Source organism: Cysteiniphilum marinum (assembly GCF_014857925.1).
GTDB lineage: Bacteria > Pseudomonadota > Gammaproteobacteria > Francisellales > Francisellaceae > Caedibacter > Caedibacter marinus.
This window is the reverse complement of sequence record NZ_JACYVZ010000012.1, coordinates 1-57,671: the sequence shown is the minus strand read 5'-3', so window position 1 is coordinate 57,671 and position 57,671 is coordinate 1. Positions and strand designations below refer to the sequence as shown.

The following is a 57,671-nucleotide window of genomic DNA, read 5'->3' as shown; positions in this document are numbered from 1 at the left end:
AATCTGGCGCGCAACATGTCGTTTTTTTAATCAGAAAACCTTTTTATCATAAGCAACATCTCTAAGCGTGATTAACTTTAAGGAAACTTACGATGCAATATAAAACATTAATCAGACTTCTTCCTTCACTCATTAGCACCTCTTTAATCAGTGCCTGTGGTGGCGGTGGAGCCGGTGCACCCTCTCCAGAGCCAATCATTGGCAGCACTAAACTTAACAATGAAACTTTATTAGCACCTGCCTCAAGCATTAAAGCCGAAGGGATTGGCATCAATAAGCAACGTTTAAGCACCGAAACCACTTATAACCTGATGACAGGTTTAAATGACCCGCAACAGGACAACATTAAAGTAATAGGTGCACATATTGATCCACAAATTGATGGTCTTACATTGAAATATGTGGCTGATAAATCAGAGAAAAGCTGTCTTATCACCAATGATGATGGTTCGCTCACACAAACGACATTAACTGCTAATGACAGCTGTGTGCTTAATATTGAAACCATCTACACCGGCTCGCAAACACTTCTTGATCAAGAGCTTAACTTAATTATCGAGGTTGAAAATATTGAAAACAAAGTGCTGCATTACCAAGGCAATTTTATTAAACAGGAAGATATCGCAACAGCACAATCATTAGCTAAAGCAAGTGTTACACCGATTACCATTCATAGTGACGGTCAAATTGATGTTGTTTTTAAAAATATTTCAGATAACGCGATAAATCGTGTGGTATTAAATATCGCTGAAGATGATGATAGCAAATGGTTTATTGATCTGTTAGATGAGGCTACAAAAAAACAACTGAATGCAAATAATCAAATCGTCGATGATGAGAAAAATATTTTGCCTGGTGAAACTGGCATTATCACTTTGCAACTTGACCCAATAAAATTAAAAACTGCCCTTGAAGATGAAACTCATCAAGCACAACTTGTAGATAATATTAACAATGGCCATCTTCTTAACATTGATGCCAGTAATATTGCTAAAACTAATATTGTACTAGCCTATGATAAGCGTGTACTTGTCAGTGATCGCTCTAATATCCATTTCACACAACCAAATAGTAATACAGTCACGCTAAAAAATACCTCTAATAACCCAATTAAAATTAATCACATAAACATCACTGATGATATTTCAGATGTTAATCTTATGGCAAACGTCAAAGATATTGCCCCACTATCTGATGCCATGATTATGCTTAATGCACAAGCATCGGCAAAAGGTCAAGGTGAATTAATCATTGAGTATGAACACGATCATGGCATAACTGAGACAATGACTATTCCAGTAAGCGTTGCCAATACCAACATTAAATTATCTGAAATTAACGATAACAATCCTTTTGAGATAAAAGATCAAAGCCTTGAGGTATCAACACAGATCACCAATAACGGTAACTTTAATTGGTATCCAGCAACAGCATCAACACAAGGAGCCTATCAAGTGCAACGAGTTGGTGACGAGAATATTGATCGCTCTTTATCTAATGCAACCAATTGTCTTACCTTAAGCGAAACCGGATTAGCACCTCAGCAAAGCTGTGAGATGCCAATAATGACTATTAATCCAGATACACAAGCAGGCACCTATGAATTTACTCTATATGCTAAGGCTGAAGGTGGTACTGTTTACACCAATCTTGATAATAATCAACGTGCTGTATTTTCAGTCATTGAAAGAGAAAAAGGACAAGTACAGTTTCAAGCAGTTGATGGCAAAGTATTAACCGAGCTTCAGTTAAATAACATTGACAATAAAGCAACGATTGTTGTTAAAAACATCGGCAAAGGCGATCTTAACAACTTAAGCTTTAGCAGTGATCAAGCTGATGTGCTGCATATTGATAATCAAGCTTGTCAAGAAACATTAACGGCAGATCAATCATGTCAAATCATTGTTAACACTGATTATGATGCTAATGATCCTCTTTATGCCAAAATTAAAATATCTGCTCATAATATGAGTGAAGAAAGCACTGAATTTCCTGTCACAATAACAAAAGCAAAAGCTTACTTTATCTTTACAACCACACAAAACTATAGTGGTAATTTAGGTGGCATTGAAGGTGCTAATAACAAGTGTCAACTTGAAGCAAACGCCCTTGGACTTGATGGGGAATACAAGGCTATGCTGCCAGATACTTCGCGCAGTGTTAAAGATAATATTAATTATGATCAAACAGCATACTATCTAAATTTAAATAATGAAGTCGTAGCTCCTCCTAACACACTCTTCTTGGGTGGTTTAAAGAATCCTATTGCAAAAAACACTGAAAGTTATGTTTGGAGTGGATTTGTGGTATATGACGATGTTTATGGCTTAAGTAGCAATTGTAATAACTGGACAAATGATGGCACTTCAAATAGCCCACAATATTTTGCCAATGTTGCCAACCCTCTAGCAACTGACAACTCATGGGCTGCTAAGTTTGATAGCGAGAAACACAGCTTACAACTAGCTAGTTGTAACACGCCATACAAACTCTATTGTGTACAAAAATCTTAATTATCAATAATCCAAAATCACAAGGAACATCCATTATGAGTATTAAAAATTTAACTAAAAAGATTGGCTACTTTGCTTTACTTAACCTAAGTTTGATTGGCAGCAGCTTTGCCAACTCTAGCGTGTCTATTTATGTTGACCCTGCAGTAACAGATCTTGATGCAACGCAAACACAATTTATCATTGCTAGCGCCTACCCTGAAGTAACACCACCCACACTAATTGTTGGTACTGATAGGGTTACGATTGATACTGGATCTAATATTGCATTAGAAAATAGTGATATTGCTAATTGGCTTAAGAACATCCGCGGCGCATGCGATACTGATGATACTAATTGCAAAGCAATTGGTAGCAGAATAAGCGATAATACAGCAGGTCTTGGCTTATACGGTGATCTTATTTTCACTTCCAAAGATCACCAACATCACTATATTTGCAAAAACGTTGTATTAGGTGCTGTTAAACTTAGCTATTTTACAGCGACTTGGTCACTTGGCGCTAAGTCAAGCCTACCAAGAAAATATAATGAAACAAGCAAGGACTGGGAAATCACGCTAAACTGTGAGAGTGCAAAACAAGAAAATACATATATTACTCTTCAAGCAAATGGAGGTAGTTCATTTACAGTATTTAAAATGGATAAATAGATACCTACGGGCTGAACCCATAATACTTGAGCGGCAAAGCCGCTGCACAACTTGGTTATGCGGTTAACGCTTCACATTGTGAAGCGGCCAAAATTAAATAATGTCCCCTTATTGTAATGTGGCTTTTTTGATCTAGACTAAAAATATAGTCATATTAAGGAAAAGTTACTGAGGTATATGATATGCTAAAAATGAATCGATATATTTATCTTCTTACAATTACCCTAAGCCTAGGTTTGTATCAATCAACCTTTTCATCTATACGATCTTTTGAAAATGTTAGAATACTTGTTTTTTCGGGAAGTGGTGTCAAAAATATTGCGTATGCTGGTGCACTAAAGGCATTTGAAGAAAATGGTGGTAACTTGGAGTCAATAAAAATTATTTCAGGATCCTCTACAGGATCTATTGTCGGGATGCTTATTGCCTTAGGATACAGTACAGCTCAAATAACTGCTATATTAGGCGCTCTTAACTACTCAACCTTATTGGATAAATCTGATTTTGTTTCAACAACATTAAGTACCAATATTCAAGAAACAACTCATACATCTAAATATACCCAATCATCTATCGATGAAAGTATTGCAAATCATCTGAGCAATATACAAAGTTATAACTCTAATACACAACAATCAGCTGCATTGAATGGGTTATATAGTGGTAAAACACTATATGAACTCTTTAAAACTCTGGTAAGTAATGCACCGATTTTCAAGGATGCTGATATTGAGGATAAAAGTATGCTTACACTCCAAGATATTTATAACTATAGTAGTGGTGTTCATGTATATTTTGCCGCAACAAATTTAGGTACTGGACAAGTCATTATGCTAAGTTCAGCCGATACAAACACGCAGAACATTGCTGTTGCTGATGCAATCAGAACCTCAAGTAGCCTACTATTCTTTTTCTTCCCTGTAAATTATCAGTTATCATCATCTGGAGAGTGGTCAACACAATACAGTACTGCAATGTCCTATATTAACTCTGAAGACACACAAAATAGCTACTTAACCTATCTAGATAGTATCAGGTCAAAATCTTATGCTTTTGTGGATGGAGGAATACTTCAAAACTATCCAATAGCAGAAATCATCAAATCATATCCACAGTCTCCAAACTCAGGTGAACTTCTGGGGTTTACATTTAGCTCAACAAATATCGCAGATAACACAAACAGCACAAATCCAACACAACAAAGCCTTTCCAGATCGCCTAATAGTACTCTAACATTTTTAAATCAAGTGTTCACCACTCTATCAAATGGGCAATATAGCCAAATGATGGATGATCCTAGTATTACTGCTAACACGATTTTCATAGATTCTAATAATATCTCAAGTATGGATTTCTCTCTAACCGAAAGTGAAATGCAAACGTTATACCAAAGTGGGTACCTTGCAGCAGGTGGAAACAATGCGAATACCCTTACGCCTAATTTTAATTGGACAGCAACATCAAATCCACTATATGGCACACCACTTTATAATCAATTTTCTCCTTACTCAAATGCTAAACAAACTTTATCTCCATCTATAAGGCTAGGAAACTCAATTGATAAATTTAAAGATTTTATTAAAAAGCACCTACCTTCAATTACCACACCGACACAAAAAATGGCAACCCCTAACATGGGCAATATGGACAGTTGGGTGGCAGCAAAATCACAAGAAATCTCAAATAAAAATAATACAAGCTCAGTAGCGTCTAGTGCTCCAGGAAGCGCTGAATCATCACTTTGTCAAACCAGTTTTGCCAACCAGCTTAAACAGAAGTTTAGTTCATACATATCAGACAGTATGGCCAGCTGTTTTTCACAAAAGCAGTGTAATGTATATATATATGCTAACTGTCTAGCCCAAAATGGGGGAATTCCTGATGGAGTGACAAAATGCAATATCACGGGTAATAATGCTTGTTTGAACGCTGTAAACTCATGCTCTGGAACAAGTAATTTCATATTAGCAATTACAGGAATAAAACAGGCCAACGCAATGCAACAAAAAGCCTCAAGTAGTTGTGCTTGCGAATATCCTAGCCAACAGCTTTATTGTGATGATAATTTTAATAATTGCGGATGCAGCATTCAAGCAGATACAAATACTATACCTTGGTTTGATGGTCGTCCAACTCTATCATGGAGTAATATCCATAATATTCAGTGTACAAATGGAGAGTGTGCTGGAAATTATGCAATAAATAACAGTGGAGAAGTTGCCATTTTTTCAAACAGGAATAATAGTAGTTTTATTGGGGAAGATTTTCCGTATGCTACAGTAAATAATCAGGCTATCTCTATTTCTAGTATGGGAGGTTTCAAAACTCCATCTGAAGGGCACTTCTATTTTTGTGGCACATTAACTATTGATAATTTTAGTTTTAATGTCTGTATGTTACAAAAAGGGGCTAATATTGGGAATCCTTGGTATATGTCAGCAGATCCTAACTCTTCAACTTATAATGCACTTGCTGTTGCAGCATGTTTTAGTGGGCACTACATGCAATCAACAACAAATTTCTCAGGAGGGCAATTCGTCTATAACGGCACTTTTGCAACCGGCCTCGCAAGTTGTGGTTGTATTACACAAGGTACAGGATGTAATCTATCTAGTGATAAGTCTTTTTGCCAAGGATCAGATGAAGCCACTTGTCAACAAGCATTAAATGACACAAAGAAATTATTAATGTCTAGCGGTCAGTCTGCGATTGCCAGTATGTATGCAAAAGATATTGTTAATTCTGTAATTAACCAAGTAAATAATGAAATGTCTCAAGATGAGCTTGAAGATGATTTTGAGGATGATGGAGGAGATGAATAATAAATTACTTAAACTCCCTCCTTATTTTATCAGTCGATGCACCAAGTTTCTCTGGCGTATTGAGTGTATCTAAATCATGACTTCCATTAATCTTCATAGGATTCCCGGGCACAATATAATCGCCAGCATTAATAAGCATATTACGTGCTTTAATCTGTGGCAGCTCACAGGCTTGTTTGATGTTATTAACAATACCATTTGGAATACCGGCATCGGTTAAGATCTTTTGCCATTCTGCCGTTGTCTTTTGCCTAAAAAGTGGTTGTACAACAGCTTGTAAATCAGTGCGATTTTTAATGCGATCAGGTCCTGTTTTAAACTTAGGATCATCGTGCCAGTTCATTTTATCTAGTGCTTGACAAAAATTGAGCCACAGCTTTTCGCCCAAAACAGCCACAATAACCGCGCCATCTTTTGTGCGTAATGCACCAAAAGGTGCAGCAGCTGGATCAATATTGCCACTACAATGCTCAATTTCATTGAGTTTAGTATAAGCAACCACTTCAGCTGGCATCATTGCAAACAAACCATCTAGCATCGAAACATCAACATAGGCGCCCTTGCCACTTCGCAATCGCCCACAATAGGCAGTCATTGTTGCCATATAGCCCCACATACCAGCACTGACATCGCCTACAGGAAAACCAATGCGCCCAGTATCTTTATCTAAATCACCATTGATTGACATCATGCCTGAATAGCCTTGTCCCACCAAATCAAAGCCTGGTGCATGCGCCATTGGTCCTGTTGTACCAAAACCTGAGATTGAGGTGTAGACAATCGCGGGATTAATTTTTTTAACCTCTTCATAACCAAGGCCCAGTTTTTCCATAACGCCAGGTCTGAAGTTCTCCACAAGAATATCTGCCTTTTGAATGATTTTTTTAATCAATGCGATATGTTCTGAATTTTTCAAATCTAGCGCACAACTTTCTTTATTGGCATTGGCTGATGCCCAAAATACTGAAGTTCCTTCTTTGGTAAAGGGAGCCGCTGAGCGCAACATATCACCATCTCCTGGTCGTTCAATTTTAATAACTCGTGCGCCATTGTAAGCCAAGAGCATTGTGCAATAAGGTCCAGCTAACGCTTGAGTAAAATCCAATACTAATACATCATCTAAAACACGTGACATTTTTCTCTCCTTGAATCTTTCGATTTTTCATTTTTACTTCTTATGATGAATCTTAGCAATAAGTGCTTCGACACGTTTAGTAAATTGTGGACTATTTAAAATCTTATGTCTCGACTCCTCAATAGCGACGCCTTCATCATAATTAATCGTAACATCATTAGCCAAAACATTAAGCTGAAATTTACTGTTAGCAACACCTTCAGCACAACAACTAATAATTGCCTGACAGACCTCATCAACACGTGCTGAAAGTGATGCACTATCACTAAAAATGGTGTTAAAAATTCCTGTATGATAGGCATCCATAGCATCGATACTACTAGCGGTAAAAAATAGCTCTTTGGCTTTATGAATACTCATGACTGACAACCAATTTTGGTAATTACGCAATGAGAAAGGCACTCCCATTTTATTAGCGGTAATAATCACCTTGCTGTCATTGGTGGCATAAACCATGTCACAAACCATCAGCATATGTAAAGCACCAGCATAAACAGCGCCTTCGACTTGGGCAATAATAGGTAAAGGTGATGCCGTCATTGCGTCAAACATTTCAAACATCGGATCATTGGTAATCTCATCGACTGATGTCAGTTCATTTAAATCATGCCCTGCTGAAAATATGCCATGCGAAATATTGGCTTTAAGCACAATCACACGCTGTTTCTTGCGTTTTGCCTCATGAATAAATTGTGTGACGGCTTTTGACATCTCACTATCAAAAGCATTGCGTTTATCACCATTATTGATCGTAATTATTGTGATTTTGTCATCGTGTTGACAGAGTATCTTATCCATTGAAATATCTCCTTATAGTTTTACAATTCAAACGCATCGCGCCAGTGTCCCTAAGTATAGCGCAAGATTTTTAGAATAGACATTTGTTCAGTTGGTTTTTCAAATTTCACCCTCTTTTATCCAATATGCATAAATTACGCACACCGCTGTTTTTAATCTGTAGTTACAGCTATGTGATTGTTTTGCGATCATTTTCTCTGTCTGTGCAATTATTAAGGAGAACAGCATGAAATTATCTAAACTTTATTTTCTCACATTGACGGCTTTGATCATAAGTGCTTGCGGTGGTGGCTTTGATGGTGCAAGCAATGAAACATTACCAACACCAACGTCTGAGTCAGACCACCAAACCTTACCATCCTCTGAAAACACAACGATAGAAAACACGGAAACTACTGGACCTGAAGCACCTGAAGAGCTTGAAACCGAGGTTGAACCAACACCAATACCATCAATTAATATCGTGCAATTTATAGCAAATGGTATTCCTGAAACAGCTGATGGTACGGTTAACTTCATTAAACCAAATCAAGAAGTTATCAGCTATAGTTTATCGGAAATGCGTAGCCAATCAGGTGTTATGTTAGCAAGCAATGACTATTCTGTTGAGTCCACTATTTTGTATGAAGGGATCAATTATGTACTAACAACGGTGAGCATTTCAATACACAGTGGCATGACTAGCCCAGTTTCGCTTAATTACAGTGCGCTTGCCGCAGAAGCTGGCGTTATTCATATCACATTAAACAATCTTCCTAGCGGCAGCACTGAACGTTTGGTGAGTGTCTATGATAATGAATCAAATCCTGTCAACTCACAAATGTCCAATAACTTCAATGTTACCTTGAGTCTTAACCCTGGCACTTATACGATTAGCTATCAAGGCTATCTTGATAATGCAAATAATCGCTACTATAGCGCAAATAACACCAACAATATAACCGTTACTGCTGCAAGCACACAAGATCTTGCGATTAGCTATTCAGTGGATAATGTTTTTTACGAGGTTGGCGCCTATTATCCTGCTTGGGGCACCTATGGACGCGATCACCAAATACACCACTTAGATGCAAAAGATCTTGATGTACTTTATTATGCTTTTTTGAACTTTGACGCTAATGGTATTGTCACACTTGGTGATGGTTATGCCGATACGGAGAAACGCTTCACAACAGACGTTACCACTGCGCATGGCGTCTATCAAGCAGGCACATGGTATGGCGAGGGTTCTAACAAACCTTTTTATGGTAACCTAGAGCGTATTCAACAGTTAAAGATACTGGCAAAGAACGAGTATAACAATGATTTGATTGCTGTTTTCTCTATTGGGGGCTGGACATGGTCTGGCAATTTCCCAAGTGTTGCTGCTGATCCACAAAAACGTCTAGCCTTTGCTAATAGTGCCACGGCATTGGTTGAGGAATATAATATGGATGGGCTTGATCTTGATTGGGAGTTTCCTGTATGGGGTGTGCAAAATGAGCATATCAATGCCGCTAATACGGCTATTGCTGCCCAAGGAGCCGAGATTACTAATGAACAAAAGCAAGCGATTCTTGATCAATACTTACAATATAGCGATGCTGCTAACTATGTTGAGCTTATTAAAGTTGTTCGTCAAAAGCTTGATAACTTAAGTAATACCACTGGCAAAACCTATCATTTAAGTATCGCCATTAATCAAGCACCTGAAAATATCACTCTTAATCACTATAGTGAGATGCTACCGTATCTTGATTCGATCAACATCATGTCCTATGATGCCGCAGGAACATGGGATGGTAACACAGGGCATCAATCACCCTTATCTGCCACAGAAGGTACTGATGCACCAAACTATATGACAACCAAAGGACAATGGAATCTCATCAGCAGTGTTGCCGCACTTAATGCCGAAGGTGTCACCAATCAAAAAATCATTGCCGGAATTCCGCTATATGGTCGCCAATGGGTAGAAGTAGATGTTGGATTAGCGAATATTCCAGGGGTTTATCAATCAGGTGTTACAGGACCTGGAGAGTGGGAGGATGGCAGTCTAGGGTATAACTGCCTCATGGGGGGTAGCTTCTCAAATGTTAAAGATAATGAAGTATGCGCAAGCTTTGCTAACACTGCATCTGATTACACCTATATTCTTGTACGCGATAACAACAATGTATTAAGAAGTGTTGGCAACTTTGGTGAGGTGAGCATTAATGGTTATACCATCTCAGGTGTTACCTACCCATTTGATCGAATTGTTGAAAGCTATTATTACAACCCGTTGTCACGGATGTTTATTACTTATGATTCAGCAACAATGGTGAAAATCAAAGCACATTGGCTAAAACAGCAAGGGTTAAAAGGGGCAATGTTTTGGGATACTTCAGGTGATGCACCCAACCCTGAAACCAACCCTAATCCATCACTCATTGATGCGCTAGCTAATACATTTAACTAATACGATGCAGTGTTACATACCATCCGAGCCTGTCATTGATATGCTCGGAGTATCTTGAACTGGCTGAACAAGTGACTGTTTGTAAGTTTTATTTGAGTTTGATACATAATCAGTCCCTGCATAAGCCGCTGCTAAGTTGCCTGCTAAGAAAATACCGATAAACATGACTGCAATCGCTTTAAAAAATTTGTTCTTTTTCATCTTAAGTGCTCCTTTAATTATTTAATTACTGTTCATTTTTCTAGGGTGAGTGTTATAACACTTATCCATCATCGATAATCAAAATTAATAAAAGCTTAAGGTGTCACAGCAAATAAAAATAGTTTTAAAAAATCAAATTTAATAGCTAAATTTCAATAATAACTTCTGTTGAAGCAGCGCGAAACTTTTTTGGTAAATCCATGGCACTATAACCAAATGCACACATTACACCTGAGAAATCAAAATCATCAAAATTGATTTGTTTATATTCATCGAGGACTTTCTTGACATTTTCAGCTTCAAAACCTTCAATCGGGCAACTACTAATGCCTAAAGATTGTGCGGCATTGAGTAGGTTCGTTAATGCAATATAACACTGCCTTTTTGCCCAAGCGTCCGTATCTTCAACACTGAGATAATTTTGTACTAAACCTAGATAAGTATCCTGCATTTCTTGTGGTAAATTTCGTCGTGAAACCTTTTGACGAACATAATCACTCTTACCTCGGAAATTATGCGCTTTGCGACTTAAGATGATAACAACAAAGCTTGAATCTGTAATTTGACTTTGACTCCAGCATGCCGGTTTTAATTTCTCACGCAATTTATCATCTTGTATCACCACAAACTGCCACGGCTCCAAGCCAAACGATGACGGTGATAGGCGTCCTGCTTCTAAAATAAATGCTTTATCTTTGGCAGAAATTTTGCGTGTTGAGTCAAATTTCTTGCAAGCAAAACGCTGTTCTAATAGTTCAATATAATTCATTATGATCCTCTTTATAATGCTTTGCTATGTACTTTTTCTTGTTTAACATAATCGACTAAGCGTCCCATGGCATCTTTTAAAACACTAACTTCATCGGCACAGCTAAGGCGTAGATAACCTGGTGCGCCAAAGGCTGACCCTGGCATAACAGCCAAATGCTTAGTTTCTAATAAATGCAAACAAAAACTTACATCATCTTTAAAGCCTAATGCTTCAATAATTGGCTGCACATAAGGAAATAAATAAAAGGTTGTTTCAGGTAATAGACAATCAATCTCTGGCACACTTTGTAATGCCTCATAACAAAAATTGACACGTTCTTGATAGGTGTTTAGCTGTTCAAACAGCGCTGATCTTGGTAAGTTGAGCGCTTCTATCGCGGCATATTGTGAGATAGAACACGCGCATGACATCGATTGTGACTGATAACGCCTGAGCATATTGATCATATCCTCGGGTGCGATGATATAGCCAATGCGCCATCCTGCCATCGCATAACTTTTGGATACGCCATTAACAATGGCATAACGCGATTTTAACTCAGGCGCCACTTCAATCAATGTCAGTGGACGATCTCCCCAGTAGAGCATATCGTAAATATCATCACTAATAATCCAAACATCAGGATAATCTTTTAATACACGAGCGATCATATTCAATGTTTCTTTATGATATATCGCACCGGTTGGGTTATGTGGAATATTAAGCACTAATGCCTTTGTTTTGGTACTAAGCTTTGCTCTTAAGTCATGCTCCGTTGGCTGGAAATCATTGTGATGCGTTGTCTCAACGACTACCGGTTTACCATGCGCAAGCTTAATCATATCAGGGTAAGATGTCCAAAAAGGCGAGAAGAACAGTACTTCATCACCAGAGTTCAAAATACAATTAAAAATATTATATAAACTATGCTTAGCACCAGTGGTAACGCAGACTTCATTATGTTGAAAATTAAGCTGATAATCGCGGCTGTAACGTTTAATAATTGCCTCTTTTAATTCGACAACACCATCTACTGGTGTATATTGTGTGCGATTTTCATCAATCGCTTTTTTAGCCGCCTCTTTAACCTCATTCGGTGAATGAAAACCCGGTTCGCCAACAGCCAAAGAAATCACATCTTGATGCCCTGCTTTAATAAGACTTGCTGCACGCGCTGCCATTTCAGCGGCTTTTGAACCTTCGACATTCAGTACGCGCTGACTAAAGCGTTTTGCTTGATCTAACATTTAGCTTTCACTCCTTAAAATTCTTGACTCAACTTATTGATTATATTGATGATAAGCATCTATTGTTTTATCACAAACTATTATAAATTGCTCATATTTCTCTAGCACAATGGCATCAATCGTATAATTATTATGTTGCAATGCCTTTTCAAGATTTGCCAATTTATTTTTAAGCACGGGCACGCCACAGTAACTAGCCCCGCCGTGAAGCTTATGCACTAAATCTCTTAAGCGTTTACCTTCGCTATTTTCATAAGCAGTTACAATTTCTTCAACGGCATCACTTAAAGAGTTCATAAATGCCGCCAACATCTCTTTAGCAAAAGCAATATTGCCGCCTGCTAATCCTGAAGCAAGCTCAATATCAATATATTTTTTGCTCTCCTTTGTATCACTACGTTGAATTACCTCATTCGTTATTTGTTGATCTTGATTCATTTGATCATGTTGGTCATTTACAGCATTTCCAACGTGCATTGTGGTATCACGGTTACCTAAGTAATGCATCAATAGTTCAGATAATGCATTATCATCAATCGGCTTAATTTGTATGGCATCAAAGCCCTCTTTTAACAGGCTCTCACCTTGTCCTTCAACGACATCTGCTGTCACTGCAATGATAGGTACATCACGATAGCGCGCATCTTGACGCAAGGCATGGCATAGCTCAACACCATCCATCTCAGGCATATGTACATCAGTTAAGACCATCCTGAAATTTTGCTTTTCTATTAATGACAAGGCCTCTTTTGCACTAAAGGCATTAACTGGAGCGTAACCTTTTGTTTTCAATAAAATATGCAAAAGCTTTAAATTAATAGGATTATCATCAACGATAAGTATCGATTTTTCTGCTTGCATATTAGGTATGTCATCTACCGTGTCAGTCTCTTTTGTTTCACTCAATTCAAGAGAGCTCTCTAAAAAAGAGACCAGTTTATTCGGCTTATATGGGTAATTTAAACAATTCTTAAGACCTAGCTTATGTGTATAATCAAACAGTTCATTTAATGGCATATTAGCAATAAGAAAGATATCTGCTTGAGTAAATGATTGTAGATCCATAATTAATGACTGTTTTAATTTCTGCATTTCAGGCAGTGTGTTATAAATCAACACAATATCAACTGTATCTTGCTCAACCACAGCATCAATCAATGTGGCTTCACTATCACAATAAATATATTCAATACCAAATAGTGCAATATGTGCAAGAAACATCTCTCCAGCATATTGACTCTGGCTATAAACAATAAGCTTCTTAACACTTATCGACTTTATTTCTTCAACGGTTGAAGCAGAGACTCTATCAAAGAACACATTGAAATTAAAACATGCCCCTTGATCTAACTTACTTTCAACATGGATCTCTCCACCCATTTTTTCAATAAGTGTTTTACTAATAGTCAGTCCCAATCCAGTGCCTCCATATTTGCGACTGGTTGATAAATCCGCTTGGGTAAATGCATGAAAAAGTTTATTAATTTGCGCTTGAGATAAGCCAATACCTGTGTCTTTAACTTTAATACATATTTCAACTTGGTGTTGATGTGTTGCTTTTAAATCAACATTGACACAGACACTCCCTTGCTCGGTAAACTTCAATGCATTGCTCACAAGATTCGTTAAAATTTGGCAAAATCTTAGCGCATCACCCATAACCATTTGTGGCAAATGTGGGTCTAGTAATACACCAAAGTCAATCTGCTGCTCAATGACTTTGGGCTTGAATAACATCATGCAATTGGTGATTTCTTCACGCAAATTAAACGGCTGATGTTCAAGAATTAAGTTGCCCGATTCGATTTTTGAGAAATCCAAAATATCATTGATAATGCTCAATAGATTATTAGAAGATAATATAATTGTTTCTAAATACTCACGTTGCAAAGAACTCAGATTGCTTTTTGCTAATAAATCTAAAAAGCCTAACACCCCATTCATGGGTGTGCGGATCTCATGACTCATATTTGCCAAGAATTTACTTTTTATCTCGCTGGCTTCAATTGCTTCTTTGCGCGCTTGATCTAATTGAACATTTTGGCGTTCAATCGTTTTCAACGTATGTCTTAACTCTCTTGTTGCTTGTTTGATATTGCGCTGCATTTCCTGATGGGCATTATTAAGCGATAGCGCCATACTATTGACACCTTCTTCAAGGTTCTTAAGCTCGCCAGGTGGATTGCCATCAAGCTTAGTATCTAACGCACCTTCTTTAATACGCTTCACTGCATTAATAATATCAAAAAGCGGATTGATCAAATCTCCACTTAAACGTAGTCCAAATAAGATACTTACCGTTAACCCAATCAACACAATAAGCAATGTTGTAATAATTGCCTGATATTGATTCATAATCGTGTTTTCGCGACTAAGCGTAATCACGACCCAACCAATACGTTGGTCTTTCTCCGTATAAAGCTTACCAACACTTTTTTCTTTTGGGTTAACTGTGCGTGAAATAACTGGTGCTAAAAACTGAATATTTTTATGCCCTTCTTGCATAAAGATTTTTTTACTCATCAAGTCTGAATTTTCTTTGAAAAAATGAGGGTTTACTTGTGGAATTCTACCCGTGAATGTTAATAAATCACCATCACTGTCATAAATCGCAGCCATGCGCACATCTGGATAGCTTAAAATATTATCCGTGACATTTTGTAAGATAATCTTGCTGTCAAAGTACAGACCATATTCAGAGGCGGCAACAAGTTCAGTAGTAACTGCCTCACCACGAATATATAGATTACGATCCAAATCAGAAAAGCGCATACTGATAAAATAAAAACCAAGCAAGGCTGACACCGTCAGTGTTGGTAATAAGGTTAATAAAATCATCCGACCGCGGATGCCAACATTTTTAAGCATAAGATGTGCTTTTGATTTAGCGCGTTTAATGATGAATTATATCACCCATAAATCATTTTGCAGTGGGAAACTGCCATCTATCCTTAAAGAGTTTACGAAACCAAGAAAATCGTTGCCCATAAGGCGGATAAAGCCAAAGGGCACTATTGAGTCTACTGCGCTGACAAATTGATTTGGCATTAGAGAATGTTTTAAACCCTTCAAAACCGTGATAGCGCCCCATACCTGAACTACCAACGCCACCAAAAGGTAGATCATGCTGCGCGATATGGTTTAACACATCATTGATACACATCCCGCCACTAATAATATTCCTATTAATATACTCTTGTTCAGCACGGTCATAACTCAAAAGGTAAGCAGCCAATGGACGAGGTTTTTGGTTAATATAACTTATCACCTCTTCAATCGATTGATAGCTTAACACAGGTAACAATGGACCAAAGATCTCATCTTGCATCACTTGTAAATCCTTCTTTGGATTTAATAGCAGTGTAATTGGCATTTTTCGACTTTGGTCATTCGTTACTTTAAATACATCTAATGTAACAAACTTAACACCTTGACCTTTTGCCTCCTCAATATATTCTTGCAAGCGATTAAACTGTGCCTCATTAATCACGCTACTATAATCATCATTAGTCATGTATTGCGGATACATTTCTTTAAACGCTACGTCCATTTCAGCTACAAATGCCTCAAGTTTTTGCGCATGAACAAATACATAATCCGGTGCAATACAGGTTTGTCCGGCATTTAAGCCTTTGGCAAAAGTAATCATTTTAGCCGCTTTTTTTAAAGGAAAGTTTTGACTGATAACTAACGGCGATTTGCCGCCTAATTCAAGCGTCACAGGTGTTAAATTTTTAGCGGCAGCCTCCATTACCTTTCTGCCAATAGCCGTTGATCCAGTAAAAAACAAATGATCAAAAGGTAACTCGCTAAAACTCTGTGCCACTTTAGCATCACCCGTGACAACCGCCACTTCATCAATATTAAAAGCGAGTTTGCAAATTTCCATCATCACGCGATTGGTTTTAGGTGTATGTTCTGAGAGTTTAATGCACACTCGATTTCCCGCAGCCAATGCATAGATAAGCGGCGACAAACTCAACAAAATAGGATAGTTCCATGGCACCATAATGCCAACAACACCTACGGGCTGATAATAAATATAGTTTTTAGCAGGCTTAAAAATCACACTGGTATGACGTTTCTCTTTAGCTATCCAACTGCGCAAAGATTTAAGGACATACTTAATGGTACTGGTAACTTGAAAAATCTCACTCAACCAAGTCTCATTGACACTACGATGACCAAAGTCATCATTTACTGCATCAATCAATGCCTCTTCATGCTTTAATAATGCTGAATATAAACGCTTAAGCTTCTCTTTACGTAATGCATAATCAGGATATTGATCAAGTGAAAAAGCTTTTTGCTGTAGTGAAAGCAGTTTTAATAAATGTGTTTTATCGATATTTTCCATTGATCTAGCTATCCCTTTGCTTTAAGTAATAAGTATAAATAAATTGCATCAGCTCATACCTCTCCCCTTGCGGGAGAGGTCGTGCAGCTAGGCTAGCTGCACGGGTGAGGGGTAATTGATTAATCTACTTATTGTTAACGACTCTTATTCGCCAAACGATCTCTTTCGCGCTTTTGCTGTTTCTGCGCTTTACGGATTAAGCCGACTTGTTTTGCCTCTTCACCGATATGCAACTCGCCTCGTTCACGTGCTAACTGGCTTTGTTTTTCACGCTCTAAGAAACGCTTTCTTTGTTCAGAGGTATGATTGCCCTTACAATGATGACAAGATACTCCTTGCTCATACTCAGGTTTAAGCTTATCTTCTTCAGTAATTGGACGACGGCAAGCATAACATTGATCATATTGACCTTTGGCTAAATCATGCGTCACAGCAACACGTGAATCAAAGACAAAGCACTCACCTTGCCATAGACTTTTTTCTTCAGGTACTTCTTCAAGATATTTTAAAATACCACCTTCTAAATGATAGACCTCATCAAAGCCCTGTTCTTTCAAAAAGGCAGTTGATTTTTCACAACGAATGCCACCGGTGCAAAACATTGCGACTTTTTTGTGTTTTGTCTTATCTAAATGCTTTTCAACATATTCGGGAAACTCACGAAACGTCTCCGTATGCGGGTTAACCGCATTTTTAAACGTACCAATGTCAATCTCATAATCATTGCGTGTATCAATTAATAAAACGTCAGGATCAGAAATTAAGGCATTCCAATCTTGTGGTTTAACGTAAGTGCCACATACTTTAAGAGGATCTAATCCTTCGACACCTAAGGTCACAATTTCTTTTTTCAACTTTACCTTAGTGCGATTAAAAGGAATATGCTCATCAAATGATTCTTTATGTACCAAATCATCCAAACGTGAATCAGATTTTAAAAACTTAAGCACCGCTTCAATACCTGCTGCGGTTCCCGCAATCGTACCATTGATACCCTCTTTAGCTAACAATAGCGTACCACGCACCATATTATCTTCCATTGTTTTTAACAATGGTGCTCTTAATGCTTCATAATCGTCCAGTGTGACAAACTTATACAGTGCTGAAACCACGTACTTTGACATGCTATACCCTTTATACCTTATTTATTTCTACTATCTATCATTTGTATTATTCGATTTTAAACACACAACCGCAATCAAAATATGATGTATGATGGGTGCCAAGTGAGCGCATTATACACCATTTCACCTAAACGCCAAATATAGCTATTCCATTTATGCTTTAGGTATTTAGTTTCTAAATATACTTGAGTGGTTTTGCATGATGGTATTGCAGTTAATAGCCTATTCTATTAGCAAAATACCATCATGTAAAAATACCAAGTAGATAACGAAAATCGTACGGAAAGTATAGATGGGATAGCTATAATTGCTTTTATCTGACATTAAAAACCATTTCAATAAGGCTCAATAGTGGTGAATTTTGCGCATAAACATAATAACTTTGTATATTAGGCATGTTCTCAGAAATCTGGTCATTTATATTCAAAAGCATCTCTTTTTCCTGGGCAGCCAACAGTGGTGTTGGCAAGAAGCCATAACCAATTCCTTGGGTAATTGCATGCAATATTGTCGTATAAGAGGAAAAATAAAGTGCACTTTTAATCTGTAACGTATCTTTTAATTGAGTTAACAAAATATATTTTAGTGTTTTCAAGCCTTGCTCAATATGATCAAACCCTTTTGCTAAATCACGTGAAATATAAGCATCAAGAACGATATCAGTATATAGTCTAACGTCAAAGCCATGCTCTTTAAACATATTTTTTTCGCCTTCATTAAGTACAACTAAGGCAACATCTACCTCATATTTCAATAACAGTTCAATATGTTTTGTTTTATTTTCAACAACAAGATCATAATCAAATGATTGATCAAGCTTCATAACTTGGTTGATTTTACAAAATAGACTCTGCTCAAATATTTGTGATAAGGCAATTTTAAGCGTTGGATTTTTATGCTTTAAAAAAGGCAACTCCAACTGATTAATACGATCAAACTCAAGTAGCATGGCCTTAATCATCGTATAAAAAGCATGCCCTTTGTTGTTAGCTGTTAATTTATTATTGGTTCGTTCAAACAATTGAAATCCCAGAATATCTTCTAAGTTTTGTAGCTGTTTGGTCAAAGCTGGCGGTGTTAAAAACATTAATTCTGCACTTTGGCGTAAGCTTTTTAACTCATAGACGGATATAAAAACACGCAATTGTTGCAAGGTATAGTTCATTTAGCTTCTCACTCGATACCGTTTAAAATAAGTTAACATCATATTAAATATCATTCAATTTTAATTAACATTAAATTTTGTATACTGCTAACAAGTTCAAAAACCGAAGGTAATTATCATGAATCAACTAAAACTACTGATTTATTTACTTGCTTTATTGTCTATCTTAACCGTAAACATCTACATTCCAGCGATGCCGACATTACAACACACTTTCGCTACTACCAAGGCACATATTAGTCTTACCGTTAGTTTTTATATGCTTGGCTTAGCGATAGGTATCCCTTTATATGGAGCGATCGCCGATCATATCAAAACTTCTAAAGTGCTTATTTTTGGACTGACACTTTATATTATTGCGAATTTAATTGCGATATTTTCACCAAACATATCCACCTTCATCTTTGCACGTTTTATTGAAGGTTTAAGTGCTGCCAGTGCGCTTTGTTTATGGCAAGTTTTAAGCTTTACCTACTTTGAAGACAAAGCAAAGCACATGATTAACTCAGGCTTTATTATCATTGGTTCAATGCCCGCATTGGCCCCCATGTTTGGTGGATTTATTCTATCATTTAGCCACTGGCAAGCGCTTTTTGTTACCCTAACTATTCTGGCAATTATCCTCATTGGACTGACATTAAGTCTACCTGCGCCAAAAACCGCATCGCAAACTAAAAAGCCACAACACAAGCTAGAGCAAACACACATTGTATTATCCATTTTAAAACAATATAAACACCTGGTTGTTGATGCACAGTTTATGGTACTTGCCTTTGCCAGTGCTACGATCTACATGTCGGTATATGTCTACTTATCACAGGTTCCTTTTTTGCTGACAAAGCTTCATTTTGCGACAAAGAGTTTTAGCCTGTTCTTTATACCAATTTCAGTGGCGTTTATTTTGGGGGGCACCTTCTCTAAATTTTTACTGAAAAAAGGCACGTCATTTAAACAGATGTTTATGTTGCCTGTAAGCATCGCCGTTATTGTTTTTAGCTTAGTTGTTATTGCTGAGATAGCTAGTATTACTCTATCGGCATGGTTATTAGCCATTCCATTTTTTATCTTTACCATTGGCGCAGGTATTGGCATGCCAAATTTAGTAAGTCAAGCATTGTCACTTCATCCACATCGCCGCGGGACTGCGGCATCCGCTATTGGATTGGTGCAAAATCTATTTGCTTTTACCTTTAGCAGTCTTGGCGCTTATCTCACCCGCTTTGGTTATAATGGACTTATTATTTCTTACGCTATTTGGGTTGGATTACTACTTACCTTCTTTGGTGCTTATCTTGCTATATCTCAGCGCAAGAAACCATCCCTTGAGACTTGCCCTGCTACTTAATTTATTGACTTAAACAATTGACTCAACTAGTTGAATAATACCCTCTACTGAAATACCTACTTCTGACAATAATGCATTTTTATCACCATGATCCTGATAATGGTCAGGCAATCCGATGTTACGCACTTTGATTTTACTTAATAGGTCATTAGCAATTAGATATTCATTCACTGCAGATCCAGCGCCACCCATAATCACATTCTCTTCTAATGTAAGAATAATCTCATGCGAATTAACCAGCTCTTTAATTATCTGTGTATCTAATGGCTTGACAAAGCGCATGTCTATCACAGTAGCATTAAGTTGTTCAGCTGCTTTGATGGCTATTGGCAGTAAAGTGCCAAAGTTTAAAATCGCCACTTTTTGACCTTGGCGTGCGCATTTTGATTGTCCCATTTTCAGGTCAAAACTTTCTGTAATCTCGGCACCTGTGCCCGTACCACGCGGGTAACGCACCATCGCCGGACCTTGGTGTTTAAAGCCTAAGCTTAACATGTGATAACACTCGTTTTCATCACTTGGCGTCATGACAACGGTATTAGGAATACAACGCATAAAGCTTAAATCAAAAATTCCCGCATGTGTCGCGCCATCAGCTCCCACAATGCCAGCACGATCCACAGCATAGAGAATATCTAAATTCTGTAAACTCACATCATGAATCACTTGATCATAAGCGCGTTGTAAAAAGGTTGAATAAATAGCAACAACCGGTTTATAACCCTCACAAGCAAGACCCGCGGCAAACGTCACCGCATGTTGCTCAGCAATCGCAACATCATAGTAGCGTTTAGGGTATTCTTTTGAAAAGCGAATCAAATCTGATCCTTCACGCATCGCAGGCGTGATACCAACAAGCTTGTCATCTTTTGCTGCCATATCACATAGCCACTGCCCAAAGATATTTGAGTAGCTTAATTTGACTTGTGATACACCTTTAGTCGCTAAATTTGAATTAAACTGTGGATTAACATGATGAAACTTAATCGGATCTTCCTCTGCCTTTTCATAGCCTTTACCCTTTTTGGTTAAGATATGCAAAAGCTTAGGACCGTCATGATATTTAATTGTTTTTAATGCTTCAACCAAAGCTTCAATGTCATGTCCATCAATTGGACCCACATAGTAAAAATTAAGTGCCTCGAATAAATTAGCCGGTACAAACATCCCCTTGGCTTGGGTTTCCAAGCGTTTTGCCAGCTCAAAGGCGCCTGGGAGTTTTTTAAGAAATTTTTTACCAGTTTCACGAATATTGTTATAGGTTGATCCCGATAGAATTTTAGTCAAATGACTCGTAAGCGCACCAACATTCTCAGAGATAGACATCTCATTGTCATTTAGCACCACCAAAATATCTGAATGCATACCACCGGCATGATTTAACGCTTCAAATGCCATACCTGCGGTTAAGGCCCCATCACCAATAATGGCAACAGATTTAGCATTTGATTCTTTGAGTTTATCCGCTTCTGCCATGCCTAAAGCAGCCCCTATTGATGTACTGGAATGCCCTACACCAAAGCTATCATAAACACTTTCACTGCGCTTAGGAAAGCCTGAAATGCCACCAGGCTTTTTAATAGTAATTAGCTCATCAGCACGCCCTGTTAGGATCTTGTGCACATAGGTTTGATGCCCCACATCCCACACCAAGTGATCATTGGGTGTATCATAGACATAATGTAAAGCAATGGTTAGCTCCAAAGCGCCTAAGCTACTAGCAAAATGCCCACCTGAGACATCTAACGTCTCAACAAGGAAGGTGCGTATTTCAGTCGCTAAATGTGTTAATTGAGAAACGGCAAGTTTGCGCAAATCACAAGGCGAGTTAATCTTTGCTAACAAGGGGTAATTTGCACGATTTGTTTTTGACATAACAACAAGCAATTTGTCTATTTTAGTTCTGTGGCATAGTATCCTTTACTATGCTGGCTTTCTCAAGTAAAACCCTTAATATTCTTTGCTTTTAATGTTATTAACTCAATAGTCAATCGTGCCTTAAGCAAAATTCAATAGGTCATGAGAGTTAAGGCTAACGCTTGTAATCACTCACATTATTTACCGTTCCCTGAGCGAAGTCGAAGGGAATGTAAAAAAAGTAAAGATGGAAATTGGCTTCAACAAACGCTTAAGCCAACGTTTACACTTGCTATTTGCTTTAAAGCGCTCTAATATCAGCGCCTGTTAGGTGCTCATCGTTCTTTATACATGAGTTAAAAGGGAAATTGGTGTAAATCCAATACTGTACCCGCAACGGTAAACCACACTTTTAAAGATAGCTTAAAAAGCGTTTGCAATCATTCACTGGGCAACTGGGAAGAAGCATTTGGGATAAGTCCGGAAACCTGCCTAATAACACAACGTTTACGGGGATATAAACAACAAAGAGGGCTCCATGCAACCATACCGTTTTCGCACTTTAAGTGCCATCATACTATTGTCCATCGTTGGGCAAACAAGCTTTGCTGATCAACAGAATAACGACAGTGATAATAATGTAAAAAATGCAAAAAATGTCAAAGCCACTAGTGATGATAAACAGCTATCAGCGACTGAATACACCTTACCAACGATTGTTATAAATTATGCGAATCATTTAAATAATGATGAAAACAAAACACAAAGCAACAATAGCGATGCCTCTAGCTCACCGATTAGCGTCTCCTTAATGCCTAATTATGCCAATCAAAGCATTGACCGCACCATTGAGCAAAATGCTTGGGTTAACAGCAATAATAGTAGTGCAGCAAACCCCAGTTTTTATTTAAAGGGGCAACGTGCGAGCGTTTTATTAAATGGTATTCCACTGAATCAATTTAACTCACAAGCGCAAAATATCTCTTTGATCCCACAAGATAGCATTGAAAGTATCGCCATTGATCCTACAGCCAGTAGTGTACTTTATGGCGGCATGGGCTTAGGTGGCACGATTAATATTAAACAGAAATTTATAGCTGAAGATAAATACATGATTGGATTATCTGGCGGCTATCCATTTGGTGCTGGCGTTAATGTCTTTATTAATCAGCTATTGGATAATGAGAAAACATGGAGTTTACAGTTTGCTAATACTAGTCAAAGCATTGATGGCTATCGCAATTATTCACGCAACAATAGCAATAATGCCTATATTGCCCTAATGCATCAAACTAACACACAAAAGTTTTCACTGAACTTCAGTGATAGTTATCAATATTTGCACTTCCCAGGAGCACTAAATCAACAACAAAGCGATGATAATCCATGGCAAGCGAGTAGTGGCAAAGAAAAATATATTAATCACACCATTAACACGCAGCTTAATTTTGAACAAACACTTGATAAACAATGGCAATTTAACCTCAAATCGCAATATCAACAGCAATGGGCTAATGCTATTTTTGCAGAATCAAACTACTCCTCTAAACAAGGCAGTAGCTTATTTTATTTACGCCCAAGCATTGTATTTGACAATGATTTTGTGAAAAATACATTTGGTAGCGAGTTTAATTATCAAACCTTCAGACAAAGCAGCACAATAAATAATGCGACACAAACCAGCATTGCATTATTTAACCAAAGTGACTTTACCCTAAACAAAAACTGGCAAAGTGGTATTGGTGGGCGTTTTGAGCATAGCTATACTACAGGTAATTTTATCTCGAGTAATAGCTCAGGCTCACAAGTGATTAATATTGGTGCTGGTGATATTTATTTGCAATACAACTGGAATAAGACGTTTAATACACGCGCTTCAGCTTCATATGCTTATCAGCTGCCTTTTATTGATCAATCTAATTTAACCCCTGGGACAACAACAAGCTTTGGCTTAAATCCGCAAACGGCATGGATTTATCAGCTTGATAACACCTATAAAAACGATAAGTTGACTGTTAAGAATAGCAGTTACTGGATGCTGATTAATAACCAGATTGATTATGATCCAAGTTACCCAGTCCCAGATTCACAATTCCCAGGTGCCAATATTAATTTACCACCGACACAAACCATTGGTAATTTATTCGCTCTTGATTACGCATGGCTGCCGAGTTTAAGTCTTGGCGGCAGTTTTGCCTTTAATCTAAATACTTTTAGATCCGGTTTTTTTAAAAATAGCAATAAAATTAACGTTGATATTAGTAACAATCAAGTACCTGGTCAACCTCCCTTTGCTGCTGAGGTCCATAGCCATTGGCAATTTAATGACAAACTCTCTTTCTGGCTACAAGAGCAATATTATAGTGCAAGCTACGCCTATGGTGATTATACCAATAGCCTTGCTAAACAACGTGGTTATTTCCTTACCAACCTTGGCGCTAAGTATCAGATCGATCATTGGCAGTTTAATTTCAATATTTATAACCTGTTTAATCAGTTCTATTACAGTTATGTTTCAACCTATAATTTAAAAGACCTAAGCTACTACCCTGCCGATGGCATTGTCGCAATGCTTAATATTCAATATCAGTTTTAATCGCTTGTTATGAAACATGCAACCCTGCTTTCTCTTGCTTTGCACTCAAGTGTTATCTTAGTTATTGCTCTTTTATGTGTGGTTGCTGAATATATAAGTAATACCTCAAATAAACATATTGCTATTGCTCTAACTAAAGAAAGCATCCCTGCACATATTGTTTATCTTAGCCAGACCAACGTAAGTACTAACACCCCAAATAGTGCAACAAATATTTCACCAGCAGCCTCTCAGATGAATATGTTAGAACAAATGTCAACAACAGCTGATACGCCGCTGACAACACACAACTCAAAACTCAAAATTTACAACAATCCACCAAAAAAAATACAACCTCGACATCGCGAGAAAAAGAAGATTGAAGCAAATAAATCATCGACTCAATTGAATAAGAAAGATCATCATGTCACTAAATTGAGTACATCTTTAGCCACCTCTGCCTTTAGTAGTGCTGAAGAAATAAATAATATCATGTCAGAATTACAAAGTGCTCTAACTAACTATCTTGCCAAACAACCCCCACCTTATAAATCTTTCAATGTTATGATTAGGCTAACAATTAATAATCAAGGTATCATAGAGAAAATAAGCTTCTCGCCCTTACCACCTCAAGTGCTACAAGATCTTCTGAGTCAGTTTTTGCAGTCACAAAATTATACGCATAAACTTTTATTGCCACATAGTATTGATATCAATATTCCTTTGGAATTAATCGCTTCATCTTCCAATTAAATATCAATCGTTCCCTGAGAAAATAAGAGCTCTTTTCAAATTATTGACCGCTCCCTGAGCCTGTCGAAGGGAATCTAAAAAAGGTAAAGATGACTGTTGGCTTCGACCATGCTTAAGCCAACGTAGCACCCCTCACCCGTGCCGCTTACGCTGCACGACCTCTCCCGCAAGGGGCGAGGTAATAAATTTGTAGGGCATATTGAAACTTATTATGACTACATGCTCACCATGTAGCTGATTAAAAAGCATCTCCCCTTCTTTTGTATGGCAAACTTCATCAAAGCAAAGCCTAAAAGATATTTTATTGTATATCAACAAAAACAATCTTACACTGTCTCCATATTTACGATAATAACGAGTTTTTGAATATGACTGATTTAAAAATAAAATCAAACAAGCTTAGCATGATGCACTATCAATTATTTGATACACTCGCCCAATTAAACAACTTTAGACTAACTGCCAAGCACTGCAATACCACATTATCCAAAGTTTCAAATGCTATTAAAGAACTTGAACGCCATTACAATGCTACTTTATTTTATCGTAATACAAGAAATGTCAGCATCACACCAGAAGGCCAAAAAATATGGCATACGATCAAAGAGTTACTTGCTCTTGAAAACAATCTCTACACTCAAATTCACAGTGTAGAGAATAATCTATATGGGCTACTTAAAATTGGTGTGCCACAAAGTGTTTTCAGTGAAATATGCATCCCATCGCTTAAGTTTCTGAGCCTAGAACATCCGCAACTACAGTTGGATTGGCATATTGGCAATTATCTTCCAAACATTATTGCAGATAACTTTGATGGTATTATTTTTTGTGGTTTGCTACCTCCTCACCTTGATTACTATGCAGCAAAAATAGGCACATGGACAAAAATCACTTGTGCCACACAAACCTATCTTGATGATCATGCTGATATTAAATCACCATCGGATTTAGCCCAACACAAGTGTATTGATCATAGTCACAATTTTAAAGGCACATGGGAATTTAAAGTTCATGATGAAGTGACGCATATTGCAGTAGCAGGACAGTACAAAAGTTCCTCAAGTAAATCATTATTAGATATGGCGTTAAGCGATCTAGGCATCGCTTATCTGCCCTCTTTTACTGTGCAATCAGCTATTAAACACAAAAAGCTTATGTCGATATTGCAAGATTATCAACCACCAGCCTTAGACTGTTACTTGATTACTAAAAAGTCGCTTAAAGATGACCCAAAACTGCAAGCTTTATTCAATACCATAAAAGATCATTGGCTTTAAAGCGCCCAATAATTGGCTTCGACTAACGCTCAGCCAACGTAGCACCCCTCACCCGTGCCGCTTACGCCGCACGACCTCTCCCGCAAGGGGAGAGTTGAGATTCGTAGGGGCGTATTGCATACGCCCACCTCCGTTAAACGCCGAAAGGACGCTTAACAATAAACCGACTTAAGCCAATCCAAAGATAAAGATAGCTAAAAAAGCTTAGCCAACCAGCAAAACTACCAAAACGATAAAGCCAACTAATTTGTGACAACATATGGTTAATATCAGCATTTGCCTGCTGCATTAACACTTGCTGCATATAAGGAATTGCGAGGCTGCTAAATAATACAACCACACTAAAAACAACCAATAAAACGCCTGTCACAATTAAGTTTTTCTGTACATTTGGGCGCGTTAGTTGAATGATTTTTTTAGGGAAAAAATACAGCAACACCACAAATTCAGTCATATAAGCGATGATTGTTAAAGTAAAGCGCCAACTAAGATCAGCATTAATCTCAGGCAAACGCACAACAAACCAACTTATCACAGAGATCGCAAGCAGTAATGTCGCCCATTTACTCTTAAGAAAAAAACCAAGATAAATGCAAAAAGCAAGATAGAAAAAGGCATAAATCATGATTGATTTATCCGCACTTAGAGTAACCGCAATTTAAGCATGTTAAGCAATTATCCATACGTACCATCGCTTTGGTACTGCATTTGGTGCACAGTTGTGACTCAGGTGGAAAGTTACTGCTTGCGTCATTACTTGGTTGTTGACGTTGATCCAGCTCTTGACGCTTAGCAGCAATATATTGCTTCTGTTCTTCATCTAACTCATCATCTGGCAACATGCCAATTTTCTTTAAATGCTTTTCAATAACATCACCAATTTCAGAAACTAATGAAGGAATATACTTTCCACCACGCTTTAAATAACCGCCATTAGGATCAAAAACAGATCGTAACTCTTCAACTAAAAAGGTAATATCCCCCCCTTTGCGAAAAACCGCTGAAATAATCAAAGTCAAAGCAATCGTCCATTGAAAGTGCTCCATATTTTTAGAACTCAAAAAGATCTCAAATGGGCGACGCATCTCATGCTCAGTGCCTTCATTTAAAACGATATCATTAATTGTCACATACAGTGCATGCTCTGCCTGAGGTGGCTTAATCTTATAGGTTTCACCAAGCAATGATTCTGGACGCTTGATATTTTCACTCATTTGCTGATGTGATTTTTCTTTTTTTGTTGATTTAACTGCAACATTGTTTGCCCCATCATCGGGTTTGACAATATTAAAGCCTGTGATTTTTTTCTCTATTTTAACTGCCATTTTTACTCTTTTTACTCTAAACGGTTAATAAAAAATTTGCGATAAATCGCGCATCAAAAGTCGTCTTATTTTGCCTGAGCATGCCGATGAAAACAATCGATAATTTGTTGAAGTTTTGCTTTACTTTTTGATCTTATTGGCTGCAGTTAATAAATTCAAGAATCAATGGCTATCAGTGCCTACATCCAATTGCGTTGCAACACGCAGATTGTTCATAATCTCTGGGTTTTCAGATAAATTAGCCGCTGGCAAATTAGCTAATAATTGCCATTTAGCTTGTGACTGATCATAGGTATATAACCCATTACTTGCTAATACATAAACCGTATCATTAACCGTTTTTAATCCATAAATATTGACTTGTTTAAATGGGTTAGAATCAGCACCTAGAATCTGTCTTGGCGTATTTTTATTCGCATAATAGACCGCATGCGTGTTCAGTGAAGAAAAGTAAACATTGCCATTGCTATCAAATGCGACGGACATGTTAGAGCTCGTATCATTTGGAAAGGTAGCTATTTGTTGCCATACACTATTCTTAAGCACCTCAATACAAACCATATCTTGACCATTTTGACTACACTGCATACTTTGATAAATATCTCCAGTTGCTGTTTTACCCATGTTAAACACCTTAATAGTGCCAAGTGCTTTAGCAATCGTTTGTGTTAATGGCGAGTTGTTTTGATTGGTTAATTTATAGGTTTGACCTTGTTCAGTTGCTATGTAATATAAGTCACCTTTGTCATCTAAAGTCATTGGTATTGCATCTTTAATCGTTGATGAAACAGGTGTTGCCAACTTATTCCAACCATTAAAATCATTGGTTGAGGCTTGCGCTATATAGGCATGTGTATCCTCTATCATGCCAACATTGGACACAACAATTTGTCCTGAACTATTGATCTTGATATGTGTACGTTGACCTAAATCCCCCAATGCATCACTTAACCCCAAAAAAGTATTCTGACCGTTAATAGATAGCACTGAAGTAAAGCGCTTACCCAAAACTGGTGGATAAACATCTGGCAAAAATGGACGCTTCAATGTTTGGTAACCATTACTGATAAAAACGACACCTTGAGGAGAAATGCCAACGCCTGAAATAAAGCTATTTAACATATACTCACCTGTGCTTTTCCCAACAAATAGTACATGCCACCCCGCTTGATCATACTGATAAACATAAGGTGTTGTCTGGCTGTTCACACTCGCATACAGTACACCACTTGCCGTAAAATTAAATCTTTTATTTTTATCCGCATGAGCGCCAAGCTTGTCAATCTGTAATAAGGCCGTTGCTTTATCTCCTGTATTTACATCTTGCCCTTTGACATAAATATAACAGGTGTTATCGCTTTTCGTAGAATAAGCATCAAGCGTTAATGTATTGATTTGTCCTTTTGTAAATAACTGATCACTGTTAAAACATGATTTAGGGCACGTATTGGCACTACACCAAGATTGCGTGCCATCATAGACAGAAAACTGCTTAAGATTGTCATTAGTTAATGACACCAAAACCGACTCGTTATTAAAATTGGTATTGGTGAGTTTAATCGCTTTGACACTCGGATAAACCGTATTATCATCTTGCGATATTTCGGCATTAACCCCGCTTTTGGTTAAATAGATATTACTATTAATCGCTGCCGTTATATTGGTTTGTTTTGCTAGGCTTAAACGATAACCTTTAGCATCGGGTGACGCGTTTAATTGCGTATACTTAATCCCAATATAACAGGTGCTATTTACCGCTAATGTCCCACCCACTGCACAAGATACTTGACCATTGGTTGGTGCGATAACACTCAGATAGTCACCTTGTAGTGGTTGATTTGTTGTGTTTTGATATAACTGAAATGCATCCAAACTATTAGGCAGCTGCCAAGCAAAGGCACCGTGATTCACCATCGCAACATTGATCACGCTATTATGCGAATCCATATTAATGTAATGCGATGCTTCTTTAAAGCCAACATCCGCACCTGCAATTGTTACATCTTGATCAGAGACTTGATCTTGAGTGCTATAAGCTATTTGATCAGAAAAATAATTAATATTAGCAAAGCGCTTATTAAAATCCTGAGCTTGATAGGCATTATCTGCAACTTGATATGACAGCACACAACTTCTGCCCGCTGCCAATAAGGTATCTTTCTGGCACGTTTTTTGAATATTTTGCGTATTCTGCATATTTTTAAGTGTCACACCTTGTGGCAATGTCAAATCAATCGTTTTGATCATCATTGCCCGAGTACTATGATTGGTAAGTGTCTGTTGATACTCCCCTGGTGTTTTAATATCAAGACTTGATAAGGTTGCTGGTACTGAATAGGCATTAACGCTAATCGGAACCAAATCTTGCGCATTATCTGCAATCACCTGAAAAATGGGGTTATCATGGTATTTGTTTTGCTCAAGCGCTTGATAGAAATACTTAATTGCCTCACCCGCAATATTCTCATCAGGCTTAACAAGAAGCGCTATCGTCAACGTTTGCTTAGATGCTAACATTGTCGTATTAGCCGATACCATCTTCGTAATTGTACTATAATGACCACCTGTAATATCTTGTAAATCTAATGCAGCAATCACTGCATCTGGTGCGTGACTTAGGTCAATTTTCACACCTTTGACTGCTTCATTATTAGGATTATGAATCACAAACTGCATCATGCCACCTGGTGTCATCGTGATGGATGATTGCAACTGCAAAACATTTGTCATCTCACTGGCAGGTTTAAATATTGTTTTCACAGGCACTTCAATCGCTGTTTGCGAGGCACCACTTAATGCGATCTTAACATCACCATTAATGGCAGTTGGTGCCAAGGATTCAACACTATAGTAAAGATTACAACTTTGCGCTGCTTGCAGGTTTACACCTGTGCCATTTGACCAACATGAATCTGCATGGTCAGACTCAAGATGAACATACTGAGCAACAGTTGGTGATATCGATACTGCTGTAATGTGCACAGATTTTGATGGTGATTCAGCAGCACCGACTTGATTCATTTCAAACGTTTGATCCATACCTACCTTTACTTGAACTTCAACCTCTGAGCTTCTATCTATTGCGGTTTCTGGCGTTAATTGCTCAGGCATGTTACTGCTGACTGCAAGAGGGCTTACTATTGGCGCCGAACCACTGCTAGTGCCACCACTACCACCACAACCAGCGATGGCTAATACCGTCATACTGGTTAAACAAAATACTGTTTTCTTCATCCAATGCATAGATATTCCTCTTTGGCTATTTTTAAATGACAGAGATAAATTTAAGACCCATAACACTATGACTGCTATGGATCTTGTTAGATTACAAAGTGTACTAAGCACACCTTAAGAAGATAAGTGTATAAAATACACCCTATCATTTTTGATTTTAGCTATTACTGTTTTTTAATCTGCATACCATTGACCACATCGATATCTTGAAACTTAGGAGATGAGCCCAACATTGGGATTGGGTTCTCAGTCTGCCATGGTGAGTTTTTATCATAACCCATCATATACATTTCATTGACTGAACCATCCGTGCTAAAGTGTGTTGTCTCACGCTTACCTAACATATAGATATATTGATCGACTAAATTTACAGGGTTATAGATAATTTGCAGATTGAGCACACCATAATATGGATTAACTGATTGGCTTATGAGCTGATAGCCCGCTGTAAGCTCGCCTGACAAGCTCACTGGATCAATTAATACCATGTCACTTGCTTGACACTGATCATTACCTGTAATTACCGATAAAACACCATTTTCTTTACAGCCCAATACGGCTTTGTATACTTTTTTCATTGTCGAATTACCACCTTTTTGTGACGTACCTGTCGGGTGTGTACCAAACAGAATGTCATAGTGCGGCACTGGCGTTAATTGTATTCTTGGGTTAACTGCCAAGGTGAAAATCTGTCCATATTGGCCTGAGCCCGCCGGTGGGTTATGGTCAGGAATAGACTCTAAATTGTTCCACTTGTTATTACTATATAATGCAACATTACCATTATTCTTATACTCAGAGATCATCAACAAAGTGGGTCTATCAGGATTATCATTTTTAAGTGTAAATGGGAGCGTGTTTAATTCACCCAAATAATAATACCCAGATGGCGCATCATAATACTTCTGCCATGTTGGTGAGCTTGGTGCACCTGGCACACCAATCTCATCAACAGGAATACGATAGATCTCTTGATCTTGAGACACCGTAGCATACAAATACCCTTTGTTAAACTCAAGTGATGTAATGGTGACATTCTTTGTTGAATTAGCAACCAATTGCATTCCTTGATTAGTTAGTTGATAAAGTGTCGTATAACGCCCATCAGCATAAACATTACCATGATCATCTGTTGCTAAATCAGCAACACTAGAGCCTTCTGTTGAGGTTTGCCCTATCTCTTGCCAATTATTAACATCAAATAAAAAGCCATCTGCTTTGTCTAAAATATTATGATATAACTTATTGTCTTTCATGAGATATAGATTTTGTAATGGCCTTAATTCATAGCTTTTCATCTGTCCTGGCAAGCCAATTGATATATGATCAATGGCAAGTGCTGGATCATTTGTTTTATGCACGTAGACTTTACATTGACTTGGTGTAATACTCTCTCCATCGATTGTTGCCGCTGGCATGAACACCTTACCATTATCGATATCACACGACTTGGGACAGGTAAGCGCTGTACACCATGGCGAATTAATACCTGTCGTTAACACTTGATAAGCATTTTGGTTTTGTGGCATGCCGATATCTATTTCCTTAGCAAGCGATGTGTAGTTGGATAAGGTAATTGCTTGCGTGTTTAAACCAACTTCGCCACTATCAACATGACTTTCAAAGCCTAACTCATCAACAACATGCAAGTTGAGCTTACCACCATCAATCGTCAAATGAAGATCCGGAGAAACTTGCATAGTATAATCACCTGCAACAACATTACTATGCGCCTCAATCGTTAAATTACAACTCTCACCAGTTGCCAATGAAGTTAATGCAGTACAAGAATTTGTCGTGGCACCTACCACTGCAAAGTTTGAGCTAACTAGCTGCCCTGCCTGATTATAAAAATGTATATCATTTGCTAAGCTTGTTGCAGTTGGAATTTGCCAGTTAAATGCACCTGTATTCTCAATCGTCATATTCACTGTGCTTGTTGCACCTTGCTGCGGGCTAAGCATGTATAGATTACCATGTGTTAATTGCGCCTTGTTTTGTGTAAGGTTTATCGGCACATCATATTTAACACCACCACTTAAGGTGATCTCAAGCTTTGGTTTCACGCCATTGCTAGTTATGTGACTATTAGGATCTGCATTTAAGCTAACACTCTTTAAATCGCCATAATGCAATGTCAATGGAATTGCATGATCATTTACAAGACTTAAACCAACGCTATCTCCTGCAATCAAAGCAATATTTTCAAGCTGTGTTTGTAAGCTTCCGCTATATTCAAATTGATAGAAATGATCCCCAGGTGAATCAACATTAATACTTGAATCAGCTAAATCAAATGGTGCTTTGACATCAACTGGTGGACAAACTTTATTACCATTAGATGCTGTGGCATAAATCAAACAGCTTTCTGCATTATCGAGCAAGCTATCTTTATTGGCATTTAACCAATCAGATACACTTTGATCCATCGCAGGTGTGAAACTAAACTGATAAGATTGTGAGGGTGCTAAGCTGTTAATCACCAGATTATCACTATCTCCTGTTAAAACTTCAGGGATATGCAGCCTCACACCACTTAAGCTTTCATATTGTGACGGATTGTTGATTTCAATGGTATTTACCTTACCTGCTGTTATGGTTAAATCACTTAATTGCGGTGATATATAATCCACACCACTATCACCACCTACCGTGAGTGCTTGATGCAGAAGCTGTATGTTTTGCCCATCGACTGTCGCGTGAACATTGATAAAGCCATTAACGGCTTCGGTTAATGCTGCTTCACTATTAAACATAAGCTTTTGTCGAATAGTGCAATGCTCACCAGATTGTAATGTCATGCCATCAACGCAACTGCTTATTTCAGCTTCATTTGCAAGACTAATCGTGGAGTGTCCTTCTAAGCTAAAGCTTGGGATACTATCTAATGTAATAGCATGCGTTGCATGATTTGTTAGTTGATAACTCACGTACACCGGATTTTCATCTGCCCCTACTATCGAGGATTTGACCTTATTTGGTACAAATCCCGCATCAACTGGATCAAATAAATAAGTATTTGTCGTTGTTGTATAAATCACGTTCTTTGCATCTGCTAAATTGCTTTTAGCCGCAATCTCAAGGGCGATCTGATCAGGTGCCGTATGACTTAGATCAAGTACTAATGTACAACTTTGCCTAGGCGCAATACTACCTGCACTTAAGCAGCTAGATTGCGCGGGAGCAAGGGTTACCCCTTGGGCAAGCTCGTTATTTGCTAAATCAATGATTTTATAGTCAGCACTATCATCACTGACATGCCAGTCAAATTGACCATTATTGGTAATCGTTAATGTTTTTTGTAATGTACTGCCTTCTATTAATGGCTTTTGCATCTGGCTTAAGAAGTTAGCAATGATATTGATATCATGACTTGTTATCTGATTATCAACGCTAATTTGTTTTTGCAATGATTTGTTTTGATTGTTCAGGCTATAATCTACTTGATACATTGCACTTCCCTCTGCTGAGCTACTGACTTCAAGCGGGATATGCACTGTACTATTGGCATTAATTGTTAATGGAAAATGAAGCGCTGGGTCAAGGCTTACTCCTGTCATACCATGACCTAAAGTCAAGTTAGTAACAACCATCGGGCTCGTTGTTGGATTATGTAAACTAATCGACTGATTATCAGTGGCCGTTAATGTTTGATTATCTGCCTCTAGCGTATATTTAGTTACGTCAAAGCTTGGGTACAATGCCAGCATGTTTGCTGCTGTTAAGCTTAAATCATGTGTTATTTGATTCGTTAATAATGAATCATAGTGCGCGTCAATATAGCTCTCAGCTGCAACGCTTGAGTTAAAGCTCAGTGTAAAGATATAAGACTGACCCTGCTTTAATACTGGAATCATTAAGCTTGATTGGCTTTCAGCTGTTAATAAATCACGTAAATCTTGCGGTAAATGTAATGCTAAATTAACAATATCTTGATCGCTATTATTCTTCAATGTGATTTGTATACGTTCATTATTTATGCTACTTGGTGTGACTTCACTTAAGCTTACACTCGGCAATACCGCACTGGCATCATTGCTTGATGCCGCAATCACATTAAGCGCTGATAGGTCAAGTTGCGCAATATTTTGATGTGCTTGTGTATTAATATCGGCATCAATGCTGATTTTCCCTTGGGCAAGCGCACCAAGATCAGTCGGATTAACAAGACCGATGCTTAATACACAGCTTGCGCCACTTGCTAAGCTCATACCGTCTTGACAGGCGTTGGCATCTGCTAAGGGATCATTAACGCTTTTGTAGCCTTGAGGTAGATGCACTTTAATATTCGTCATCGCTTCCTGATCATCATTGGATAATAATAAGCGATATATTGCCTGAGTCTCTGTGGTATTAAGCACGTAAGGAATCAGTTGATACTTAGGTGATAGTGATACCTTTTGATCAACCAAGCTTAAACTCACTGTTTTGACGCCATCTTGTGCAACATTAGCACCCAATGGAATATTAATAGCGGCACTATCTGGCACATTTTGGGCAATATCTTTGGTGTAGCTTACATTTAACGTGCAAGAGCCGCCAGGCTTAACCACTTTGCCACTTAAGCAACTTTGCCCTGTTGAGGATGCGCTTACCGAAATGCCTTCGCCGCTCACCTCATAATCACTTGCATTTATAGAAGGATACCAATCAAATTCGCCATTATTGGTAATCGTTAACGTTTTAACCAAATGATCAACATACGGTAATACATGACTATTGACACTTAATGATTGTGCTTTGATTAACGCATCAATATCTAATTGATAATCTAACGCTTTTGTTTGATTGCCAGAGTGTGTTTGATAGTCGACACGAACTTTAACAACACGCTCGGCAACATCGCTATCAAGCTTGATATAAAGCGTTTTGGTTGAGTTAGCTAAGACACTTAGCTGGCTTTGATTAATACTTATCCCTTGTTGAATAATATGACCTTGACTATCCAATAATGCAATGCTGACATGATCATAATTTTGGTTGGTATTGTTCTTTAGAGTTACCGGATAGAGTGTTTGTGTGCTATTAAGTGCAGCTGTTGGCGCTGATTTGATTTCTAAACCGCTATTGATATCAATATTTTGAATCATGGTTCTTTTCAAGTTATCTGCAACAACATAAAACTGATTTAATGCATTGGTAATCGTCTCTTTAGTCACATCATCGGGTAGATGAAATGCTAGTGTTGCACTTTCACCTGGCGTTAATGCGTCAATATGCAAATGTGTATCCGAGCTTATACCAGATAAAGCAGCAGGTAATACAAGCTTTAGATGACGCAAAGTTTGGTCTGATTGGTTGGTCAATACAATACTACTATCAGCACCTAACATAATTTCTAAAGGCGTTTGTTCAACCGAATATGTAAAGTTATCACTTGCCAGAAAGGTTTGATTCACAGGTGCATTAAGCGCAAAATCAGTATTACTATGCTGATACTTAATCGTCAGATGTGTACCTAAATGCACAGGAGCGTGACATGATACGCTAAAGGCAAGCTGACATTGCTCGCCTGTTGTTAGTGTTTTATATGATCCGTTACTTTGGAGACAGCTGTTTGTTGTATCCGTATTAAAAGTGGCGTTACACCCTTCAGGTAGCGCATCAAAATATGCCTGCTGTATTGTCGCACTGCTACTGACTGATGTACCAACACCCGTGATTGTATTACCTGCATTATTAGCAATCGTCACACTATCACTACAACTGGAATCACCATTTTCTGCTGCTTGACATAAGTAATTATTGCTATTACTTGCTGCAAGTACCGCAGTTACTGGCGTGTCATTTGCGCTTGAGCTGCTACCACCTCCGCCACCGCAACCAGAAAGCACGACGGCAACGGCAATGCAACTTAATTTAATGGGTAAACCAAATTTATTAAATGGGTTAGATAAATTAGAAATAAGATTGTTTTTCATACGCTCCTCTTTGAATCATTCTGATATTTAACATCACAAATACAAAACTGGCCAATGTTTGTGCCAGGGAGCATAGTTATACTTTTTTTAAATAGGACTTATTAGTGTATAAAATACACCCTGTATTTTATACTTGTGTCCTCACATTTCTCATCTAGACTTGATACAGTCAGGTGTTAACGGATATAGCCATATGGATAATAAGAATACAAAAAGTGATAAGATTAATAAAAATGACAATAATGACAACAACCCTGAAAACGATAAAAACACCTACTATCTTAATTCATTTAGTCATTTGTCAACAAAAGATATGACCGCCATCTATCGCGATTGCCAATACAATGAACGTGCAATTAAAGAGATTCTGACACTTATTTCACAAGATGGCATTATCAGCTTTGATTTTTTCCGCGTGACTAAATCCTATGATTTTAATTATGTTGGCAGCACCGCACCTGATGAGCTTAAAGCTTACTTTAGATTGGGATTTTGGCAGCTTGATGCCCTTTATGGCACACTCAATCAAGAAGCCTATCGCATTATTGATTATAGTGAGTTTCCACAACAGCAGCCTGTCAAGCAAAACTTTGATGAATACCTAACACTCGTCACTGAAAGACTTTATGCTGATTATAAAGATGTCTTACTTTTTAACACCACTAAAGCCTCATTTAACTTATGCAGCTTCAAGAAAAAGGCGCAATATTTCCAACGTTTACGCTCGACAATGAATCTTATCTATAAACGCATTCATATCCAACAATTATTAACGCCCTCTGCTGAGGATATCAAACGCTTAAAAGCACAGAATACACCGAAATTTGAACAACCAAGACTTGCTTTAATTCAAGCACTTTATAATCTCACGGAAAGTGAGCTCATGCATCTTAAAACCATTGCTGCAGGTGGTTCAGCAAAGGATATTGCACGCCAATCGGGACGCTCATATCGCTATATTCAAAATATTATTCTTGAGTTGATTGAAAAGCTCGAGCTTATTAATAAGGATGAGCTTGAAACTATCGCCCAGATTATTATGACCTATGAAGATTAAAAATGCATATATGCATAGTATTTTAAAGAATTTTGCAAATCGGGGTTGCAGTCAAGCGCTTTATTGGTAAAGATATTACAAATTTTGTAATTAAGTATAATTTTAATCTTATGAAATACTTGCCTGCTAATAACACATCAACCTATGCTTCTCGAGTAACTGATGTTAACAATGAGTATTTCCATCAACTGATTAAAAGCATTGATCTTAATCAAACCATCGGCACATTAGAGCCTGATAAACAACATTTTATCTTAATTGGCTTTTGCTGTGATGAAGGTGTGAAGCGCAATCAAGGGGTTATAGGAGCCAAAGAAGGTCCTGAATACTTTAGACGTGCGTTTTTTAATTTAGCAGCACATCTCGCGAGTAACACCAGGCTTTATGATGCGGGTAATGTTTATTGCGATAGTGAAGATCTTGAGTCAGCACAGCAGTTATTAGCAGAATATGTCGCTAAAGTCATACAACTCAACGCCACACCGATTGTCATCGGCGGTGGGCATGAAACGGCTTGGGGGCATTTACAAGGTCTTTATAAAAAGAAGCTTAATCCTGCAATTGTTAATTTTGACGCACACTTTGATTTGCGAGAAACTTTAACAGGTAATCTTGGCAGCTCAGGTACCCCTTTCTATCAAGCATCACGTTATTTGCAAGATCAGCAACTAGACTTTAATTATTATTGCTTGGGTGTACAGCCATTTGCTAATACCAACCGTTTATTTGATTACGCACATGCGACCAATACACAATATTTGCTTGCTGAGAACATCAACAACAACTCACAAGATTTGTCATTTATTGACAAAATCACAGCACAAAATAAGCAAATCTATATCACGCTATGTCTTGATGTTTTTCAAGCAGCACTTGCCCCAGGGGTTAGCGCACCACAAGCATTAGGTATTGATAGCCCTTTTGTTATAAATGCTTTGCGTAAGCTCAAGCAATCTAAACAAGTTATTGCTTTAGATATCGTTGAGCTTAATCCAAAAAAAGATATCGACAACAGAACCGCTAAGCTTGCAGCAGCACTTCTTGCGAATTTTCTACAAGCTTAAACTTAAACCTTAATAGGAGGAATTTATACTATGTCACGCACAATCAAAGCCGCAACAGGCACCAAACTTAGCGCTAAATCATGGCTCACTGAAGCGCCTCTTCGCATGTTGATGAACAACTTGGACCCTGATATTGCCGAGCACCCACAAGACCTTGTTGTTTATGGCGGTATCGGTAAAGCGGCACGCAATTGGGAATGTTTTGATAAAATCGTTGAATGTCTTGAGAAGCTTGAAGATGATGAAACACTACTTGTTCAATCAGGAAAGCCTGTCGGTGTTTTCAAAACGCATGCCGATGCACCACGTGTGCTGATTGCCAATTCAAACCTTGTACCACACTGGGCAGATTGGCAGCACTTCAATGAGCTTGATAAAAAAGGCTTAATGATGTACGGGCAAATGACCGCTGGCTCTTGGATTTATATCGGTTCACAAGGCATTGTCCAAGGCACCTATGAAACTTTCGTTGAAATGGGACGCCAGTATTATAACGGCGACTTATCCGGCAAATGGATTCTCACAGCGGGTCTTGGTGGCATGGGGGGTGCACAAACACTTGCAGGTGTTTTAGCTGGCGCTTGTGTGTTAGCCATTGAGTGTGATGAAAGTCGTATTGATTTTAGACTGCGTACCAAATACGTCGACTACAAAGCCAAGACTCTTGATGAGGCAATGGCTATTATCAATAAAGCCTGCGCTGAAAAGCGTGCGATCTCTGTTGGTCTTTTAGGAAATGCTGCTGAGATTTTACCTGAAATGGTCAAACGCGGTATTAAACCTAATGCAGTCACCGATCAAACGAGCGCGCATGATCCATTAAATGGCTATTTACCAATTGGTTGGAGCTTAGAAAAGGCTAAAAAAGAGCGTCAAAGCAATCCTGATCTTGTCGTTGCTGAAGCTAAAAAGTCAATGAAAGCGCATGTAGCAGCCATGCTTGAATTTGCCAAGCAAGGCATTCCAACTTTTGATTATGGTAATAACATTCGTCAAGTCGCCTTTGATGAAGGCTTGCAAAATGCGTTTGATTTCCCAGGTTTTGTGCCGGCATTTATCCGCCCACTCTTTTGCCAAGGCATTGGACCGTTTAGATGGGTTGCTTTATCGGGTGATCCTGAAGATATTTATAAAACTGATCAAAAAGTTAAAGAGCTTATGCCGCATGATAAGCATCTACATAATTGGCTTGATATGGCAAAAGAACGCATTGCTTTTCAGGGTCTTCCGGCACGTATTTGCTGGGTTGGTCTAGGCGATCGTGCTCGCCTTGGTTTAGCATTTAATGAAATGGTCAAAAATGGCGAGCTTAAAGGTCCTATCGTCATTGGTCGTGATCACTTAGATTCAGGCTCTGTCGCAAGCCCTAATCGCGAAACAGAAAGCATGAAAGACGGCTCTGATGCGGTATCTGATTGGCCGTTATTAAATGCCCTGCTTAATACCGCAGGAGGAGCTACTTGGGTGAGTCTACATCATGGTGGAGGTGTCGGCATGGGCTTTTCACAACATGCCGGTGTTGTTATTGTTGCCGATGGCACTGAAGCTGCAGCGAAACGCTTACAGCGCGTATTAACCAATGATCCAGGCACGGGTGTCATGCGTCATGCCGATGCCGGTTACGATATCGCCATTAATTGCGCCAAAGAGAAAGGGCTAAACTTACCCATGGTTAACGCCAACTCAAAAGATGATCATTGCACCTTAACCAAGAAAGAGGCATTCATATGAGTGAAGTGATGAACCACGCCAATACAAATAACAACAAGGAGTTAAACCCACAAAGCTTTTGCTTAATCCCTGGTGAGCTTAGCCTTCAGGATATTGAATTACTGATTACTAGCGCCTGCCCTATTCATTTGGATGATCGTGCTTATGCTAAAGTAGCAACTTCTCGCAGCATTGTTGAAGAAGTACTAAGTGCTGGCAAAACAGTTTATGGCATCAATACTGGTTTTGGTTTATTGGCCAATAAGAAAATTCCAACAGCTGATCTTAAAGAGCTACAACGCCGTATTGTTCTCTCTCACGCTACCGGCGTTGGTAAGCCATTAGATAATGACACGGTTAAGCTCATCATGCTCCTTAAAATCAACAGTCTTGCGCAGGGCTATTCAGGTGTCACACAGCAGACCTTAGATGCGTTAATCGCCTTTTATAATCATGGTATTTATCCGGTGATCCCAGAGCAAGGCTCAGTTGGAGCATCAGGTGATTTAGCACCTTTGGCACATATGAGTATGCCGCTTATTGGTGAAGGGGATGTTAGTTATCAAGGCCAACGCATCAGTGCACAAGACGCTTTAAAACAAGCAGGTTTAAGTGCTATTAAGCTTCAGGAAAAAGAAGGCTTGGCCTTACTTAACGGCACACAAGCATCAACAGCGATTGCTTTAATGGGCCTGATTAAAGTTGAGCGTAATTTCAGTATTGCCACTATCGCTGGCGCTTTAAGTATTGAAGCAACCTTTGGCAGTATGAAACCCTTTGATCCTGTTATCTCCCAGATCAAACGCGTTGAGGGGCAAATCATTTTCTCACAAGTAATGCGCAATTTGCTGGAAAACAGCGAAATTATGCATTCGCATGATCACTGTGACAAAGTGCAAGACCCTTATTCCTTACGCTGTCAACCACAAGTAATGGGGGCAGCATGGCAAGTGATCAATGATGCTAAACGTAATTTATTAAATGAAGCCAATGGCGTATCTGATAATCCGTTAATCTTGCCCGAAACCAAAGAGATTATCTCAGGTGGCAACTTCCATGCTGAAATGGTCGCTATGAGTGCCGATATGCTAAGTATTGCTTGTGCTGAGATCGGTGCGATTTCTGAGCGTCGCATTGCCCTTTTGATCGATAAGCATTTAAGCGGCTTACCTGCCTTTTTAATTGAAAATGCCGGACTTAATTCAGGCTTTATGTTGGCACATGTGACTGCATCATCATTAGCCAGTGAGAATAAAACACTGGCGCATCCGGCATCTGTTGACAGTCTGCCAACTTCTGCTAATCAAGAAGATCATGTCAGTATGGCAACTTTTGCCGCACGCAAATTAAACACGATTGCTCAAAATGTATTATCTATCTTAAGTATTGAGGTTCTTGCTGCTTGTCAAGGGGTGTCACTAAGAGCGCCGCTTAAAACATCCAATCTATTAGATAACAAATATCGCCAGATTCGCGCTAAAATCCCTTATTACGATGAGGATCGCTACTTTGCACGCGATATCGAAAATGCCACAGATGTCATCAAGCAACATGCTTTCTATAGTGATGTTCACACGCAACTTTTTCAAGCATAAGAAAGGTTAATAACATGTATGATCTGATCATCCAAAATGCGCGCCTTGTAACCTTCGATCAAGACGAGCGTATTTTGGATAACTCCTCCTTAGTCATCAATGAAGGTAAGATCATTGATATCTTAGCCAAAGGTTCAGCACTACCTAAGGCACGTGAAACCATTAATCATAATGGTCAGCTAGTGACACCAGGACTCATTGATTGCCACACACATCTTGTCTATGGTGGCAATCGCGCGGATGAGTTTGAAATGCGTTTAAATGGTGCCTCGTATGAGGAAATTGCCAACAAAGGCGGCGGCATTCGTTCAACCGTTACAGCAACACGTAACGCTTCTTTAGATGCATTATATCATAGTGCTCACAGACGCCTTAAGCAAATGATGCAGTATGGCACAACCACTTGTGAAATTAAGTCAGGTTACGGCTTAGATATCGATACTGAAATAAAGATGCTTAAAGTTGCGCAAAAACTTAACACATCAAAAGGTGTCGATATAATACCTACCTTTTTAGGTGCCCATGCTTTGCCACCTGAGTTTGATGATAAGGATCAATATATTGATTTTATTATTACTGACATGCTGCCAGTGCTTAAAAAAGAAAATCTAACACACGTTGTTGATGGATTTTGTGAGAATATTGGCTTTTCACACACACAAATAAAACGCCTGTTTACTCACGCCAAAGCACTTGGGTTTCAGTTAAAGCTACATGCCGAGCAGTTATCTGATCAAAAAGGTGCGGCGCTTGCCGCTGAATTTAACGCCCTATCAGCTGATCATTTAGAATATCTTGCAATCGAAGATATTGCCAAACTGCGCGCGGCAAACACAGTTGCTGTTTTATTGCCTGGGGCTTATTATTTCTTACGTGAAACCAAGCTGCCACCGATTGCTGAGCTTCTAAAGAATCATGTCAAAATTGCTATTGCTACTGATGCAAACCCAGGCTCATCACCCTTTTTGTCATTACCATTGATGATGAATATGGCATGCACTTTATTTCGCATGACGCCTTATCAAGCCTTTCAAGCAACAACGATTAATGCGGCTTATGCACTTGGCATTCAAGATCAAAAAGGGAGTATTGACATCGGTAAATGTGCTGATTTAATTTTGTGGGATTGCACTCATTACAATCAAATTATCTATGATGCGACATTAAATTACCGTAAAACAACCATTAAGGATGGTGAGTTGCTCGTTTAGGCTGTATTGTACCATTATGGGTGCTATCATCGCCTATTTATCAATAAGTGCTTTTTTATTTCAACAATATTTTGGTCCAAGTGAAATCCACTACGCCATTGTATTTGGTATTGGTGAAGCGTTTATTGCTGTAGGCCTGTTTGCCAATGGCATGGCAATTATTGCTACTGTTATTCTATTTGGCATCAAAGATAAAATACAAAACTAAAGCTTAAGCCCAATCTGGAATTAAAACCAATTTATTTGCATGAAGCTTAAAAAGACACTCCATGCCTAGCGTCATCGGCAAATGATGATGTGCCACTAATTGTGTTTGATGGCATATAAGTATCAGATAAAATCGACCATTGTTAAATTGACAATCTATAACTTTAGCCGTGAATATATTTTCAGTACACTCCTCTGAATACAAGATTTCTATAGCATCTGGACGAACAAACATTTGATAGTAACAAGAATCAAATGGTTGATTTGCATTAATTTCGCCGATGGCAGACTGAAGTCTTCCCCGTTGATTAACTTTAGCTTTAATCAATACACCATCAGATATCAATCGGGCAATGCTCGCTGTTGCTGGCGCATGATATAGATCAAAAGGTTTATCTAATTGCGCAATGCGACCGTTCTCCATTATTGCAACTCTATCAGCAAAGTTGAATGCCTCACTCGTTGAATGAGTCACTAAAATACTGCTAATATTCCGCTTTTTAAATAAAGTCTTTATATCACTTAGCAATGACAACCTAACTTCGCTATCAATATTAGAAAATGGCTCATCTAACAATACAAGCTGTGGCGCAATAGCAAGTGTTCTAGCAATAGCAACACGCTGTTTTTGACCACCTGAGAGCTCATGCGGATATCGAGATAATAGACTCTCCGGCAAGTGAACAAGTCTTATTAGTGAACTAATTTCAGCTTTTTTCTCCTCTTTCTTTTCTTTCCGGCTTTTATTGTTAGTGACTTGTTTAGACATGCCAAAAGCAATGTTATCAAATACACTCATATGTGGAAATAATGCATAGTCTTGAAAAATCATACCGATATTGCGTTTGTGTGCTGGTATCAAAGTGTGTCCTTGATCTGAAAGCAACTGATTCTTAAGGGTAATTTGCCCCGATTTTGCGGTTAATACGCCAGCAATACACTTTAAGATAGTAGTTTTACCACAGCCACTCTTGCCAAGTAAGGCTAATGATTCTCCTTGGCTAAGCTCAAAGTTTAATTGACTGAAAATGGTAGATTCTTTGACTTGATAGTTTAATTCTTTAACGTGCAACATCTCACACCTCTTTATGAAGTAATTTATTAATAATCAGCAAAGGAACCATACTTAAAAGCGTAATAAGCATGGCACCTAATGCTGCATGTTCTATCATTTCATCGGAGATATATTGAAATATATAAGTTGATAACAGCTCAAAGTTAAACGGTCTTAAAATTAGCGCTGCAGGTAGTTCTTTAATTACTTCGATAAAAATTAATAAAGTCGCAGCAAGTATGGCATGCTTTAATAAAGGAAAATGAATTGCCAGATTCACGCTCAACTTATTATGACGTAATAATTGTGCTGCCTGATCGAAATCATTGGAAATATTTTTCAATCGCGCATCAATCGTATTGATTGAGATACTACAAAAACGAATGCAAAAAGCAAAAATAATTGCAAAAACACTACCGCTAAATATCAACCCGATCGACTCACTCTGAAAATAATTTAGTATATCATTGAGAATATAATCAAAGGCTGTTAACACCACAAGTACAGCGATAGCTAGAACCGTTCCAGGAATGGCATATCCCAAGGCTGCCCCTTCTTGTACAATTTTTAGTGATGTATAAGAGGGAAGATTGCGCTTAGCTAATGTGATAAACAATGCCATAATAATACAAATTACAGCAACACCTACCGCTACGCCCATCGTTTGCAGTATAATTATGATAAATGAACGTGTCATGGATTCTGCAAAATATTTTATTGCGTAATAAATAAGCTCTATAAATGGCAACAAAAACCCAAGAAAGAAGATGCTAAAACAAAAGCAAAAAGCTAAAAACTTACCTCTGCGATCCAATGCTATTTTTCTTCTAGGCTCAGCATGAGTAATAGCTAATTCTCTTTTCTGAAAATAGCGTGTAATACTCAATAAAATGATGATAAACAACAGTAGAATCATTGCTAATTTAGCCGCTGCACTTAGCGACCCTAACCCAAGCCATGTGTCATAAATTGCGGTAGTTAATGTATTGATAGCAAAATACTGTACTGTCGCAAATTCAGATAGACTTTCCATCGCAATTAAAGCACATCCAGCAATGATAACCGGCATAGCCAGCGGCAAGGTAATCTTAACAAATCGTCGATATGAACTACCACCCAATAAAGAGGCAGCATCATCTAGATGCGTTGATTGTTGAGAAAATGCTGTTTTCAGTAATAAAAAAAGGTAAGGGTAAAGATTCAATGCCAAAATAAAAATGGCGCCACCTAAGCTCCGTATATTAAAAAACCAATAATCATTTGCATGATCAAAGTCAAATAACCAACGAATGGTTGACTGCACAACACCTGAATAATCAAATAAATCCGTATAAAGATAAGCCACAACATAAGATGGTATTGCCAATGGCAATACCAATAACCATTGAAAATAACGGCTCAAAGGAAATTCAAAATGCGTCACAAGCCAAGCGCTTGGAATGGCAAAAAATAAACTTAATAATACAACGCCTAGTCCAAGCAAAAGTGAATTTTTAATATAATGAAATAGTGTTGTCTGCCAAAGGTGCTCAAAAATCGCTTGATTTGATTGAGTGATTGATTCTACGAGCAATGCAAAAACTGGCATTAATATTAATGCTGCGATAAAGCTTGCAATAGTAAGAATAACTTTATTGATCATTTATAGCCAATAACCAAAATTTAACTTGCTAGATCAAATCTTGTTTCATCAACAAGTTTAAGCGCAAGTTTGCGATTATCAGCAATTTTATTTAGATCAATTGAATCAGTCTTAAATGCACCCCATGATGCCACTAATGGAGAGGGATTAACGCTAGGGTTAACCGGATACTCCATATTAAGCGTTGCATACATGCTTTGCGCTTCCTCACTAGCAAGATATTCCATCAATTTTAAAGCATTGTCACGATTTGGCGCATACTTTGCCATCATCATTGCTGAAACATTGACATGTGTACCACGATTATTTTGATTTGGAAAAACAATAGTCACAGCTTCTGCCCATGATTTTTGCTGTTCATCTAGCAACATTTTGCCATAGTAATAACTATTGCCTAATGAGTATTGGCATAGATTATCTTTAATTGCTTTAACTTGCGCACGATCATTGCCTTGTGGTTTGCGCGCAAGATTCTCCTTGACTTTTATCAACCATTCTTTTGTTTGATCATAACCATTATTGGCGATCATTGATGCAATTAAGGCTATATTGTATGGGTGCTTAGCACTTCGCATGCAAATTTTTCCTTTAAACTCAGGATTTGCTAAATCTTCATAATTCAATGTATCAATATCTGGCAATCCTTTTTGTGCATAGATACTTCTAGCACGTGTTGTCAGTGCAAACCACCCACTCTTTGCATCTTGCAAATTAGCAGGAATATTTTCAGTTAACAGTTTCGAGCTTACCGGTTGTACTAAATTACGACTAACAAACTCCATTACTCGTGAGATATCCACTGCCAAAATCACATCTGCTGGCGAATATTTACCCTCACGTGCAATACGTTCCTCTAAACCTTTATCAGCAAAAATAATATTAACTTTGATATTATGCATTTGACTAAACTGATCCAAAATTGGCTTGATTAAAAAAGGCTGTCGGTATGAATAGACATTAACTTCTTCTTTGGCGTAAACGATAGTAAAAGCAAATAAACTAACACTAATAGCTGCTATATTAATAAAGCGCTTCAACATAATATCCCCTTTGATTGAATTGAACTGGTTTGCTTAATTAAGTTAAGTGGCATTGTATTTTTATGAGAACAATTATCAATATTGTTACAGCAGATATTTTTAATCTATTATTTTGATCTACTCCGAGTAAAACATGATCTCAAGTGATCATTGACCATCCCTGTTGCTTGCATAAAGGCATAACATATCGTTGGCCCAACAAAGCTAAAACCTTGTGACTTAAGCCATTTACTCATCTGCTTTGACGCTTCAGTGAATGCCGGAATCGCTTCGTGCTCTGTATAAATAATTATTTCTTTGGGCGCAAAATGCCAAAGTACCTCAACCATTGATTGCGTTGTAGATAACTTAAGCCAAATTTTAGCATTGTTAATCACACTTTTGATTTTAAGACGATTGCGAATAATGCCTGTGTTTTGCATTAAAGCTTCAACATCATCCGCTGTCATGTTTGCAACTTTATCAATCTGAAAGTCATAAAAAGCTTGGCGATAATTATCACGTCGCTTTAATATCGTCTGCCAGCTTAAGCCTGCTTGCGCTCCTTCTAAACATAAAAACTCAAATAGCCTTTGTTCATCATATAGTGGCACACCCCATTCGTGATCATGATAATTTTGCATCTCTTGGCTTGAGTTTGCCCAAGGGCAACGCGTCAAACTCATGATTTGAATTGAGCAACAAAAATCGGCTTGCCATATAAATTACCATTATCATCCATTTTGGCAATTGCGATGCTATCAACCATTACGCTATAGCTTTTGTTATTGAGTAACTTATTTGCTTTGGTAGCCAATTCACTATTACCTTTGTTATAAACCGCTGTGATATGTGAGCGATTGCTGCCTGGAATATTATAATCACGCCACGCGCTACCACTTTGCATTTGCGTAAGATCTGCATGCCCTTCTTCAATAGCAACAATCGTTTGATGCGTTGGTGCATTGGGGTGCGTTTTGGCCGTTAACTCTGCATTAAGCTCATTCAAAAAGGCGTTATCTCCGGCAACATCCAAAGATAAGGTATCTCCTGCCACGCTGAAGTTCTTGGCTAAAGTCACCTCTTGCGCTTTGGTGTTTTTCGCCAATTGAGTAACCGCTTCAACCAACTCTTGATAGTTTTTGCCCTTAAATACACCTTGAATGACACTAATATGCGGCGTTGTCATAACTCTTGTTGCCATATCAGGGTATGCCAACGTATTGACTTCTTTTAGCAGTGTCAATAATGACTCATCCCCTTTAATAGGAATATATACGGCATATTCCCCCTGATACACATTAGCATGCCCTTTTAGGTTATCTTTAGCAGGCACTTGAAGCACGGGCTTGTATAAAGGATTTACATGCGCATTATGTAATATAAATAGTGCTTTTGTCTGATTAGGACCTTGGTAATTTGTCATTGCAACTGCTGATGACATTAAGCCCATACCTATCAGTGGTAACGATAATGTTTTAACGATTTTTTCCATTTTTTTGACTTTTTTCATAAGTTAATCTCTCACCTTCTATTTGTCCATGTAAAATATTCGTCGATTAGCTTAACAAAGTTTTTATTTAAGTGAAGAATGTTTTATAGCAAATAACCTTTACATCTTTTGCGTCTTTTATACCTTTTGCGTCCCTTGCAATGCCAAACGAATAAGGCTCTCGACACTATCAGCGTCATTTTTGACTTTATGCACGTATTTCTCAGCTTCTTTACGCTTATAACCAAGTGCTTCCAGTGCATCAATCGCTTGGTGCACCGCTGAACTTGCCTGATAGCTTGTATTACCTGAATGAACATGACTTGCACTCTCTTCTGTAGTATGTGGCATATTCTGTGTTAAAGCATCTAACTCAAGGACTAATTTTGTGATCTTATCTTTCATCTCAATAATAATACGCTCCGCCGTTTTTTTACCAACGCCTGGAATCGTGCATAACAACCCATGATCTTGTGACTCAATACAGCTGACAAAAGTTACCCCGTCCATACCCGATAAGATTGCTAGCGCCATCTTAGCACCAATGCCATTGATCTTAATAAGCTCTTGGAATAATCTACGATCTGACTTAGTGGCAAAGCCATAAAGTTGCTGCGCATCTTCACGCACAACAAAATGGGTATGCAGTATCACTTCTTGCCCAACATCACCCAGCTTATAAATCGAGCTCATTGGTACCCATACCTCATAACCGACACCAGCTGCTTCAACCAATATCAATGGTGGCTGCTTTTCGATAAGCTCACCCTTTATTCTTCCAATCATCGTAATCGTCCTCGTACAATTTTGTTGGCTCCTGGAATAAACTGCAAACTATTGCGACTGTGAAAATGACAAATCGCAATCGCCAAAGCATCTGCAGCATCAGCCTGTGGTTTGCTACTTAATTGCAAAAAAGATTGCACCATATGCTGCACTTGAAACTTTGTTGCATTACCATTTCCGACAACGGCCTGCTTAACTTGCTTAGCTGAGTATTCGTTAATCGTGAGATTTTGATTTGCTAAAGCGCACATGGCTACACCTCGTGCTTGTCCGAGTTTCAATGCAGCTCCTGGATTTTGAAACATAAAGATCTGTTCAATTGCCGCTTCCGTTGGGCAATAAGCCGAAACAATATCATTAATCCCATCTTGAATTTGTTTTAAGCGCTCAGCGGTTGCTTCTTTAGTAATACGGATACAACCACTGGTAACATACAAACATTCTTTTGCCTGCACTTTGATTACACCAAATCCAGTAATGCGCGAGCCTGGATCAATGCCTAAAATAATCACGAATTAAGCGCATCCATAACACTTTCATCAAACTCGACATTGCTATAGACGCTTTGCACATCATCAAGATCCTCTAAGCGATCGATCATATTCATAATCTTTTGTGCAATTTCGGCATCGTCAATATTGGTTTTAACATCCGCATCCATTGTAATCTCAGCCGAGATTGCTTTTAAGCCTTTAGCTTCTAAAGCATCATTGACTTCTGAGAATGTATTAGGATCGGTAATAACATCAATCGCACCATCATCAAAACTCACAATATCTTCAGCACCAGCTTCAAGGGCGACTTCCATCACCATATCTTCATCTAAGCCGGTCTCAAAACTGATAATGCCCTTTTTATTAAACATATACGCCACTGAACCATCCGTACCCAAATTGCCGCCGGCTTTGGTAAAGGCGTGACGCACCTCAGCCACCGTACGATTGCGATTATCGGTCATACAATCAACGATAAATGCAACACCCGCAGGACCGTAACCCTCATAACGAATTTCTTCTAAGTTTCCACCTTCTTCACCACCAGCACCTTTCTTAATCGCGCGCTCAATCGTATCTTTGGTCATATTATTCGATAATGCGGTTGCCACTGCCGCGCGTAAACGTGGGTTTGAATCTTTGTCCCCGCCACCCAAGCGTGCGGCAACGGTGATCTCACGAATCAGCTTAGTAAAAACCTTACCACGCTTAGCATCTTCTTTTGCTTTTTTATGTTTAATGTTTGCCCATTTACTGTGACCAGCCATATCAAAACCTCTTTTACTCTTTATATATTCTTTTAGATATTTGCTATTTTTTGCATTCAGCTTAATAAAACGCGGCAATTGTATCATAAAAGATGGCAAAACAATGCCGTGATTAGTGCGTTTGATATGATTTTTGTAAATTAGATAATCTTAGCTATGCTTAATATTACAAGGAATATCAGGCAAGGATTATTTTAATATGCAAGTCGATAGTTTAATCCAACCAATCAAAGCGATGCGCCTACGTTATTTGCCACTATTGATGATTTATTTTGCCTATGGTTGTAGCATCTTCTCAGGCATTGGTGAGTCCTTTTTTGTCAAAGAGCAATTAAACTTATCAGCTGAAAGCCTTATTGTTATTGGTGTATGGTTAAGCTTACCATGGAATATCAAAATGGTTTTTGGGCAGTTTGTTGACAGTCTGCCCTTGTTTGGTTCACAGCGTAAAGCCTATATCTATCTTGCAGCGATTTTAATGGTTTGTGGCTCTCTACTTATGGCAGGATTAGCTGGGCGCTGGTCTTTTATCGTGGCTTTAGCACCTGATAACACCCTTTTCTTTGTATCATCACTTTTAACTGTTCTTGGTGTTGTTTTACAGGATGTTGTTGCTGACGCCATGAGTGTTGAGGTGGTTGAACGCAAGGGACGCCCTCAAAAAGATATCGATAAAGATCTAGCAATGGTTCAACTCTTAGGACGCTTAAGTTTAAGCCTAGGCATGTTTTTGGTTGCTGGTCTTGGTGGTTGGCTTGCACAAGTGATGAGTTATCAAAATCTATTTCTGCTCACCTTAGTTATTCCATTGATTAGTATTACCGGTATTTTATGTATTCGCTTGGATAAAGTATCGAGAAAACCAATTAACAAAACCGTGCTTATTGGCGGGTTGATCTACGCTGTTTTTATTATTGTAATCGGCTTAAGTAGCATTCCTTTTGCCCAAGAGATTGTCTTTGTCGTATCGTTAGTGATTATTATCTATTTACTTAAATCAATTACCAAAGAATTACCCAGAGATTTATTGCGTGCTATTTTTGTCGCAGCCCTTATGATCTTTATCTTTCGCGCCTCACCTACTGCGGGCCCTAGCGCTCAATGGTTTATGATCGATGTACTTGGATTTGACAAAGCTTTTTTTGGCACACTTTCACAAATTGGTGCTTTTATGTCGATTGTTGGTATGTGGTTTTTCGCGCGTCTTATCACCGAGAAGTCGATCGCATGGGTACTGTTATGGCTCACTGTTGCAGGCTTTTTATTAGAGCTGCCACTTATCGCACTTTATTATGGCTTACATGAATGGACAATGGTTTATTTTGGTTTTGGTGCACGCACTATTGTACTCATTGATAGCGCGATTGCCTCACCCTTTGCCCAATTGGCAATGATTCCGATGTTAGCCCTTATCGCGCGTTATGCACCTAAGGGCAATGCCGCAACCTGGTTTGCTTTAATGGCAAGCTTTATGAATCTAGCCTTAACTGCCGGATCACTATTTAGCAAATACCTTAATCAAATCTTTGTTGTCACACGTGAAGTTATCGATCATAGCAATAACACCATTAGCACACCGGCAAATTATAGTGAGCTTGGCGTCTTATTAATCACCGTCTCAGTTATTGGTTTATTAGCACCATTAATTGGCATTGTTATCTACGCCCGATTTGCACAAAAATCAAAATGAGCAAAATAAGTAAAATAATTCAGCTTGCCACTTGCCTTTATTGATACCCTTACCTACAATAACAAACCTCACTGGGGGCGAATATGGCTTCGACGGGAATGTCAATGTCTTGCAGTGCATGCCGAGGGTGTATCTGCCTCGTAAAACACGTTACAATTTGCTAATAACTGGCAAAAATAAAAAAGCACGCGTTGTAGCTAACGATGCAGCTTTCGCTGCTCGTAAAGCTGCTTAATCTAGCTTAAGAACCTAGATACGCACGAACCGATAGTATTTGCTTGTGGATCTATCTTACGTTCGTTCATCTCTTTCACAAGATCGCCAACGTGTCTGTCTAAACACTGCGGTTAAATCTTAAGACTCGCTTAAATGCTGCCCTGATTTATCGGGCAAGTTTAAGTTAAAGATAATAGATAAATCTAAGCATGTAGATCTGAAGATGGCGAGTTTGCGGACGCGGGTTCAACTCCCGCCGCCTCCACCAAATTAAAAACCAATAGATGATTTAGGTTACAACCATGTAGAACAAATAGAGATATTGCACCGTATACAGGATAATTACCTAAAATTTCAATCAACCGTTTACGATCTTGAAGATACCTGTCCAGCATGTGGCAGTGAAATGAGAAATTACGGAACTTATGAATCTAACTTTAACAGCGTATTCAGTGATCATAAGATAAACTTACCTAGAAGAAGATGTACTAATCATGAGTGTCGAAAACTAATAGCTTATAGCATTCAAGGCTTATTTGGGGACTACCGTCATCCTGATTTATTAGAGATGCAAGCAGTTGCTGCATCTAAGATGTCATTCGTTGAAGCCCAGCATGAACTAGATGCACAAGTAAAGCGTCATAGACCAGTGAATGGTCAGCTGAATTTAAAGAGAACAGCTGAGCGTGTTGGGCAGCATTTGCATGAGATACATCAAGATGAGGATTGTCTGAAGGATTTTGAAATCAAAGCTGCAGCAGAATTAATTGTGCAAACTGATGGTGGTTATATTAAAGATAAGCATCCAACCCGAGGTAATTTTGAAGCTTTGCTAACTAAAGTTTACAACCCTGAAAATTTAGTCAGAAAAGCATCTAAAAAAACAGATAATGTAGATAGAGAAATCACTCAAAAATCTTATGCAGCTTCAAGTTATAAGGATCATCATAAATCAATTAAAGCGATGACTTTGATTGCCGCAAAGAAGGAGGGGTTGACCAAACAAACTGATGTCATTGCCTTATCAGATGGTGCTAAGAATTGCTGGAATGTTTTAAAATCCCTTAAAAAACACTGCAAATCAATTACTTATATTCTTGACTGGTATCATATATCTAAGAAGTTTGATACGTTAATTGGTCAATTAAACAGTGATAAGTCTGAGCAACTTACGTCCATTAAATGGAAGGTGTGGCATGGTAAAACTGATGAGGCAATCACTAGACTATCTGAGCTTTATGGGTTGCTTGTAACAACTGAATTTGCAGATAAGGCACATGATTTACTGAAATACATAGCTAATAATAAAGCATATTTAGTGGATTATGAGTCAAGACGAACATTAGGAAAAGTATACACGAGCAGTGCAATAGAAAGCGGTGTTGAGAGTGTTATTAATACTCGGTTTAAAAAGAAATATAAGGCGCAATGGAACCGAGGGTCTGCACATAAGGTATTGCAACTTAGAACCTCTTTAGCAAGTAACCAGTGGGCTCAAGACTGGAATTTAGTTAAGCAGCATATTTATAAAAATGCAGCGTAGAAACTATATCAGGAGTGCTCTCTCTCGTTTACTAACATAGCTTCATTAAATCACTATTGTAATGCTGCACATATTACCCATTTGTGCTAATAATGTTAAGTGAATTAAGTACATTTATTTAGTGGTTAATTATTGAGGGTGTATTTATACCAACCACAAAGTGCTTTACAGTTGCTATATCGCTAATCTGAGCCAGTTGCAGTATTTCTTAAAAAACAAACCGTGCCAGCATCCATGCTAAACAACGGCCGCGTTCCCCCGCGCAATTTTTCAAGATTGTTAAACAAGCAAGGCCTAAAAATTAAAAATAATGTTTACAGCTTCTTACTGAGCAAATAAACTCCACCATCTACAATATGTGAAAAAGGCTTTTCCCCATCAACAACAAAACCCTTACAAAGCGCATTCTCGATAATTTTATACTCTAATTTTTCATAGCCTTTTCTCAAATGCCAATTTGTTGCTATAGTCACCATACTATGAAAACCATTCTTCTTTGCAATTTCTTCAGATAACTCAATAGGCCTTGTAGCAATACCATTTCCTTGCCAACATAGCTTTACTCCCAACAAGTGCAAATGAAAAGTAGCTTGCAACTGAGTAGAGATAACATCAAGTCCTGATTTAAATAGTGAAACTATATCTAAAATTGGATGAAAACTTAAGCTCACCTCATAAAAGATATTCTCATCTACTGCAATAGCAGAGTAAGGGTCTTCATTAATTGCAAAACCAATCACCTCACCACTATCTGCATCCAACGCAATAACAGATAAACCATGGCGCAACGCAGCTTGACAATATAACTGCACAAACCATCTAAAAGTAGTGTAATCAAGATCTGTTTTACTTATTAAACACTCATGCTCTAAAAGGTGCCTAGTAGCAAAATCAATCGTGTTTTCTATGTACCTATCGTCTAATGCTCGATAGCACACACAACCTTCAAGCACTAAAAAGCCTGCATCCCTTTTAAGCAGCATTTACATAAGCTCCTTGCCTTTATACCCATCACAAATAATTTATGAGGATTATTTCAAACATCTAAAACCGTCAATTTACCTAATACTTTGAGTCAAAATTAATCTTGCTGGGTTTGTACTATGCTTTGCTTGTAAGCATGGTTTGCATTTGCTGTATAATCCGTATTATGCGCAAAAGCACCAACTGTTGAGCCTAACATAAAAACACTAACTAATAGTACACATATCTTTTTCATAACATCTCCTAATGACTGTTTAAATTAAATTTATAAAACGGATAGCATCATGCTAATAAATGCAGCAATCACTATCACTGATGCACCTGTCACTAAAAGCCCAACATAAAATAATTTTCTATTGTTACTTTTATGACGTATACCTTCAAAAGCTTGTGCCTGCTTTGAAGAAATTAATCTTTTAAAATACTAGCCACTATACACAACCCATACTTCTTGCATATATCTTGTAGTTGACTTTAATACTTTGCTAATGTTGATAATTTTAATAAACTGCTGACATCAAATATATATCAATAATTTTAAATTATTAATATTACCAATCGCAAATCATTTCCTGATTACCCATGACTTTCAGCCAACCTCAATAAATGCATGATTTGTTGTAACATCCTCACCGATCCCCATAACACTTACCGTCCCATCAAAACCATTCTGCTTGAGAAATTGTGCACCCAATGCACTCATTTCCATACAATCACCACATGAAAAATGTTTGGCTGCATTTTCCTCATGTTTAATGCGAATCAAGGGTTGAGTGATAATCAAAAATAAAGTTTACGAGTTGCCAATCCATAATTTATTGTGTTAATGGACCAACAAAAACACTAAGATATAAAGTACTCCCCATTGTCTAGACCACTTTGCAATAAAAATGGGATATTTTCTACTGCAAATTCAACTCATCAACTATAGGCTTCAAACAAATGTTTTCATTTGGTTTTAAGCCGGATAATAGTTTCTCTTTAAATGCGTCGGCATCAGTGTTTTTATAGTTAGTGTTGAAATAAACCTCCGCTGGTTTTTTATACGCAAGACCTTGATGATGTCTTTCATAATTGTAAAACTCAAAGTATCGTTTTAATGAGCGTTTGGCTTCTTGCATATCAGCATAATCTTTTATGTAAACCTCCTCATATTTAACGCTACGCCACAAGCGTTCTATAAAAATATTATCAAAGGCACGACCTCGACCATCCATGCTAATCTTAATATCATTTGCTAAAAGAAGCCCTGTAAATTCAGTACTGGTATACTGCGACCCTTGATCACTGTTAAAAATATCAGGCTTCCCGTAATGCAATAACGCATTTTCTAATGTGCCAACACAAAATGAGGCTTCCATAGAGTTGCTAAGTCCCCAACTAAGCACATAACGACTATACCAATCCACGATCACAGATAAGTAGATAAAGCCTTGATTTAGGCGAATGTAGGTCAAATCTGTACACCAAACCATATTTGCTTGGTCAACCGTTAAGTCTTTGAGTAAATAGGGGTATTTCTTGTGTGCAGGGTGCGATGCACTTAAGTTCTTTTGCGGATAAATAGCCATAATCCCCATCATTCTTAATAGCCTACGCACACGCTTTGGATTAACATGGTAACCTAAGTCTTCTAAGTATTTAGTC

The 57,671-nt window shown here is 38.1% G+C and carries 41 protein-coding genes, 1 other RNA gene, 1 pseudogene and 1 riboswitch; of the genes and pseudogenes, 17 read left to right on the top strand and 26 right to left on the bottom strand.

The features are described 5' to 3' along the window. Window positions 1-92 precede the first annotated feature (92 nt). The 3 genes from IE867_RS07505 to IE867_RS07495 all read left to right on the top strand — a co-directional run bounded on the left by IE867_RS07505 (window position 93) and on the right by IE867_RS07495 (window position 5,988). Window positions 93-2,516, top strand: coding sequence for a DUF1554 domain-containing protein (locus IE867_RS07505; RefSeq protein ID WP_192484153.1), 2,424 nt, complete (start codon window positions 93-95; stop codon window positions 2,514-2,516). 35 nt (window positions 2,517-2,551) lie between these two features. After that, window positions 2,552-3,166: a hypothetical protein gene (locus IE867_RS07500; protein WP_192484152.1), complete on the top strand. Its 615-nt coding sequence runs from the start codon at window positions 2,552-2,554 to the stop codon at window positions 3,164-3,166. 182 nt (window positions 3,167-3,348) lie between these two features. Continuing rightward, a complete protein-coding gene (locus IE867_RS07495) occupies window positions 3,349-5,988 on the top strand; it encodes a patatin-like phospholipase family protein (protein ID WP_192484151.1) in 2,640 nt (879 codons plus the stop codon). Between the two features lie 4 nt (window positions 5,989-5,992). Here IE867_RS07495 and IE867_RS07490 read toward each other — a convergent pair whose 3' ends face one another. After that, the gene (locus tag IE867_RS07490) at window positions 5,993-7,123 is read right to left on the bottom strand and encodes a CaiB/BaiF CoA transferase family protein (RefSeq protein ID WP_192484150.1); all 1,131 of its coding nucleotides are present in this window, start codon (window positions 7,121-7,123) and stop codon (window positions 5,993-5,995) included. A gap of 33 nt (window positions 7,124-7,156) precedes the next feature. Next, window positions 7,157-7,921, bottom strand: a complete 765-nt coding sequence (locus IE867_RS07485; RefSeq protein WP_192484149.1) for an enoyl-CoA hydratase-related protein — start codon at window positions 7,919-7,921, stop codon at window positions 7,157-7,159. Between the two features lie 226 nt (window positions 7,922-8,147). Between IE867_RS07485 and IE867_RS07480 the strand changes: the two genes are divergently transcribed. Next, entirely contained in the window at window positions 8,148-10,361 is a 2,214-nt protein-coding gene (locus IE867_RS07480; RefSeq protein ID WP_192484148.1) for a glycoside hydrolase family 18 protein, read from the top strand. A gap of 12 nt (window positions 10,362-10,373) precedes the next feature. Here IE867_RS07480 and IE867_RS07475 read toward each other — a convergent pair whose 3' ends face one another. The 7 genes from IE867_RS07475 to IE867_RS07445 all read right to left on the bottom strand — a co-directional run bounded on the left by IE867_RS07475 (window position 10,374) and on the right by IE867_RS07445 (window position 19,206). Continuing rightward, window positions 10,374-10,562, bottom strand: coding sequence for a hypothetical protein (locus tag IE867_RS07475; protein ID WP_192484147.1), 189 nt, complete (start codon window positions 10,560-10,562; stop codon window positions 10,374-10,376). A 145-nt stretch (window positions 10,563-10,707) separates the two neighbouring features. Next, window positions 10,708-11,331: an NAD(P)H-dependent oxidoreductase gene (locus IE867_RS07470; protein WP_192484146.1), complete on the bottom strand. Its 624-nt coding sequence runs from the start codon at window positions 11,329-11,331 to the stop codon at window positions 10,708-10,710. An 11-nt stretch (window positions 11,332-11,342) separates the two neighbouring features. Continuing rightward, window positions 11,343-12,560, bottom strand: coding sequence for a pyridoxal phosphate-dependent aminotransferase (locus IE867_RS07465; protein ID WP_192484145.1), 1,218 nt, complete (start codon window positions 12,558-12,560; stop codon window positions 11,343-11,345). A 33-nt stretch (window positions 12,561-12,593) separates the two neighbouring features. Then, window positions 12,594-15,428 (bottom strand): ATP-binding protein, encoded by a 2,835-nt coding sequence (locus IE867_RS07460; RefSeq protein ID WP_192484144.1) that lies wholly within the window; start codon window positions 15,426-15,428, stop codon window positions 12,594-12,596. Window positions 15,429-15,480: 52 nt separating this feature from the next. Beyond that, window positions 15,481-16,917, bottom strand: coding sequence for a coniferyl aldehyde dehydrogenase (locus IE867_RS07455; protein ID WP_192484143.1), 1,437 nt, complete (start codon window positions 16,915-16,917; stop codon window positions 15,481-15,483). A 134-nt stretch (window positions 16,918-17,051) separates the two neighbouring features. After that, a complete protein-coding gene (trhO, locus tag IE867_RS07450) occupies window positions 17,052-18,041 on the bottom strand; it encodes an oxygen-dependent tRNA uridine(34) hydroxylase TrhO (RefSeq protein ID WP_192484142.1) in 990 nt (329 codons plus the stop codon). A gap of 313 nt (window positions 18,042-18,354) precedes the next feature. After that, window positions 18,355-19,206 carry a LysR family transcriptional regulator gene (locus IE867_RS07445; protein WP_192484141.1) on the bottom strand — a complete coding sequence of 284 codons (852 nt, stop codon included), beginning with the start codon at window positions 19,204-19,206 and terminating at the stop codon, window positions 18,355-18,357. A 118-nt stretch (window positions 19,207-19,324) separates the two neighbouring features. On the opposite strand from IE867_RS07445, the gene IE867_RS07440 reads away from it, so the two are divergent. After that, window positions 19,325-20,551 carry an MFS transporter gene (locus IE867_RS07440; RefSeq protein WP_225629991.1) on the top strand — a complete coding sequence of 409 codons (1,227 nt, stop codon included), beginning with the start codon at window positions 19,325-19,327 and terminating at the stop codon, window positions 20,549-20,551. A gap of 9 nt (window positions 20,552-20,560) precedes the next feature. Here IE867_RS07440 and dxs read toward each other — a convergent pair whose 3' ends face one another. Beyond that, on the bottom strand, window positions 20,561-22,426 hold the full coding sequence (dxs, locus tag IE867_RS07435; protein ID WP_192484140.1) for a 1-deoxy-D-xylulose-5-phosphate synthase: 1,866 nt from the start codon (window positions 22,424-22,426) through the stop codon (window positions 20,561-20,563). Between the two features lie 294 nt (window positions 22,427-22,720). Further along, window positions 22,721-22,918: riboswitch (cobalamin riboswitch) on the top strand. 28 nt (window positions 22,919-22,946) lie between these two features. On the opposite strand from dxs, the gene IE867_RS07430 reads away from it, so the two are divergent. From IE867_RS07430 to IE867_RS07420, 3 genes are all read left to right on the top strand, one after another. Continuing rightward, entirely contained in the window at window positions 22,947-25,004 is a 2,058-nt protein-coding gene (locus tag IE867_RS07430; RefSeq protein WP_192484139.1) for a TonB-dependent receptor, read from the top strand. Window positions 25,005-25,013: 9 nt separating this feature from the next. Beyond that, window positions 25,014-25,736, top strand: coding sequence for a hypothetical protein (locus IE867_RS07425; protein ID WP_192484138.1), 723 nt, complete (start codon window positions 25,014-25,016; stop codon window positions 25,734-25,736). A gap of 368 nt (window positions 25,737-26,104) precedes the next feature. Next, on the top strand, window positions 26,105-27,013 hold the full coding sequence (locus IE867_RS07420) for a LysR family transcriptional regulator (protein WP_192484137.1): 909 nt from the start codon (window positions 26,105-26,107) through the stop codon (window positions 27,011-27,013). Between the two features lie 133 nt (window positions 27,014-27,146). Here IE867_RS07420 and IE867_RS07415 read toward each other — a convergent pair whose 3' ends face one another. The 4 genes from IE867_RS07415 to IE867_RS07400 form a co-directional block, all read right to left on the bottom strand. Continuing rightward, a complete protein-coding gene (locus IE867_RS07415; RefSeq protein ID WP_192484136.1) occupies window positions 27,147-27,638 on the bottom strand; it encodes a hypothetical protein in 492 nt (163 codons plus the stop codon). 7 nt (window positions 27,639-27,645) lie between these two features. Beyond that, a complete protein-coding gene (locus IE867_RS07410) occupies window positions 27,646-28,338 on the bottom strand; it encodes a TSCPD domain-containing protein (protein ID WP_192484135.1) in 693 nt (230 codons plus the stop codon). 162 nt (window positions 28,339-28,500) lie between these two features. After that, entirely contained in the window at window positions 28,501-31,572 is a 3,072-nt protein-coding gene (locus tag IE867_RS07405) for a hypothetical protein (RefSeq protein ID WP_192484134.1), read from the bottom strand. Between the two features lie 164 nt (window positions 31,573-31,736). Next, on the bottom strand, window positions 31,737-37,493 hold the full coding sequence (locus IE867_RS07400) for a hypothetical protein (RefSeq protein ID WP_192484133.1): 5,757 nt from the start codon (window positions 37,491-37,493) through the stop codon (window positions 31,737-31,739). Window positions 37,494-37,686: 193 nt separating this feature from the next. Between IE867_RS07400 and IE867_RS07395 the strand changes: the two genes are divergently transcribed. The 6 genes from IE867_RS07395 (at window position 37,687) to IE867_RS07370 (ending at window position 44,338) form a co-directional block, all read left to right on the top strand. Then, window positions 37,687-38,550 carry a helix-turn-helix transcriptional regulator gene (locus IE867_RS07395; protein ID WP_192484132.1) on the top strand — a complete coding sequence of 288 codons (864 nt, stop codon included), beginning with the start codon at window positions 37,687-37,689 and terminating at the stop codon, window positions 38,548-38,550. A gap of 110 nt (window positions 38,551-38,660) precedes the next feature. After that, entirely contained in the window at window positions 38,661-39,614 is a 954-nt protein-coding gene (hutG, locus tag IE867_RS07390; RefSeq protein ID WP_192484131.1) for a formimidoylglutamase, read from the top strand. A gap of 30 nt (window positions 39,615-39,644) precedes the next feature. Next, complete coding sequence (gene hutU, locus IE867_RS07385; protein ID WP_192484130.1) at window positions 39,645-41,345, top strand: urocanate hydratase; 1,701 nt, start codon at window positions 39,645-39,647, stop codon at window positions 41,343-41,345. Next, complete coding sequence (gene hutH, locus IE867_RS07380; protein ID WP_225629990.1) at window positions 41,342-42,919, top strand: histidine ammonia-lyase; 1,578 nt, start codon at window positions 41,342-41,344, stop codon at window positions 42,917-42,919. Before hutU ends, hutH begins: the two co-directional genes overlap by 4 nt. A gap of 14 nt (window positions 42,920-42,933) precedes the next feature. Next, complete coding sequence (gene hutI, locus IE867_RS07375) at window positions 42,934-44,130, top strand: imidazolonepropionase (protein WP_192484129.1); 1,197 nt, start codon at window positions 42,934-42,936, stop codon at window positions 44,128-44,130. A 16-nt stretch (window positions 44,131-44,146) separates the two neighbouring features. Beyond that, complete coding sequence (locus IE867_RS07370; RefSeq protein WP_192484128.1) at window positions 44,147-44,338, top strand: hypothetical protein; 192 nt, start codon at window positions 44,147-44,149, stop codon at window positions 44,336-44,338. 3 nt (window positions 44,339-44,341) lie between these two features. On the opposite strand, the gene IE867_RS07365 is transcribed toward IE867_RS07370, so the two are convergent. The 8 genes from IE867_RS07365 to IE867_RS07330 form a co-directional block, all read right to left on the bottom strand. After that, complete coding sequence (locus IE867_RS07365; protein ID WP_192484127.1) at window positions 44,342-45,412, bottom strand: ABC transporter ATP-binding protein; 1,071 nt, start codon at window positions 45,410-45,412, stop codon at window positions 44,342-44,344. A 1-nt stretch (window position 45,413) separates the two neighbouring features. Next, the gene (locus IE867_RS07360) at window positions 45,414-47,033 is read right to left on the bottom strand and encodes an ABC transporter permease (RefSeq protein ID WP_192484126.1); all 1,620 of its coding nucleotides are present in this window, start codon (window positions 47,031-47,033) and stop codon (window positions 45,414-45,416) included. 20 nt (window positions 47,034-47,053) lie between these two features. Beyond that, window positions 47,054-48,073 carry an extracellular solute-binding protein gene (locus tag IE867_RS07355; protein ID WP_203249771.1) on the bottom strand — a complete coding sequence of 340 codons (1,020 nt, stop codon included), beginning with the start codon at window positions 48,071-48,073 and terminating at the stop codon, window positions 47,054-47,056. Window positions 48,074-48,180: 107 nt separating this feature from the next. Next, complete coding sequence (locus IE867_RS07350; RefSeq protein WP_192484125.1) at window positions 48,181-48,738, bottom strand: DNA-3-methyladenine glycosylase I; 558 nt, start codon at window positions 48,736-48,738, stop codon at window positions 48,181-48,183. Then, window positions 48,735-49,565 (bottom strand): 2'-5' RNA ligase family protein, encoded by an 831-nt coding sequence (locus tag IE867_RS07345; RefSeq protein WP_192484124.1) that lies wholly within the window; start codon window positions 49,563-49,565, stop codon window positions 48,735-48,737. The genes IE867_RS07350 and IE867_RS07345 overlap by 4 nt, the downstream gene beginning before the upstream one ends. 117 nt (window positions 49,566-49,682) lie before the next feature. Continuing rightward, window positions 49,683-50,330: a Holliday junction branch migration protein RuvA gene (ruvA, locus tag IE867_RS07340; RefSeq protein ID WP_192484123.1), complete on the bottom strand. Its 648-nt coding sequence runs from the start codon at window positions 50,328-50,330 to the stop codon at window positions 49,683-49,685. Beyond that, window positions 50,327-50,842, bottom strand: coding sequence for a crossover junction endodeoxyribonuclease RuvC (ruvC, locus tag IE867_RS07335; protein ID WP_192484122.1), 516 nt, complete (start codon window positions 50,840-50,842; stop codon window positions 50,327-50,329). The genes ruvA and ruvC overlap by 4 nt, the downstream gene beginning before the upstream one ends. Next, window positions 50,839-51,591, bottom strand: a complete 753-nt coding sequence (locus IE867_RS07330; protein WP_192484121.1) for a YebC/PmpR family DNA-binding transcriptional regulator — start codon at window positions 51,589-51,591, stop codon at window positions 50,839-50,841. Before IE867_RS07330 ends, ruvC begins: the two co-directional genes overlap by 4 nt. A gap of 199 nt (window positions 51,592-51,790) precedes the next feature. Here IE867_RS07330 and IE867_RS07325 point away from each other — a divergent pair, with 199 nt between their 5' ends. The 3 genes from IE867_RS07325 to IE867_RS07315 all read left to right on the top strand — a co-directional run bounded on the left by IE867_RS07325 (window position 51,791) and on the right by IE867_RS07315 (window position 55,040). Next, the gene (locus IE867_RS07325; RefSeq protein WP_192484120.1) at window positions 51,791-53,281 is read left to right on the top strand and encodes an MFS transporter; all 1,491 of its coding nucleotides are present in this window, start codon (window positions 51,791-51,793) and stop codon (window positions 53,279-53,281) included. Window positions 53,282-53,354: 73 nt separating this feature from the next. Then, window positions 53,355-53,765: a transfer-messenger RNA gene (gene ssrA / locus IE867_RS07320) on the top strand. A 138-nt stretch (window positions 53,766-53,903) separates the two neighbouring features. Beyond that, window positions 53,904-55,040, top strand: a complete 1,137-nt coding sequence (locus IE867_RS07315) for a hypothetical protein (protein ID WP_192484119.1) — start codon at window positions 53,904-53,906, stop codon at window positions 55,038-55,040. Window positions 55,041-55,354: 314 nt separating this feature from the next. Here the strand turns inward: IE867_RS07315 and IE867_RS07310 are convergent, their stop codons facing one another. The 4 genes and pseudogenes from IE867_RS07310 to IE867_RS07295 form a co-directional block, all read right to left on the bottom strand. Further along, window positions 55,355-56,023, bottom strand: a complete 669-nt coding sequence (locus IE867_RS07310; RefSeq protein ID WP_192484118.1) for a hypothetical protein — start codon at window positions 56,021-56,023, stop codon at window positions 55,355-55,357. A gap of 98 nt (window positions 56,024-56,121) precedes the next feature. Then, a complete protein-coding gene (locus IE867_RS07305; protein WP_192484117.1) occupies window positions 56,122-56,259 on the bottom strand; it encodes a hypothetical protein in 138 nt (45 codons plus the stop codon). A gap of 354 nt (window positions 56,260-56,613) precedes the next feature. Then, window positions 56,614-56,790: a hypothetical protein gene (locus tag IE867_RS07300; protein ID WP_192484116.1), complete on the bottom strand. Its 177-nt coding sequence runs from the start codon at window positions 56,788-56,790 to the stop codon at window positions 56,614-56,616. Window positions 56,791-57,043: 253 nt separating this feature from the next. Continuing rightward, a pseudogene (locus tag IE867_RS07295) lies at window positions 57,044-57,671 on the bottom strand (IS3 family transposase); the annotation flags it as partial.

Coding starts and splice junctions, on each gene's coding strand:
- IE867_RS07505 (WP_192484153.1), top strand. CDS start 93: ATGCAATATAAAACATTAATCAGACTTCTTCCTTCACTCATTAGCACC.
- IE867_RS07500 (WP_192484152.1), top strand. CDS start 2,552: ATGAGTATTAAAAATTTAACTAAAAAGATTGGCTACTTTGCTTTACTT.
- IE867_RS07495 (WP_192484151.1), top strand. CDS start 3,349: ATGCTAAAAATGAATCGATATATTTATCTTCTTACAATTACCCTAAGC.
- IE867_RS07490 (WP_192484150.1), bottom strand. CDS start 7,123: ATGTCACGTGTTTTAGATGATGTATTAGTATTGGATTTTACTCAAGCG.
- IE867_RS07485 (WP_192484149.1), bottom strand. CDS start 7,921: ATGGATAAGATACTCTGTCAACACGATGACAAAATCACAATAATTACG.
- IE867_RS07480 (WP_192484148.1), top strand. CDS start 8,148: ATGAAATTATCTAAACTTTATTTTCTCACATTGACGGCTTTGATCATA.
- IE867_RS07475 (WP_192484147.1), bottom strand. CDS start 10,562: ATGAAAAAGAACAAATTTTTTAAAGCGATTGCAGTCATGTTTATCGGT.
- IE867_RS07470 (WP_192484146.1), bottom strand. CDS start 11,331: ATGAATTATATTGAACTATTAGAACAGCGTTTTGCTTGCAAGAAATTT.
- IE867_RS07465 (WP_192484145.1), bottom strand. CDS start 12,560: ATGTTAGATCAAGCAAAACGCTTTAGTCAGCGCGTACTGAATGTCGAA.
- IE867_RS07460 (WP_192484144.1), bottom strand. CDS start 15,428: ATGCTTAAAAATGTTGGCATCCGCGGTCGGATGATTTTATTAACCTTA.
- IE867_RS07455 (WP_192484143.1), bottom strand. CDS start 16,917: ATGGAAAATATCGATAAAACACATTTATTAAAACTGCTTTCACTACAG.
- trhO (WP_192484142.1), bottom strand. CDS start 18,041: ATGTCAAAGTACGTGGTTTCAGCACTGTATAAGTTTGTCACACTGGAC.
- IE867_RS07445 (WP_192484141.1), bottom strand. CDS start 19,206: ATGAACTATACCTTGCAACAATTGCGTGTTTTTATATCCGTCTATGAG.
- IE867_RS07440 (WP_225629991.1), top strand. CDS start 19,325: ATGAATCAACTAAAACTACTGATTTATTTACTTGCTTTATTGTCTATC.
- dxs (WP_192484140.1), bottom strand. CDS start 22,426: ATGTCAAAAACAAATCGTGCAAATTACCCCTTGTTAGCAAAGATTAAC.
- IE867_RS07430 (WP_192484139.1), top strand. CDS start 22,947: ATGCAACCATACCGTTTTCGCACTTTAAGTGCCATCATACTATTGTCC.
- IE867_RS07425 (WP_192484138.1), top strand. CDS start 25,014: ATGAAACATGCAACCCTGCTTTCTCTTGCTTTGCACTCAAGTGTTATC.
- IE867_RS07420 (WP_192484137.1), top strand. CDS start 26,105: ATGACTGATTTAAAAATAAAATCAAACAAGCTTAGCATGATGCACTAT.
- IE867_RS07415 (WP_192484136.1), bottom strand. CDS start 27,638: ATGATTTATGCCTTTTTCTATCTTGCTTTTTGCATTTATCTTGGTTTT.
- IE867_RS07410 (WP_192484135.1), bottom strand. CDS start 28,338: ATGGCAGTTAAAATAGAGAAAAAAATCACAGGCTTTAATATTGTCAAA.
- IE867_RS07405 (WP_192484134.1), bottom strand. CDS start 31,572: ATGAAGAAAACAGTATTTTGTTTAACCAGTATGACGGTATTAGCCATC.
- IE867_RS07400 (WP_192484133.1), bottom strand. CDS start 37,493: ATGAAAAACAATCTTATTTCTAATTTATCTAACCCATTTAATAAATTT.
- IE867_RS07395 (WP_192484132.1), top strand. CDS start 37,687: ATGGATAATAAGAATACAAAAAGTGATAAGATTAATAAAAATGACAAT.
- hutG (WP_192484131.1), top strand. CDS start 38,661: ATGAAATACTTGCCTGCTAATAACACATCAACCTATGCTTCTCGAGTA.
- hutU (WP_192484130.1), top strand. CDS start 39,645: ATGTCACGCACAATCAAAGCCGCAACAGGCACCAAACTTAGCGCTAAA.
- hutH (WP_225629990.1), top strand. CDS start 41,342: ATGAGTGAAGTGATGAACCACGCCAATACAAATAACAACAAGGAGTTA.
- hutI (WP_192484129.1), top strand. CDS start 42,934: ATGTATGATCTGATCATCCAAAATGCGCGCCTTGTAACCTTCGATCAA.
- IE867_RS07370 (WP_192484128.1), top strand. CDS start 44,147: ATGGGTGCTATCATCGCCTATTTATCAATAAGTGCTTTTTTATTTCAA.
- IE867_RS07365 (WP_192484127.1), bottom strand. CDS start 45,412: ATGTTGCACGTTAAAGAATTAAACTATCAAGTCAAAGAATCTACCATT.
- IE867_RS07360 (WP_192484126.1), bottom strand. CDS start 47,033: ATGATCAATAAAGTTATTCTTACTATTGCAAGCTTTATCGCAGCATTA.
- IE867_RS07355 (WP_203249771.1), bottom strand. CDS start 48,073: ATGTTGAAGCGCTTTATTAATATAGCAGCTATTAGTGTTAGTTTATTT.
- IE867_RS07350 (WP_192484125.1), bottom strand. CDS start 48,738: ATGAGTTTGACGCGTTGCCCTTGGGCAAACTCAAGCCAAGAGATGCAA.
- IE867_RS07345 (WP_192484124.1), bottom strand. CDS start 49,565: ATGAAAAAAGTCAAAAAAATGGAAAAAATCGTTAAAACATTATCGTTA.
- ruvA (WP_192484123.1), bottom strand. CDS start 50,330: ATGATTGGAAGAATAAAGGGTGAGCTTATCGAAAAGCAGCCACCATTG.
- IE867_RS07330 (WP_192484121.1), bottom strand. CDS start 51,591: ATGGCTGGTCACAGTAAATGGGCAAACATTAAACATAAAAAAGCAAAA.
- IE867_RS07325 (WP_192484120.1), top strand. CDS start 51,791: ATGCAAGTCGATAGTTTAATCCAACCAATCAAAGCGATGCGCCTACGT.
- IE867_RS07315 (WP_192484119.1), top strand. CDS start 53,904: ATGAGAAATTACGGAACTTATGAATCTAACTTTAACAGCGTATTCAGT.
- IE867_RS07310 (WP_192484118.1), bottom strand. CDS start 56,023: ATGCTGCTTAAAAGGGATGCAGGCTTTTTAGTGCTTGAAGGTTGTGTG.
- IE867_RS07305 (WP_192484117.1), bottom strand. CDS start 56,259: ATGAAAAAGATATGTGTACTATTAGTTAGTGTTTTTATGTTAGGCTCA.